The 57,671-nt window shown below is 47.8% G+C and carries 27 protein-coding genes and 1 pseudogene; 15 read left to right on the top strand and 13 right to left on the bottom strand.

Annotated elements, in window-relative coordinates:
• Positions 1–167 precede the first annotated feature (167 nt).
• The 11 genes and pseudogenes from QUB14_RS03775 to QUB14_RS03725 form a co-directional block, all read left to right on the top strand.
• On the top strand, positions 168–8,783 hold the full coding sequence (locus QUB14_RS03775) for an amino acid adenylation domain-containing protein (RefSeq protein ID WP_333215319.1): 8,616 nt from the start codon (positions 168–170) through the stop codon (positions 8,781–8,783).
• 34 nt (positions 8,784–8,817) lie between these two features.
• Positions 8,818–13,599: an amino acid adenylation domain-containing protein gene (locus QUB14_RS03770; RefSeq protein WP_333215317.1), complete on the top strand. Its 4,782-nt coding sequence runs from the start codon at positions 8,818–8,820 to the stop codon at positions 13,597–13,599.
• A gap of 1 nt (position 13,600) precedes the next feature.
• The gene (locus QUB14_RS03765) at positions 13,601–16,876 is read left to right on the top strand and encodes an amino acid adenylation domain-containing protein (RefSeq protein ID WP_333215315.1); all 3,276 of its coding nucleotides are present in this window, start codon (positions 13,601–13,603) and stop codon (positions 16,874–16,876) included.
• 97 nt (positions 16,877–16,973) lie between these two features.
• On the top strand, positions 16,974–18,662 hold the full coding sequence (gene panP, locus QUB14_RS03760; RefSeq protein WP_333215314.1) for a pyridoxal-dependent aspartate 1-decarboxylase PanP: 1,689 nt from the start codon (positions 16,974–16,976) through the stop codon (positions 18,660–18,662).
• Positions 18,649–20,199 carry a condensation domain-containing protein gene (locus QUB14_RS03755; RefSeq protein WP_333215312.1) on the top strand — a complete coding sequence of 517 codons (1,551 nt, stop codon included), beginning with the start codon at positions 18,649–18,651 and terminating at the stop codon, positions 20,197–20,199. Before panP ends, QUB14_RS03755 begins: the two co-directional genes overlap by 14 nt.
• Before the next feature lie 60 nt (positions 20,200–20,259).
• On the top strand, positions 20,260–21,309 hold the full coding sequence (locus QUB14_RS03750) for a TauD/TfdA family dioxygenase (protein WP_333215310.1): 1,050 nt from the start codon (positions 20,260–20,262) through the stop codon (positions 21,307–21,309).
• Positions 21,310–21,331: 22 nt separating this feature from the next.
• Positions 21,332–24,592 (top strand): amino acid adenylation domain-containing protein, encoded by a 3,261-nt coding sequence (locus tag QUB14_RS03745; protein ID WP_333215308.1) that lies wholly within the window; start codon positions 21,332–21,334, stop codon positions 24,590–24,592.
• Complete coding sequence (locus QUB14_RS03740; protein WP_333215306.1) at positions 24,589–30,345, top strand: amino acid adenylation domain-containing protein; 5,757 nt, start codon at positions 24,589–24,591, stop codon at positions 30,343–30,345. Before QUB14_RS03745 ends, QUB14_RS03740 begins: the two co-directional genes overlap by 4 nt.
• 303 nt (positions 30,346–30,648) lie before the next feature.
• Positions 30,649–35,019, top strand: a complete 4,371-nt coding sequence (locus tag QUB14_RS03735) for an amino acid adenylation domain-containing protein (RefSeq protein WP_333215304.1) — start codon at positions 30,649–30,651, stop codon at positions 35,017–35,019.
• Positions 35,020–35,142: 123 nt separating this feature from the next.
• Complete coding sequence (locus tag QUB14_RS03730) at positions 35,143–36,300, top strand: aldo/keto reductase (protein WP_333215302.1); 1,158 nt, start codon at positions 35,143–35,145, stop codon at positions 36,298–36,300.
• A gap of 193 nt (positions 36,301–36,493) precedes the next feature.
• A pseudogene (locus QUB14_RS03725) lies at positions 36,494–36,871 on the top strand (IS701 family transposase); the annotation flags it as partial.
• Between the two features lie 85 nt (positions 36,872–36,956).
• Here QUB14_RS03725 and QUB14_RS03720 read toward each other — a convergent pair.
• The 7 genes from QUB14_RS03720 to QUB14_RS03690 form a co-directional block, all read right to left on the bottom strand.
• Positions 36,957–37,997: a tetratricopeptide repeat protein gene (locus tag QUB14_RS03720; protein ID WP_333215300.1), complete on the bottom strand. Its 1,041-nt coding sequence runs from the start codon at positions 37,995–37,997 to the stop codon at positions 36,957–36,959.
• Positions 37,998–38,447: 450 nt separating this feature from the next.
• Positions 38,448–39,221, bottom strand: a complete 774-nt coding sequence (locus QUB14_RS03715; RefSeq protein ID WP_190658091.1) for a BMC domain-containing protein — start codon at positions 39,219–39,221, stop codon at positions 38,448–38,450.
• A 205-nt stretch (positions 39,222–39,426) separates the two neighbouring features.
• Complete coding sequence (locus tag QUB14_RS03710; RefSeq protein ID WP_333215298.1) at positions 39,427–40,104, bottom strand: carbon dioxide concentrating mechanism protein; 678 nt, start codon at positions 40,102–40,104, stop codon at positions 39,427–39,429.
• Positions 40,105–40,393: 289 nt separating this feature from the next.
• Complete coding sequence (locus tag QUB14_RS03705; RefSeq protein ID WP_333215296.1) at positions 40,394–42,046, bottom strand: ribulose bisphosphate carboxylase small subunit; 1,653 nt, start codon at positions 42,044–42,046, stop codon at positions 40,394–40,396.
• A 118-nt stretch (positions 42,047–42,164) separates the two neighbouring features.
• A complete protein-coding gene (locus tag QUB14_RS03700) occupies positions 42,165–42,470 on the bottom strand; it encodes a EutN/CcmL family microcompartment protein (RefSeq protein WP_333215294.1) in 306 nt (101 codons plus the stop codon).
• 263 nt (positions 42,471–42,733) lie between these two features.
• Positions 42,734–43,075 carry a carbon dioxide-concentrating mechanism protein CcmK gene (locus QUB14_RS03695; RefSeq protein ID WP_006635058.1) on the bottom strand — a complete coding sequence of 114 codons (342 nt, stop codon included), beginning with the start codon at positions 43,073–43,075 and terminating at the stop codon, positions 42,734–42,736.
• A gap of 96 nt (positions 43,076–43,171) precedes the next feature.
• Positions 43,172–43,483 (bottom strand): carbon dioxide-concentrating mechanism protein CcmK, encoded by a 312-nt coding sequence (locus QUB14_RS03690; RefSeq protein WP_006635059.1) that lies wholly within the window; start codon positions 43,481–43,483, stop codon positions 43,172–43,174.
• A 623-nt stretch (positions 43,484–44,106) separates the two neighbouring features.
• Between QUB14_RS03690 and QUB14_RS03685 the strand changes: the two genes are divergently transcribed.
• Entirely contained in the window at positions 44,107–45,981 is a 1,875-nt protein-coding gene (locus QUB14_RS03685) for an NAD(P)H-quinone oxidoreductase subunit F (protein WP_333215292.1), read from the top strand.
• Positions 45,982–46,116: 135 nt separating this feature from the next.
• On the opposite strand, the gene QUB14_RS03680 is transcribed toward QUB14_RS03685, so the two are convergent.
• Positions 46,117–46,728: a Uma2 family endonuclease gene (locus tag QUB14_RS03680; RefSeq protein ID WP_333215290.1), complete on the bottom strand. Its 612-nt coding sequence runs from the start codon at positions 46,726–46,728 to the stop codon at positions 46,117–46,119.
• A gap of 128 nt (positions 46,729–46,856) precedes the next feature.
• Between QUB14_RS03680 and QUB14_RS03675 the strand changes: the two genes are divergently transcribed.
• Together QUB14_RS03675 and QUB14_RS03670 are read left to right on the top strand one after the other, a co-directional pair.
• Positions 46,857–48,371: an NADH-quinone oxidoreductase subunit M gene (locus tag QUB14_RS03675; RefSeq protein WP_333215288.1), complete on the top strand. Its 1,515-nt coding sequence runs from the start codon at positions 46,857–46,859 to the stop codon at positions 48,369–48,371.
• Positions 48,372–48,653: 282 nt separating this feature from the next.
• On the top strand, positions 48,654–49,820 hold the full coding sequence (locus QUB14_RS03670; RefSeq protein ID WP_333215286.1) for a CO2 hydration protein: 1,167 nt from the start codon (positions 48,654–48,656) through the stop codon (positions 49,818–49,820).
• Between the two features lie 349 nt (positions 49,821–50,169).
• On the opposite strand, the gene QUB14_RS03665 is transcribed toward QUB14_RS03670, so the two are convergent.
• The 4 genes from QUB14_RS03665 to QUB14_RS03650 form a co-directional block, all read right to left on the bottom strand.
• Entirely contained in the window at positions 50,170–50,889 is a 720-nt protein-coding gene (locus QUB14_RS03665) for a PHP domain-containing protein (protein ID WP_333215284.1), read from the bottom strand.
• Between the two features lie 398 nt (positions 50,890–51,287).
• Positions 51,288–53,714, bottom strand: a complete 2,427-nt coding sequence (locus QUB14_RS03660; protein WP_333215282.1) for a bifunctional serine/threonine-protein kinase/ABC transporter substrate-binding protein — start codon at positions 53,712–53,714, stop codon at positions 51,288–51,290.
• 468 nt (positions 53,715–54,182) lie between these two features.
• Positions 54,183–54,647, bottom strand: coding sequence for a hypothetical protein (locus tag QUB14_RS03655; protein WP_333215280.1), 465 nt, complete (start codon positions 54,645–54,647; stop codon positions 54,183–54,185).
• A 41-nt stretch (positions 54,648–54,688) separates the two neighbouring features.
• Positions 54,689–55,333, bottom strand: a complete 645-nt coding sequence (locus QUB14_RS03650) for a group II intron maturase-specific domain-containing protein (RefSeq protein ID WP_333215278.1) — start codon at positions 55,331–55,333, stop codon at positions 54,689–54,691.
• A gap of 227 nt (positions 55,334–55,560) precedes the next feature.
• Between QUB14_RS03650 and QUB14_RS03645 the strand changes: the two genes are divergently transcribed.
• Positions 55,561–56,787, top strand: a complete 1,227-nt coding sequence (locus tag QUB14_RS03645) for an ISL3 family transposase (RefSeq protein WP_333215277.1) — start codon at positions 55,561–55,563, stop codon at positions 56,785–56,787.
• Positions 56,788–56,789: 2 nt separating this feature from the next.
• Here the strand turns inward: QUB14_RS03645 and QUB14_RS03640 are convergent.
• The coding region (locus QUB14_RS03640; RefSeq protein ID WP_333215275.1) for a reverse transcriptase domain-containing protein at positions 56,790–57,671 on the bottom strand (882 nt) is incomplete at its 5' end.

Genomic DNA, 57,671 nt, shown 5'->3' with positions numbered 1-57,671 from the left:
ATCGACAAAAAAACGTGAAAACAAGCGCTCATACCCGGATTGAAGACTAAAACGCGCTGATGGGAGACTCGTAACGCCCGACAACTGTTCACAGAAAGTCTATGTGGAAAGAATTTGGCCCAACTGGTTGGCGTACTGCAAACAAGATTTATAGGTAAAAAGAATCGATGAGTGACGCAAGCATTAAGGGACACCAACTCACCGAAAGTTCTACCAATTTAGTAGAACTCCTGCAAAACAGAGCATTACACCAACCAGAGCAGAAATATACTTTTCTGTTAGACGGAAAAACTGAAACCGCCAGTTTGACTTATCGAGAGTTAGATGCGATCGCCCGATCGCACGCCGCGCGACTTCAGACATTGGGGGTAACAGGCGAACGAGCCTTACTGCTTTTCCCGCCTGGATTGGACTATCTCGCAGCCTTTTTTGGATGCTTGTACGCCAAAGTGATCGCGGTTCCCCTCTATCCGCCGAAGCTGAAACGGAATTTAGCGAAAATTAGTGCGATCGCCAAAGACGCAGGAGCAACATTTGCGATCGCTCCCGCACGACACCTGGAAAATTTAGAGCAGCTATGCGAGCAAGCACCGGAACTCAAAGCGATGCGCTGGCTGAGTGCAGAGGTGCTTTCCGATGACGCCCAAAAGTGGCAGCAGCCACCCATCCATCCCGACGAAGTGGCTTATCTTCAGTACACTTCCGGCTCAACCTCCACCCCCAAAGGCGTAATGGTGAGCCACGCCAATGTTTTGTACAACATCGAATACATTCACCGAGGCTTTGACCACGATTCCGAAAGCGTTGCCGTAACGTGGCTTCCCCCCTTTCACGACATGGGGTTAATTGACGGATTGCTCAAACCTTTGTATCTGGGAATTCCCTCTTACTTCATGCCGCCAGCGGCGTTTATTCAGAACCCGATGTGCTGGTTGGAAGCGATTTCGCGCTACAAAGCTACCCACAGCGGCGGGCCAAATTTTGCTTACGATTTGTGTGCTAGCAAAATAAGCAAAATCTTGGATCGCCAAAAAATGCTCGACTTGAGTAGTTGGCGCGTCGCCTATAACGGCGCAGAACCCATCCACAAAGAAACCCTAGAGCGATTTACCCAAGCTTTTGAGCCCTGTGGTTTTCGGGCGGATGCCTTTTGTCCTGCTTACGGAATGGCAGAAACCACGCTAAAAATTGCAACGGTTCGCAGCGGGACAACACCGACTTTCTTACCTGTTGATGCTGGGGCGCTGGAAAATAATCACATTGTAGAAGTTGTCGAAGGCGATCGTGGCGCGAGAACTTTAGTCGGCTGCGGTTTCCCTGAATTTGGCACTAAAGTTGCGATCGTCAATCCCGAATCTCTGACGCAATGCCAGCCGCAGGAAGTCGGAGAAATTTGGGTAGCTGGCGAAACAGTGACGCGAGGCTATTGGAATCGCCCAGAAGAGACAGAAAAAACTTTTCAAGCATATCTTTCAGATACCAGCGAAGGGCCCTTTTTGCGAACTGGAGATTTAGGCTTTTTACGCGACGGAGAACTGTTTATTACAGGGCGACTCAAAGATTTGATTATCATCCGAGGTCGCAATCTTTACCCCCAAGATATAGAAAGAACAGCAGAGCGCAGCCATCCCAGTTTGCGACAGGGCGCGATCGCGGCATTCTCGGTGGAAGTCGCAGGCGAAGAACAGCTCGTTATCGTGCAAGAATTACAATCTCGCAAAGCGCCGGATAATGCTGAGGAAATTATCAGCGCCATCCGCGATCGCATTGCGATCGAATATGAAGTACAAGCCTATGGAGTAGTGCTGATTAAGCCCGGAAGTATTCCGAAAACGACCAGCGGTAAAATTCAACGTCGGGCCGCCTCTGCTGACTTTCTAGCTAACAAATTGGAAGTTGTCGCCAGTAGCGTTTTAGAGATATCTGATTTTGTTGAAATAGAGAATCGCCTCACGCGAGAAAATCTGCTGACAGCCGAGTTAGCCGAACAGCAAGCACAGTTAGAAAGCTATTTGCGACAGCAGGTAGCGAGGGTGCTGAAAGTCAGCATTTCTCAAATCCAGTCGGCACAGGGTTTTAGTAACTTGGGTTTGGATTCATTGGCGGTATTTGAATTTAAAAATCAGATCGAAACCGATTTAAAAATAGCTTTATCAATAGAAGACTTATTCCAGGAATTAAGCCTTGCTCAACTGGCTGCAAAAATTTTAGAAAAATTGGCAGAAGCCCCGAAAATTGCGTCTATTCAGGCAGTTTCTCGCCTACAAAACATCCCCCTGTCTTTTGCTCAAGAGCGCTTATGGTTCTTTGACCAATTGGAACCAGGAAACCCCTTTTATAACCTCTGCGGTGCAGTTCGGATCACAGGACAACTCAATGCAGAAGCACTCAGGCAAAGTATTGAGAAAATTATCGAGCGGCACGAGGTTTTGAGAACTGCGTTTGCCGCTGTGGAAGGGCAACCGATACAGGTTGTCGCTGCTGCGGGCGATTGGACGCTGCCGCTGATAGATTTGAGCGATCGCTCCCCAGACGATCGCGAGGTCGAGGTGCAAAGGCTGTCTGCGTCCTCCGCGCGAGAGCCCTTTGACTTGGGGCAAAGCTCTCTGCTGCGCGCCAAACTGCTGCGCCTCGACGAAACAGAGCACGTCTTACTTCTAACCGTGCATCATATCGTTTTTGATGGTTGGTCCCTGGGCGTATTTCTCCGGGAATTGGCAGAATTTTATCAAGCTTTTTCTAGCAATGATTTACCCTTGCTTTCCCCGCTGCCAATTCAATACGCCGACTTTGCCACATGGCAGCGCCAGCAGTTGCAAGGAGAAATATTAGAGACGCAACTGGGTTACTGGAAGCAGCAGTTAAGTGGCAGCTTGCCGATTCTAAATTTACCAACAGACTTTCCTCGCCCCGCCGTTCAAACGTTCCAGGGTGCGAGACAAACTTGGGAGTTGCCCAAAGATTTGAGCTTGGCGCTGGCCGGGTTGGGCCAGCAAGAAAAAGCCACCCTATTTATGACGTTGCTGGCAGCCTTCAAGACGCTGCTTTATCGCTACACGGGGCAGACAGATATTTTAGTTGGCTCTCCCATCGCCAACCGCAATCGCAGCGAGATAGAAGCATTAATTGGATTTTTTGTCAACACTTTAGTGCTGCGGTCTGACTTAAATGGAAATCCGACTTTTCGAGAGTTGCTAAGGAGCGTGCGAGAAGTGGCATTAGGCGCTTACGCGCATCAAGATGTACCGATTGAGAAGCTTGTAGAGGAGTTGCAGCCAGAGCGAGATTTGAGCTACTCGCCGCTGTTTCAAGTGGGGTTTGCCTTGCAAAACGGCTTGACGCAGACTCTAGAATTGCCAGGGCTGACATTAAATTCCCATGAAATTGATACCGGAACCGCTAATTTCGACTTGATGCTATTTTTGGAAGAAACTGAGCGGGGGTTGACGGCGACGTGGGAGTACAGCACGAACCTGTTCCAACCCAGCACGATCGCGCGGATGCACGGGCATTTTCAGATTTTGCTGGAAGGAATTATCGCCAATGCCGACACGCGCATTTCAGAGTTGCCATTGTTGAGCGATCGCGAACGGCATCAACTCCTAATCGAGTGGAATAATACGCAAGTCGATTATCCAAAAGATTCCACCATTCACCAATTATTTGAAGCGCAGGTCGAGCGAACTCCCGATGCCATTGCAGTCGTATTTGAAGACCAAAAACTCACCTACCGCGAACTGAATAAACGAGCGAATCAAGTCGCGCACTACCTGCAAAAAGTCGGTGTAAAACCAGAAGTTTTGGTGGGAATTTGTACAGAGCGATCGCTCGACACGATTGTGGGATTGCTCGGCATTCTCAAAGCGGGCGCCGCTTATGTGCCGCTCGATCCGGCGAATCCAAGCGAGCGCAATGCTTTCATTCTCCAAGATGCTTCAGTGTCAGTTCTATTGACTCAGGAAAAACTATTAGGAAGTCTCTCAAAATATAGCGGCCAAGTTGTGTGTTTAGATGCCGATTGTCCGGCGATCGCTCAAAATTCCACTGACAATCCTAACAGCCACCCTACGGCGGAAAATCTCGCTTACGTTATTTACACCTCGGGTTCAACGGGTCAACCCAAAGGCGTTTTAGTAACCCATGGCAACGTCGTTCGCCTGTTCGCTGCCACGCAATCTTGGTACAACTTTAGCGAAAGCGACGTGTGGACTCTGTTTCATTCCTACGCTTTCGATTTCTCAGTGTGGGAAATGTGGGGCGCTTTAATTTACGGCGGACGCCTGGTAATTGTGCCTTATTTGGTAGCGCGATCGCCGATCGCATTTTATGAATTACTGTGTCGAGAGCGAGTCACCGTTCTCAACCAAACTCCCTCAGCTTTCCGCCAGCTTATGCAAGCCGAAGAGTCGGTACAAACTGGCAACAATTTAAGCTTGCGCTGGGTCATTTTCGGCGGCGAAGCCTTAGAATTGCCAAGCTTAAAACCCTGGTTCGATCGGCACGGCGATCGGAGTCCGCAATTAGTGAATATGTACGGCATCACGGAAACCACCGTTCACGTCACTTATCGCCCGCTGAGTTTAGCTGATTTAAACGGACTTGGTAGCGTTATTGGGTGTGCCATTCCCGATTTACAGCTTTATATATTAGATAAAAATCGTCAGTTAGTTCCGGTGGGGATTCCCGGGGAAATGTACGTCGGAGGCGCGGGAGTGGCGCGGGGATATCTCAACCGCCCTGACTTAACAGCCGAGCGATTTATTTCTAATCTCTTTAGCGAAAACCCAGAAGCGCGACTGTATAAAACCGGAGATTTAGCGCGTTACTTGCCCAATGGCGATATTGAATATCTGGGACGAATAGATACTCAGGTTAAGGTGCGAGGCTTCCGCATCGAATTGGGAGAAATTGAAGCGCAGCTAAACCGACATCCAGCCGTGCGGGAAAGCGCAGTTTTGCTGCGGGAAGACGCACCGGGAGATAAGCGGTTAGTAGCCTATATAGTGGCTGCGTCAGAACCGACTATCGCCGCACGTGAATTGCGCGCTTTCCTGAAGGAGAATCTGCCGGAATATATGCTGCCTTCGGCTTTTGTGCTGCTAGAGGCGCTGCCGCTGACGCCGAATGGAAAAGTAGACCGCAAAGCGCTGAGAGCGCCCGATACAGAAAATTTCCCATTAAACGTCGCTTTTGCACCTCGCACTCGGGAAGAACAGTTACTCGCTGAAATTTGGAGTCAGGTTCTCGGCCTCAAACAAGTTGGAATTCGCGACAATTTCTTCGAGTTGGGAGGACATTCCCTGCTGGCAACGCAATTGATTGCTAAAGTTCGAGAAGCGTTTCAGGTAGAGTTGCCCCTACGCAGTTTGTTTCAATCTCCGACGGTGGAAAGTTTGGCAGAGGCGATCGCCATCGCTAAAGCGCAGCAGGCGATCGAATCTCGCCCCATTGCCCAACTGCCTGGAATCGTCCCCGATCCTCAAAATCGCTGGGAACCCTTTCCGCTCAATGAAATGCAGCAGGCTTACTGGATCGGGAGAAATAACTTTTTTGAAATGGGGAATGTCGCCATTCACGGCTATGTAGAAATTGAAGGCGACGATATAGATTTAGAGCGGTTTAGCCTCGCGTGGCAGCGATTGGTGGAACGCCACGATATGCTGCGCGCGATCGTCCATCCAGACGGGCAACAGCAAATTTTAGAAACAGTGCCAGCTTATGCAATTCCAGTATTAGATTTGCGCGGACAAAGCCCAGAGGCGGTGAATTCCCAACTCGAAGCAATTCGCGAATCCCTGTCTCACCAAGTGTTGCCGCTCGATCGCTGGCCGCTTTTCGAGATTCGCGCCTCGCTTCTGAGCGATCGCCGCATCCGCTTGCACGTCAGCATTGACGCCTTGTGCATTGACGGTTGGAGCTATCAAATTCTCTTCCGAGATTTGGTGACGTTTTACCGCAATCCCAACGCAGCGATTCCCTACGGGATAGCTCCGCTTCACGCGCCTTTGCAACTGTCATTCCGCGACTACGTTTTAGCGGCGATCGCGCTCCAAGATTCCTCATTTTTCCAGCAATCTTTAGAGTATTGGAAAAATCGCCTCGCCACTCTGCCGCCAGCGCCGGAACTCCCCTTAGCCAAGCATCCGAGTTCCCTGACACAGCCTCGCTTCAAGCGCTGGAGCGCTCAGCTAGAGCCGGAAATGTGGAAAAAACTTAAAGCCAGAGCCGCGCGATCGGCGCTTTCTCCGACAGGCGTTTTGCTGGCTGCTTATGCCGAAGTTCTCAGCCTGTGGAGCAAAAGCCCTCGGTTTACCCTCAACGTGCCGCGCTTCAATCGCCTTGTACTGCACCCGCAAGTCAACGACATTATCGGCGAGTTCGCCTCGTTTACTTTGCTGGAGGTAGACAACTCGCGCCGAGAAAGTTTTGAAGTTCGGGCGAAACGCCTGACTCAGCAGCTTTGGCACGATTTAGAGCACCAGTACGTCAGCGGCGTGCGCGTTTTGCGAGAATTGGCGCAACTGCACCGGATGACATCGGCGGCACCGATGCCAGTGGTATTCACGACTAATCCGCAGAATAACCCCGGACAAAGCGATTCTTCCATACTGGGCGCGATCGCAGAAATCGGAGAGGTTGTTTACGTCGTCGGTCAAACTCCCCAAGTTTGGATAGACAATCAGTACAGCGAAGCTGGCGGCACTCTATTCTTGAACTGGGATGCGGTGGAAGAACTCTTCCCCCAAGGGCTAATCGACGATATGTTTGACGCCTACTGCCGCCTGTTGCAGCGCCTCGCAAGCTCGGAGTCAGCTTGGCAAGAAGAGGCGCAGTTGCAGCAGCAAGCCGTCGCTAAGGGCATCGAAGCACCCATTCCCGATGTATTGCTGCACGAGTTGTTTGCTCAGCAAGTCGCCTTGCGATCGCAGCAAGCAGCCGCGATCGCGCGCGATCGCACCCTCACCTACGAAGAACTATATCTGCGATCGAATCAAGTCGCTCACCGATTGCGGAAGCTGGGAGCTCGCCCTAACCAGTTGGTTGCCGTGGTTATGGAAAAAGGGTGGGAGCAAATCGTCGCTGTGCTGGGCATTCTCGCATCCGGGGCAGCTTATTTGCCCGTAGATGCGGCGCTACCAAAAGAGCGGCTGTGGTATTTGCTGGAAAATGGCGAGGTTGAGATTGTTTTGACGCAATCTCAGTTAAATCAGCGATTGGAATGGCCGGAAAATGTGCGGCGAATTTGTCTCGATACCGACGAATTGGCTGCAGAAAGCAGCGAAGCTTTGGAGTCGGTGCAGGAACCGGAAGATTTAGCCTATGTGATTTACACTTCTGGCTCAACTGGCTTGCCGAAAGGCGTGGCGATCGCGCACCGAGGTGCAGTCAATGCGATCGCTCAGACCAACCAAGTGTTTAATGTGGCCGAGTGCGATCGCGCGATCGCAGTCACCGCACTGCACCACGATATGTCGGTTTACGATATCTTCGGCATCCTAGCAGCCGGAGGAGCGATCGTCCTTCCCGATGCGGCACAACGGCTAGACCCCGCTCACTGGGCCCAATTGATGGTAAAAGAGCGCGTCACCATTTGGAACTCGGTTCCCCCGATGATGGAAATGCTGCTCGATTACGCTGGCGGACGTTCTGAGGTGTTGCCAGAGTGCTTGCGCTGGGCGTTTCTCGGCGGAGACTGGATACCGATAACGCTGCCCCAGAGGTTAAGGGCGATCGTCAAAGAATGTCGCGTTGTCAGCGTCGGCGGGCCAACCGAAACTACCCTTTGGAATATTTGGTATCCGGTAGAAACTGTTGATTCTTCTTGGAACAGCATTCCCTACGGATCGCCGATCGCCAACACCCGCTATTACATTTTGAATCAAAGGCTAGAAGACTGTCCCGTCTGGGTTGCCGGCGAGATGTGCTGTGCCGGAGTGGGACTGACAAAAGGATACTGGCGGAATGAAGAAAAAACTCGCGCCAGCTTCCTCACTCACCCCGTCACCGGCGAACGCTTGTACCGAACGGGAGATTTAGGTCGCTTCCTCCCTGACGGCAACATCGAATTTTTAGGGCGAGAAGACTTCCGCATCAAAATTCGGGGATACCGCATCGAGGCGGGAGAAATTGAAGCCGCTTTGAACCAGCACCCGGCAGTGCGATCGTGTGTAGTAACGGCATTCGGGGAAGATCGCAGTCAGAAACGGTTAATAGCCTATGTGGTTCCCCAACAAAATGCAGCGCCAGAAACTTGCGAATTGCGGCAATTTCTGAGCCAAAAGCTGCCCGAATATATGCTGCCGTCTGCATTTGTCATGCTGGAGGCGCTGCCGCTATCTGCCAATGGAAAAGTAGACCGCAAAGCTCTTCCCGCACCGGATGCCGCCTTCCTTCCGAAAACCTTTGTCGCGCCTAACACCCCGGTTGAAAAAGTTCTCGCAGGCATCTGGGCTGAAATACTCGGAGTGGAAAAAATCGGCATTCACGACAACTTTTTCATTGATTTAGGAGGGCACTCCCTACTAGCAACGCAAATCATCTCAGCCGTGCGCGACACCTTCGGGGTAGATGTCCCCCTGCGCTCTTTCTTCGAGTCGCCTACCGCATCCGAGCAAGCCGCTGCCCTGGTGGAAAATCCCGCGCAGCGAGAGACAGTTGAAAATACCGCTCAATTGCTGCTGAGTCTTGCGGAACTTTCCGATGAAGAAGTAGAGCGAATGCTAGCCGAGAAAACTTCTCTCCCCGATCGGGAATTGGCGATCGCCTCTCCCTCTACTTATTAATTCCAGCAGTCTAGTCAAAATTAACCAGGGTCAAATGAGCTATTTGAAACTATCTGCAAAAAAACGCGCATTGCTGGAAGTGATGCTACGAGAAAAGGGGGTAGAATCCTCAAGCGATCGCAGAATTCCTAGAAGGAAAGAAGGCGACTCGATCCCCTTGTCTTTCGCCCAGCAACGGCTGTGGTTTTTCGACCAGTTCGAGGCGGGAAAATCTTTCTACAATCTCCCAGGCGCTATCCGGCTCAAAGGCAAATTAAATGTCGCCGTGTTGGAGCAAACTTTCAACGAAATCGTCAACCGGCACGAAGCTTTGCGATCGACTTTTACTGAGGTTCAGGGACAGCCCGTTCAAGTCATTGCTCCTCCTGGAACTCGCCTGCGGCTGCCAGTAATAGACCTGCGAGAACTGCCCCAGAGCGATCGAGAGGCAGCCGTAAAGCAGCTATCTGCAAAGGAAGCGCAACAGCCCTTTGACTTGGAGCGAGGCCCCTTGCTGCGGACATCTTTGCTACAGCTTAGCCAAGAAGAATACGTCCTGCTGCTGACAATGCACCACATCGTTTCCGATGGCTGGTCGATCGGAGTGCTGGCGCGGGAACTGGCGACAATTTACGAAGCCTTATCCGCCGGCAACCAACCGCAGCTTCCAGAGCTTCCCGTGCAGTATGCCGACTTTGCGATCTGGCAGCGCAACTGGCTCTGCGGCGAAGTGCTGCAAACTCAGCTTGCGTACTGGAAGCAACAGTTGGAGGGAGCGCCTCCCTTGCTGGAACTGCCTGCCGATCGACCCCGACCTCCAATTCAGACCTCAAACGGCGCCACCCAGTCGCTATTGCTGTCTCAGGAGCTGACAGCCGCCCTCAAAAACCTCAGCCAGCGGGAGGACGTTACCCTTTTTATGACGCTGCTGGCGGCATTTAAAGCGCTGCTTTACCGCTATACAGGGCGGACAGACTTGCTAGTCGGCTCGCCGATCGCCAACCGCAACCGCGCGGAAATTGAAGGGCTCATTGGCGTATTTGTCAATACGCTGGTGTTGCGGACTGACGTTTCCGGCGCTCCTACTTTTCGAGAATTGCTTCAACGCTTGCGCGAGGTGACTTTGGGAGCCTACGCGCACCAAGACTTGCCATTTGAGAAACTGGTTGAGGAACTGCAACCCGAGCGCAGTCTGAGTTATAACCCGGTATTTCAGGTTATGTTCCAGTTGCGGAATAACCCCATGCCGCCCTTGGATCTGCGCGGATTGACTTTAAGTCTGCTCGCGGTCGAAACGAATACGACGCAGTGTGATTTGAGCTTGGATTTAGAAGAAGTGGGGGAAAGGCTGCAAGCCTCAGTGGAATACAGCACGGATTTGTTCGATCGCGCCACCATTACCCGGATGCTCGGACACCTGCAAACCTTGTTGGAAGGTATCGCCGCTAATCCAGAGCAGCGCCTGTCCAGCTTGCCCCTGCTGACAGCAGCCGAAAAGCAGCAACTGCTGCAGAGGAATAATACCAATACGGGTTATTTGCCCAACCAGTGCCCGCAGGATCTGTTTGAAAAACAGGTGGAGCAAACCCCCGACGCCCCGGCGGCAGTCTTTGACAACCAGCAGCTAACCTACCGACAGCTCAACGCCAAGGCAAACCAAATCGCCCATTACTTGCAAAAGCTGGGAGCAAGTCCAGAGGTGCTGGTGGGCGTTTGCGTTGAAAGGGGGGCGGGCACGGGGGCACCGCCCCTACAGGCGATCGCGGCTTTTCTGGGCGTCCTCAAAGCAGGTGCAGCCTACCTGCCCCTAGACCCCGCTTACCCGCCGAAGCGCTTGGCTTATATGCTCGAAGACGCCCGGGCACCACTGCTGCTGACGCAACAACACCTGTTAAACAAGCTCCCCCCGCACTCCTGCACAGTCGTTTGTTTGGACGCAGACTGGGAGCAAGTTGCCCTGGAGAGCGAAGAAAACCCCTCTAACACAGCCACGCCTGAAAACCTCGCTTACGTTACCTACACCTCGGGTTCTACTGGACGCTCGAAAGGGGTGGCAGTCAATCGCAGCAGTCTGGTAAATGCCTATTTAGGCTGGGAAACCGCTTATGGGCTTCGCTCTGGGGTAACATCTCACCTCCAGATGGCCAGCTTCTCATTCGACGTTTTTAGCGGCGACTTGATGCGATCGCTGTGTTCTGGCGGCAAACTGGTGCTGTGCGATCGCGAGAAGCTGCTCGCGCCGCAGGAACTCTACGAACTGATGCGGCAGCAAAAGATCGACTTTGCCGAATTCGTTCCCGCCGTCTTGAGGAACCTGATCCAGTACCTAGAAGAGAGCGGACAGCGGCTCGAATTTATGAAAATCCTCGTCTGCGGCTCAGACAGTTGGTATGGCTCGGAATATGAAAAATTCCGGCAATTTTGCGGCCCTGAAACTCGGTTGATTAACTCCTTTGGCGTTACTGAAGCCACCATCGACAGTTGCTATTTTGAAAGCGCGACAGGAAATTTAGCGGGCGAGCAGTTAGTGCCCATCGGACGGCCCTTTCCCAACACCCAGCTTTACATCTTAGACACTGCCTTGGGGCCCGTGCCGATCGGCGTTCCCGGAGAACTGCACGTCGGCGGTGCAGGCTTGGCGCGGGGCTATCTCAACCGCCCCGAATTAACCGCTGAGAAATTCATTGCCAACCCCTTCTGCGAAGAAATTTCTGCTTTCGGGCATTCAAATCGCCTTTACAAAACTGGGGATTTAGCTCGCTACTTGCCAGACGGCAATATCGAGCTAATTGGTCGCATTGACAATCAGGTGAAAATTCGCGGCTTCCGCATCGAGTTGGCAGAGATTGAGGCGGTGCTGTCCCAGCATCCTGCAGTGCGGGAAAGTGCGGTTTTGGTGTGGGAAGAGGCAAACGCTCGCAAGCGTCTCGTTGCTTACGTCGTCCCCGATGCCCGCGTAGGGGCGGGCACGGGGGCACCGCCCCTACAGTTATCTTCTAGCGAGCTGCGCCAGTTCCTGCAAGAACGCTTGCCAGAGTATATGGTGCCGTCTGCCTTCGTCCTGCAGTCGAAACTGCCTCTAACGCCCAACGGCAAGCTCGATCGGGCTGCGCTGCCAGCGCCCGACTTGACGCGATCCCAATTGGAAGAGACTTTCGCGGCTCCTTGCAGCAGCATCGAGCAGCAGCTAGCCAGTATTTGGATGGAGGTTCTCGGAATCGATCGAGTGGGCATACACGACAACTTTTTCGAGTTGGGCGGAGATTCGATTCTCAGCATTCAGATTGTCGCCAAAGCCAATCGAGCGGGGATGCAACTGACTCCCAAACTGCTATTCCAGCACCAGACGATCGCTCTTCTGGCAGCCGCTGCTGGCACTGTCGAGGTTGTGCGAGCCGAGCAAAAACCGGTGACGGGCGCGGTGCCGCTGACTCCCGTGCAGCAGTGGTTCTTTGAAGAAAATTTTGCCTGCGGGCACCACTGGAATCAAGCCGTGATGTTAGAAGTGCGCCAACCCCTCGAAGCAGTGCTGCTGGAGCGAGCGTTCGCGCAACTTCTGACGCACCACGACGCCCTGCGCCTGCGCTTTGCGCCCGGGGAATCTGGCTGGCAGCAGTTCAATGCCGAACCGGGGGGAGCCGTGCCGTTTGAAAAATTAGATTTATCTAATTTATTGACAAGTGAGCAAAATTGTGCTATATCGTCTAAGACCGATGCAGTACAGGCAAGCTTAAACCTGTCAGAAGGGCCGATCGCGCGCGCTGTTCTGTTCGATCTGGGGGCGCAGCAACCTTCGCGCCTGCTAATAGTTATCCACCACTTAGCTGTCGATGGCGTATCGTGGCGAATTTTGCTGGAAGACTTGCATAATGCCTGCGAGCAGTTGAGCAGGGGTCTTGCAATCTCGCTGCCGCCGAAGACGACATCTTTCAAACAGTGGGCACAGCGGCTGGTTGAATACGCTCAGTCAGAAGCGTTGCACCAAGAATTCGATTACTGGCTGGCACACCTGCAAAAGCCGATTTCTCCCCTGCCAGTAGATTTCGCTGGGGGAAGCAATGCGGTAGCGCAGTCGCGCATCGTGTCGGTGGCGATCGCAGCAGAAGACACTAACGTCTTGCTGCACGAAGTTCCCAAAGTCTACCGAACCCAAATTAACGACGTGCTGCTGGCAGCACTGGCGTGGGCGTTTGCCCAGTGGACCCGAGAGCCATCGCTGCTGGTTGATTTAGACGGGCACGGGCGGGAAGATATCTTCCCAGATGCAGACGTTTCGCGGACTGTGGGTTGGTTTACTTCCGTGTTTCCGGTACTGCTGTCGATCGGCGAGGCTTCCACTCCCGCAGATGGCTTAAAGGCTGTCAAAGAACAGTTGCGCGCCATCCCGAATCGCGGTATGGGTTACGGGTTGCTGCGATATCTCGCTGGCGGCGAAATTTCCCAGAAACTGATCTCGCTCCCTGCAGCCGAGGTGAGTTTCAATTACTTCGGACAGTTCGACCAAGTTCTCCCTGAATCATCTTTATTTGCCCTGTCTGGGGAATCCGTCGGGCAGCCTTTCAGTCCCGAAGGAAACCGCAGCTATTTGATAGAAATTAACGGATTTGTTGCGGGCGGGCAGTTGCGAATGGATTGGACTTACAGCGAGGAAATCCACCGCCGTTCTACGGTGGAGAATTTAGCGCAAAAATTTGCCGAAGCCCTGCGAGCGATCGCCCTGGCTTCCCAGGAACCCGAAGCAGTCGGCTGCACTCCCTCTGACTTTGCAGAATTCAAGTGGAGCCAGTGGACGCAAAACGACCTAGAAGACATTCTTTCAGCAATTGGAAAAGTTTGAAATGGGCAAAAGCAACGTTGAAGATTTTTACCCCCTCTCGCCCATGCAGCAGGGGATGCTCTTTCACACCCTCTACTCTCCCAACTCGGGAGTTTATTTCGAGCAATTAACTTGCACGCTTCGTAAACTGGCGAACGCGCAGGCATTCAAGCAGGCGTGGCAGCACGTGACCGATCGACATCCCATCTTGCGTACTTCCTTCGTCTGGGAAGGCCTCAAAGAACCCGTTCAAGTCGTGTACCGGCAAGTCCAACTGCCTTGGGAAGAGTGCGACTGGCAAGAGCTCGCGCCTGCAGCACAGCAACAGCAGCTAGAAACCTTTCTCAAAAGCGATCGCGATCGGGGTTTCGATATGCGGCAACCGCCGTTGATGCGGATGACTCTCATCAAACTGGCAAAAGATACTTATTATTTCATCTGGAGCCACCACCACCTGCTGCTAGATGGCTGGTCTAACCCCGCCATCCTCACAGAAGTCTTTGATTTTTACCAAGCCTTCCTTAACGGCGAGCAATTATCCTTGCCGCGCCCGCGCCCCTATCGCGACTACATTGTTTGGATACAGCAGCAGAATTTGTCTGAGGCTGAGTCGTTTTGGCGGCAGCGCCTCCAAGGCTTTACCGCACCCACGCCGCTGCCAATTGAGCGGGATTTTGGCTCCGCTGCGGGAGAAGAAAGCGATCGGGAACAGCAAATCCTGCTGTCTGTAGCGACAACAGCAGCGCTGCGATCGTTAGCTCGGCAGCAGCAATTGACGCTGAACACTCTAGTGCAAGGAGCCTGGGGGCTGCTTCTGAGCCGCTACAGCGGCGAGGAAGACATCATTTTTGGAACGGTTGTCTCCGGTCGTCCACCAGACTTGGCGGGAGTAGAATCGATGGTGGGGCTGTTCGTCAACACCCTGCCCGCGCGCGTCAAGATTCGCCCAAAAGACTCGCTGCTGTCTTGGCTCAAGCAGTTGCAGGACCGACAAATAGAGGCGCGGCAGTACGAATACAGCCCCTTGGTAGAGGTGCAGCGGTGGAGCGAAGTGCCGCGCAGGCTGCCTTTGTTTGACACGCTGGTAGTTTTTGAGAACTATCCCTTAGAGGCTTCTTTGCAGAAGCGGGTTCAAAACCTGGAAATAGAAAGCGTTCTTTCTTTTGAAAAGACGAACTATGCTCTAACGCTGACGGTGGTGCCGGGTGAGGAGTTGGCGCTCAAAATTGGTTACAATAGCAACCGCTTTGAAGACGCTGCGATCGCACGGATGCTCGGACACTTGCAAACTTTACTGGAGGGAATGACTGCCAATCCTGAGCAGAAACTGTCAGAATTGCCCCTATTGAGCGCCGCCGAACGCCAGCAATTACTTGTCCAGTGGAACGACACCCAAGCGGATTACCCCAAAAATTCCTCAATTCACGAATTATTTGCAGCGCAAACAGAGCGAACCCCAGATGCAGTGGCTGCAATTTGCGAAAATGAACAATTGACTTACCGCGAATTGAATGCCAAAGCCAACCAAATCGCGCATTACCTGCAATCTCTAGGTGTAAAACCAGAAGTTTTGGTGGGAATTTGCTTAGAGCGATCGCTGGAAATGCTGGTGGCCATTTTGGGCATTTTAAAAGTCGGTGCCGCTTACGTTCCTCTCGATCCTGCTTATCCCCAAGAACGCCGATCCTTCATGCTGGCCGACGCAAAAGTTCCGGTGCTTTTGACTCAAAAAAACCTCCTAGAAACCCTCCCCGAACACAGCGCTAAAGTCGTCTGTATCGACGCCGAATGGAAGGAAATTTCCCGCCAGAGCGATCGTAACCCCGCTGTTAAAGTGGAAGCCGATCGCCTCGCTTACGTCCTCTACACTTCCGGCTCCACAGGCACTCCCAAAGGTGTACTCGGAACCCACCGAGGCACAGTCAATCGCTGTTTTTGGAACCCCTACCCCTTTATCGAAGAAGATATTTGCTGTCAAAAAACGTCCTTAAATTTTGTCGATTCGGTTTGGGAAATCTTTGCTCCTTTGCTGCATGGGTTGCCCACTGTGATTATTCCCGATCGAGCCGTCAAAGATATTAACCAATTCCTTCAAACCTTATCAAAGCAAAATGTAACGCGACTGGTGCTGGTTCCTTCTTTGTTGCGCGCTATCTTAGATTCCTTCCCTGATTTAGACAGGCGTTTGCCTAAATTAAAATATTGGATTTGCAGCGGAGAAACTCTGCCGCTGGAACTTTGCCAGCAATTTCGAGAGCAGATGCCCCAGCGGGTATTAATCAATCTTTATGGCTCTTCTGAAGTAGCTGCGGACGTGACGTGGTACGATGCAACTCACTGTGTCGAGAAAGTTCCCATCGGTCGCCCGATCGCCAACACACAAATTTATCTGCTCGATCGCAATTTGCAACCCGTTCCCATAGGAATTCCCGGCGAGATTTACGTCGGCGGCGATGGATTGGCACAGGGCTACTTAAACCGCCCCGAATTAACCTCGGAGAAATTCATTTCTAACCAGTTTTGGCAAGAAAAATTAGATTTTCTCGGTAATTCTCATCAAAAAGTTTTGTTCAAAACAGGCGATATCGGTTGTTACCTGCCGGATGGTAATATAGAATTTCTAGGCCGTGGCGATTGCCAAGTAAAAATTCGCGGTTTCCGCATCGAACTCGGAGAAATAGAGGCAGCACTTTCTCAACATTCTTCTGTGTCCACCGCTGCTGTTTTGCTTCAGGAAAAAGCACCGGGCAGTCAAGGTCTAGTCGCTTACCTAGTTCCTAACTCAGGGCTCAGAAATCAGCACCCAGAACTTATTTCCGAACTGCGTTCATTCTTGAAGCACAAACTGCCAGATTACATGGTGCCTTCAGCTTTTGTGCTATTAGATGCGCTCCCACTAACGCCCAACGGAAAAATTGACCGCCTCGCCTTATCTCAAAGGTGCGATTACGTTTCTGATGAAACAGCCTTCACTGAGCCACAAACGCCCACAGAGAAAGAAATTGCTGAAATTTGGACTGCTCTTTTAGGGCTAGAAAAAGTAGGAAATAACCAAAACTTTTTTGACCTCGGCGGTCACTCTCTGATGGCAACACAGTTAATATCGCGAGTGCGATCGTGCTTTGGGGTAGAGTTAGCGATGTGCGATTTTTTTGCAGCTCCCACCATTGAGAATTTAGCTGAACTAATCGAGGAAGAAATTCTGGCAAACGCCGATTCTAACCAGATAGATGAATTGCTCGATCTCTTAGAAAATAGTGAGGGAGAGTCAGCACAAACTGTGATGCTGACTGAGTAAAAATCGGGTTGGGAAAAAAGCACAGACAGCCCTTTTCTCCTTAAGGCTTCGGTGGGAATAGGAGACAAAAAAGCCCATTTAACAGGATTGATGCGGGATGAATAAACTAACAGTAAAAGCCAAAGATTCTCAAGAGGTAATGCAGTCATTAAAAGCCTCTGTTACCCCACTTGAAGAAAAGTTAATGGAGCTATTCAGTGCTTCAGAAAAGTCATTTTTGGCAGAAGAAGCAATGGAGGAGCGAATTTCTGCCCTAGTTCAAGACTTTTTGTACGCAAAAACTGCTAGTACAGATATTGACTTAGAGTTAATTATTCAGGAGTTTAGGGAAAACAAAATTCCCACCCTTCCTACAGATGTTGGCAATTATATCGATGATTTGACTCAAACCCTCGTTGCCCATTCCATTCACACATCTTCCCCCCGATATATCGGTCACATGACGAGCGCACTTCCCTATTTTGTGCGCCCGATCGCGAAGCTTTTAACCGCGATGAATCAAAATTTAGTCAAGATGGAAACGGCCAAAGTTTTAAGCCCTTGCGAGCGCCAGACTTTGGCAATGATGCACCGATTAATTTACGATTTTTCTGAGGATTTTTATAACCAGCACATTCAAAAAAGTGACAGCACGCTCGGTATCATGACAACGGGCGGCACCCTGGCTAATATCACAGCTTTGTGGTGCGCTCGCAACGCTTCTTTAGGGCCAAAAAATAACTTTAGTGGCATTGAAAAAGAAGGCTTGTACGCAGCTTTAGAGTTTTACGGCTACAAGGGAATGGTGATAATCGGCTCCAATTTGATGCACTATTCTTTTGAAAAGGCTGCCGGTTTATTAGGCATTGGCGATCGCAATCTCCTAAAAATCCCCACCGATTCCAACCACCGCATGGATTTGGCAGCGCTGCGCCAAACTGTGGCCGAATGTCGCGATCGCAATCTGCACATTCTGGCAATTATCGGTATTGCAGGCAGCACCGATTCGGGAAGTATCGATCCGCTTCCAGAAATAGCGGCGATCGCCCAAGAAGCAAACGCTCACTTTCACGTCGATGCCGCTTGGGGCGGCCCCGTGCTTTTTTCCGAACGTCACCGGCACAAATTCGCAGGCATTGAACTAGCAGATTCCGTCACCATAGATGGACACAAACAAATGTATTTGCCAATGGGAATCGGTCTGGTTTTATTCCGCAATCCCCAAACCGCCAAAGTTATTGAAAAACACGCGCCCTACACGGTGCGAAAAGACTCCATCGATCTAGGCAAGCGCTCTCTCGAAGGCTCTCGACCAGGTGCGAGTTTGTTCTTGCAAGCCGCGTTGAATATCATCGGGCATCAAGGCTATGAGTTTTTGATAGATGCAGGCATCGATAAAACGCAGCACTTCGCCAATTTAATTCGGGAAAATCCAGAATTTGAATTGCTGCTAGAACCAGAAATTAATATTCTTTTATACCGCTACATTCCAGAAACATTCAGGGAAAAAGCAGCCAAAAAACAACTAGCCGAAGCAGACAACCACTTCATTAATCAATTTAACGAGCGCCTTCAGGAGGCCCAGCGGCGAGCCGGTCACACCTTCGTATCGCGAACAACCGTGCAAAACACCTGTTATGGCAAAACCATTCCCATTGTTGCTTTTCGAGTCGTCCTTGCCAACCCCCTTACCACTGAAGCAGATATCAACGTTGTTTTAAACGACCAGCTAAAAATAGCAGCAAAGCTTTCCTTAACTATCACAAACAGCGACCACTGCGAGGAGGTGAATCATGATGTCTACTAATCGTTCAGAACGACTAAAAAACCTCTCGCCCCAGAAGCGAGCGCTCCTCCTCAAAGCATTGGGCAAAGAGGCAGTACAGGCTGAGCAATCTAAGCGTATTCCCAGGCGATCGCAGCAAAATTCTGCTCCCCTTTCTTTTGCCCAGCAACGGCTGTGGTTTCTCGATCGATTGTCTCCCGAAAACCCTGCCTACAACCTTCCTGCTGCTGTGCGGTTGCAAGGGCAATTGAATTTGTCGGCACTCCAACAAACACTCAATGAAATTGTCAGGCGTCACGAAGTTTTACGGACTGCTTTTGCAGAAGTAGACGGGGAACCTGTTCAACTGATTTCTCCTTCCTTGGATTTCGCTTTGTCGGTGGTAAACTTGCAACATTTAGCAGAAACTGAGCAGCAAGCTGAAATTGAGCAGCGTACTCTGGAAGAAGCCCAACGCCCCTTTAACTTAACGCGAGATCCCTTACTGCGGGCCACTCTGTTGCAACTGGGTTCGGCAGAATATGTGTTGCTGCTGACGATACACCACATTATTTCTGATGGTTGGTCTATGGGGGTATTGGTGCGAGAAGTAGCCGCACTTTATGAAGCTTTTTCCACTGACAAACCCTCTGGGCTGCCTGAACTTCCCGTACAGTATGCCGACTTCGCCAGTTGGCAGCGGCAGCATTTCCAGGGAGAGAAATTAGAAAAACAGCTCGCTTATTGGAAACAGCAATTGGGAGGCGGTTTAGCTGTGCTGTCAACAGATAAGCAGCGCTCTCCCGTGCAAACTTTCCGAGGATCGCAGCAATCTTTTGTGATTTCTGCTTCTTTAACTGAAAGGCTGAAAACGCTCGCCCAGCAACAAGATGTCACCCTATTTATGACGTTGTTGGCAGCATTTAAATCCTTGCTCTCCAGCCAAATAAAGCAGGACAACCTCGCTATTGGCTCTCCAATCGCCAATCGCAACCGCATTGAATTAGAGGAACTGATTGGATTTTTTGTCAATACTTTAGTGCTGCGAATTGACACCGCAGGTAATCCAACTTTCCGCGAACTACTCGGTCGAACACGCGAGGTATCTTTAGCAGCTTACGCTCACCCCGATGTCCCTTTTGAAAAGCTCGTGGAGGAATTGCAGCCGGAGCGAAATCTCAGCTATAACCCGCTGTTTCAAGTGTGGTTTGTTCTCCAGAATGCACCCATGCCACCCCTGGAGTTAGCTGGTTTGACCTTGAGCATTGTGGAATTCGATGTCGGTATGTCGAGACACGACTTAAGCCTCACTCTCTGGGAGATTGCAGAAGGGATTCAAGGCTTATTTGAGTACAAAACAGACTTATTTGAGGCTGCGACCATTGCCCGAATGGTGAGAGGTTTTCAAATCCTCCTCAACCAGGTAGTCATCCAGCCAGATATCAAGCTCGACGACTTGGCAGAAATTATTGCCGAAGCAGAAAGGCAGCACCAAATCGAGCAGGAAAAACAAATTCATCTTTCGGGAATTCAAAAATTAAAAATGGCTAAACGCAAAGTTATGAAAAGTTTAAAATGATGGCTCAATCTCTCAGGTTTTTTCGGGAAAACTCGCAAGAATTTCACCAAAGCAAAAGTTATGACAAATACAGAAACAAAGAATCTCAATTCCCAAAAGTTAGGATCAGTTAGGCGCAAAGCCGTCACCCTGTCCTCAGAGGAATTAGTCAAAACCGCCTACCTCCAGCCCGAAAACCTTCTACCTCTAGTTCTTCAGCCAACAGTAGAAAAATTAAATCTCGCAGGTTGGGCACAAAACAATCGCTCATCAATTGAAACACAGTTATGGAAGCACGGAGGAATACTTTTTCGAGGCTTTGAAGTCGGCGGGGTGAATGGTTTCGAGCAGTTTATTCAAACTATTGCTGGCGACTTGTTGGAATATTCTTTTCGCTCAACTCCGCGCAGTCAGGTAAGCGGAAATATCTACACTTCCACCGAGTATCCTGCCGAGCAATTCATCCCCCTGCACAATGAAATGGCTTATTCTCGAAATTGGCCGCTGAAAATCGCTTTTTTCTGCGTCAAGAAAGCCGAACAGGGAGGAGAAACTCCGATTGCTAACAGCCGCAAAGTGTTTGAAAGCCTGGATTCAAAGATTAGAGAAAAGTTTGCCCAAAAAAAGGTTATGTATGTGCGAAATTACGGCGGTGGCGTAGATTTGCCCTGGCAAAATGTCTTCAATACTGATAGCAAAAGAGAGGTAGAAGAGTATTGCAAAAAAGCGGGAATTGAGTTAGAATGGAAAAGTGGCGATCGCTTGAGAACTCGGCAAATATGTCAAGCCGTCGCCCAGCACCCAAAAACTCAGGAAATGGTGTGGTTTAATCAAGCTCACCTCTTCCACATTTCCAATCTCGAACCCGCCGTTCGCAAAGAGCTTTTAACTTCTTTTAAACAGGAAGATTTACCCCGCAATGCTTATTACGGCGATGGCTCGCCCAGTGAAGATTTTATATTAGACGAAATTCGTCGCTGCTACCAGCAAGAAACGATTGTTTTCCCTTGGGAAGAAGGAGATGTCTTGCTGTTAGATAATATGCTAGCCGCGCACGGACGCACGCCATTTTCGGGTTCGCGTCGGGTTGTTGTCGGTATGGCAGAAGCGTTTAGCTGTCAAGATATTTAGGCTTATTAAAGGAACTTTAGAAATGCAAAACGAAACAATCGAAGGGTTTAGACTCTCTCCACAGCAACGGCATCTGTGGGGGTTACAGCAAAATAAAAGCCAACAGACTTATCGCGTTCGAGGTGCAATTTTAATTACCGGAAACCTCGATCGAGAGATTTTTACAAGGGCGCTGCAAAATGTCGTAAATCGGCACGAAATCCTGCGTACTAGCTTTCACTGCTTGCCTGGGATGACACTACCCCTGCAAGCGATCGCCAGCACTGGTGAAGTTCCTATCTTGGAACACAATCTGAAGGGTTTGTCTTCAAAAGAACAAGAAGCTAAAATCGCAGCGCTTTTTCAGCAACTAAGTCTGCTGCCTTTTGATTTTGAGCGCGGCCCACTTTGGCACATCTCTTTAGCCACTCTGGCCCAAAACAAGCACCTATTGCTGGCGAACTTCTCTGCCTTAATTGCAGATAGCGTCACCCTGAAAAATTTCACCCGCGAACTCAGTCTTTCCTACTCAGCCTGTGCGTGCCCAGAAGAACCAGCCGATGAGCCAATGCAATATGCCGATATTGCTGAGTGGCAAAATGAGCTGCTCGAATCAGAAGAAACGGCAATCGGCAAAGAATACTGGCGAAAGCTGAACCTTGAATCTTTGGATTTATTAACGCTTCCTTGGGAAAAGAAGAATTCCGAAACGGAATTTAAGCCGCTAGTAGAAAGGGTGGAAATTCGGGGTGATTTGTTAAACAGCCTGGAAGCGATCGCCCCAAAGCACAAAAGCGATATTTCTGCCTTCCTGCTGACTTGCTGGCAAATTCTCATTTGGAGGCTTACCAGAGAGCAAAACCCGATAATCGGCGTAGCGATAGACGGCAGAAAATATGAAGAATTAGAACACTCTCTGGGGCTGCTGTGCAAATACTTACCCCTACGATGCCCAGTGCAAGACGAGTTAAATTTCTCACAAGTGAGGCAGCAAGTTGAGCTTAATCTCAACGAGATGTACAACTGGCAAGAATATTTTAGCTGGGAAGAAATCCTAGAAAACGAAAAAAGCAGCAGCTTTTGGCCCGTCTGCTTTGACTTCCAAGCAGAGCCTAAGAACTATGGTAATTCAGACGTTTCATTTTCCCTTGTTCGGCAAGATGCCTGCCTAGAGCCATTCAAACTCAAGCTCTCCTGCTTCCGCCTGTGCAATTCCATAAGCGCTGAATTTCAATACGATTCCGCTTTATTTGCTGCGGCAGATATAAAGCGCTTGTCAGAACACTTTCAGGCGCTTTTAGAAAGCACAGTCAAAAATCCAGAAGTCGCTATCAGTCAGGTAGACATACTGAGCGATCGCGATCGGCTGCAACTTCTCATTGACTTTAACCAAACTCAAAAAGATTATCCGAAAAATAAATGCGTTCATCAGCTTTTTGAAGAACAAGCAGAACGCAATCCAGACAGCATTGCCGTCGTCTTTGAAAGTGAACAAATCACCTACCGAGAACTCAACGATCGCGCCAATCAACTCGCCCATCACCTGCAAAACTTGGGAGTTGAGCCAGAGGTCGTTGTTGGCATTTGCGTTGAAAGGGGGGCGGGCACGGGGGCACCGCCCCTACAGGCAATCGTAGGAATGCTGGGCGTACTAAAAGCCGGTGGCGCCTATTTACCCATTGAGCCAACGACCCCAATAGAGCGCAAAGCGCTAATGCTAGAAGACGCTCAGGTGAAGGTTTTGCTCGTACAACAGCGGCTCATCGAAAGCTTGCCGAAAACTCAGGCAAATATTGTTTGCATCGATACAGACATTCCCACTACTTCTGCCTCTTACACCGATCGCGCCTCTTCTGACAATTTAGCTTACCTCATCTATACTTCCGGTTCCACTGGCATCCCCAAAGGAGTCGCGATCGAACACCGGCAACTGCTCAATTACCTGCACAGCATTCAGGAAAAATTAAACCTACCAGCCAAAGCCAGTTTTGCTACCGTTTCCACCTTTGCCGCCGACTTAGGAAACACAGCGATTTTCCCCGCCCTTTGTTTCGGCGGTTGCCTGCATATTATCTCCCAAGAACGCGCCACCGATCCAGAGGCACTGGGTGAATATTTCTGCAGCAATCCCATCGACTGCCTTAAAATAGTTCCCTCTCACCTAGCGGCCCTTTTAAATTCCTCTCAACCTAAGTCAATTTTGCCTGGTAAACGGCTTATTTTAGGAGGTGAATCAGCCAACTGGAGCTTAATTAAAACACTTCGCAATCTTGCTCCCAGTTGCTCAGTATTCAATCACTACGGACCAACAGAAACAACTGTAGGTGTCCTGACTTATCAAGTCGAGTTTGATAAAATAGGGTGCGATTTTGACACAGTTCCACTCGGTCTTCCGATTGCCAACACTCAGATTTATATCTTGGATTCTTACTTGCAGCCGGTGCCGATCGGCGTACCTGGTGAACTGTATATCGGCGGTGATAATTTGGGACGCGGATATCTTAACCGCCCTGAATTAACCGCAGAAAAATTTATTCCCAATCCCTTTGACACGCAAGCAAAGACGCGACTGTACAAAACCGGCGACTTGGCTCGCTATTTGCCAGACGGAAACATCGAATTTATCGGGCGAATTGACGGCCAAGTAAAAATTCGCGGTTTCCGCATTGAATTGGGAGAAATTGAGGCGGTGCTGGGGCAACATCCAGATATCGCTCAGGCTGTAGTTGTGGCGCCAGAAGACGAGATGGCACAAAAGCGCCTCGTGGCTTATTTGATTTCCGAGCAGAAACAAGCACCTACCCACAAGGAAATTCGCAATTTTTTAACGTCAAAATTGCCGGAGTACATGGTGCCTTCTGCTTTTGTGATACTCAAAAGTTTGCCTTTAACTTCTAACGGAAAAGTAGACCGACGAGCGCTGCCCGCACCTGACGAAATGCGACCGGAGTTGACAGGAAACTTTGTCGCGCCTCGCACAAATATCGAGGAAGTTTTAGCCGCTATCTGGGCTGAAGTTCTCAAACTTGAAAAAGTCGGCATTTACGACAACTTTTTTGAATTAGGAGGGCATTCCTTATTAGCAACTCAAGTAATTTCCCGAGTGCGCCAAGCATTTCAGGTCGAGTTGCCTTTGCACCGTTTATTTGAGTCGGCCACTGTCGCCGATTTTGCAGTAGCGATCGCGCAAAAGCAAGTCGAACAAACAGACAGTGAAATGCTAGCTCAAGTTTTAGCAGACCTCGATCAACTGTCAGAAGCACAAATTCAGGAAATTCTCGCCCAACAAGGAGTCAGCAAATGAGTGATTTAATCGAACGCATGGCGGCTCTTTCTCCCCAAAAGCGCGAGTTGCTGTTGCAGCGGCTCAACCATAAAAAAGAAAACGTTTCGCTAGAAAAAATTCAGCCTCAAAGTCGAGAGTCTAACACTTTTCCTCTGTCGTTTGCTCAGCAGCGGTTGTGGTTTTTTGAGCAACTAACTCCAGGCAACTTTACCTATCACATCGTCGCCGGCGTGCGTTTGACGGGAACACTCGATGCGAGATCCCTCGATCGCAGTCTCAACGAACTTGTCAAGCGTCATGAAGTTTTGCGAACGGCTTTTAAGACAATAAACGGGCAACCCGTTCAGGCGATCGCTTCCAATCTGGAATTGAAAATTTTAGAAATAGATTTGCGAGGTCTTCCTGAAACTGAACGAGCTCGCGAAGTTGAACGGTTAATCGCCGCCGAAGCTCAGCAAGCTTTCGATTTGTCACAAGCACCCTTATTGCGTGCCAAATTGCTGCACTTGAGCGATTCCAACTGGGTGCTGCTATTGAGTACGCACCACATCATTTTCGATGCCTGGTCAATGGGAATATTCATCCAGGAACTCGCCACCTTTTATCAAGCCTTTTCCACTGGCAAACCTTCTCCCCTTCCCGAACTGTCGGTACAGTACGCAGACTTTGCAAGTTGGCAGCGCCAGTGGTTGCAGGGAGAAGTTTTAGAGACGCAGCTTGCTTACTGGAAAAAACAGCTTGGAGGCAATCTCCCGGTACTAAATTTGCCAACCGATCGCCCCCGCTCGGCAGTACAAACCTTCCGAGGTGCGGTGCATAAATTCACCATTCCCAAGGCGATCGCAGAGGAAATCGCCCAATTAAGCCAGCGGGAAAAAGCTACTTTATTTATGACCCTACTGGCAGCCTTTAAAACATTGCTCTATCGCTACACCGGGCAAGAAGATATTTTAGTCGGCTCCCCCATTGCTAACCGCAACCGACGCGAAATCGAGGAAGTTATTGGCTTATTTGCTAACACCTTAGTTTTCCGCACCAATCTGTCGAGCAACCCGACTTTTAAAGAGTTACTGGCGATCGTGCGAGAAGTAGCTCTCGGCGCGTACAACCACCAGGATTTGCCCTTCGAGAAACTGGTAGAAATCCTACAACCCGAACGAGATTTAAGTCATAATCCCCTATTTCAGGTGTTGTTTTCTCTGCGAAATGTTCCGACGTCGCAGATTAAATTGCCAGGAGTGACGTTGAGCAGTTTGGAAATAGAACGGAAAACGGCGAGATTTGATTTAGCGCTTGACCTGGAGGAAGGATTAGAGGGTATTAATGGAACGCTTGAGTATAGCCAAGATTTGTTTGACGCTAGCACTGCACGACGGATAGCCGGACATTTTTTAACCTTACTAGAAAGTATAGCTGCCAATCCCGAACAGCGCATTTCAAATTTGCCAATATTGACGAAACCTGAACAGCAGCAACTGCTGTTCGAGTGGAACAATACTCAATCGAGTTTTCCGCAAGATAAGTGCATACATGAACTATTTGAAGCGCAGGCAGAGCGGACGCCGGATGCGATCGCTGTCGTCTTTGAAAATGAATATCTGACTTACCGGGAACTGAACAAAAAAGCAAATTACCTCGCAAGTTACTTGCAAAAAATTGGTATCAGCCCAGAATTTTTGGTGGGAATTTATGTCGATCGTTCCCTAGAAATGATGGTAGGGCTTCTCGGCATTCTCAAAGCCGGTGGCGCTTATGTTCCCCTCGATCCAGCGTATCCACCAGAGCGCCTTGCATTCATGCTGGAAGACGCGAAAATTTCAGTGTTACTCACTCAGCAAAAGCTATTAAAAACCCTGCCCAAACATAGCGCCTCCATCGTGTGTCTGGATGCAGATTGGGAAGGCATATCGAGCTGCGACGAGCCAGTCGTGGGTTTACAAAATTCCTCCAATTTAGCCTATGTCATCTATACTTCAGGCTCAACAGGTAAACCCAAAGGAGTGCAAATTTCCCACGCCTCTGTCGTTAACTTCTTGAGTTCTATGCGCCAACAACTCGCGATCGCAGACCGAGATGTTTGGCTAGCAGTAACATCCTTATCTTTTGACATTGCAGCGCTGGAACTGTTCCTGCCTATTACAACAGGTTCTCGCGTTGTTGTAGCCAGCCGAGAAGTGGCATCTAACGGGGAAAAGCTTTTAGAAACATTAACAAATTCTGGCGCGACAGTCATGCAAGCTACTCCAGCCAGTTGGAAAATGCTTTTAGCAGCAGGATGGCAGGGAAACAATCAATTAAAAATACTGTGCGGGGGAGAAGCTTTACCCCGACACCTCGCCAATCAGTTGCTTCTGCACTGCGCTTCTGTGTGGAATTTATACGGCCCTACAGAAACCACTATCTGGTCTACTCTCTATCAGGTCGATCGCAAAGATGAATCAGTTTCCATCGGTCGCCCGATTGCTAACACTCAAATTTTCATATTAGACCGCTATTTAATGCCGGTTCCCGTTGGCGTATTTGGCGAACTGCACATCGGCGGTGCCGGCTTATCTAGAGGCTACCTAAACCGACCGGAACTGACCGCAGAGAAGTTTATTCCTAACCCCTTTGCAGAAGACCCAATTCATGCTTCATTCATCCTTCATCCTTCCTCGTTTATTTTTTCAGAACGCCTCTATAAAACCGGGGACTTGGCTCGCTATCTCCCAGATGGAAACATTGAATTTATGGGGCGCAGCGACCACCAGGTGAAAGTTCGCGGATTTCGCATCGAATTAGGCGAAATTGAAGCGGTACTCAGCCAATACCCAGCCGTGCGAGAAGCGATCGCACTGGTTCGAGAGGACAATCCGGGCGACAAGCGTTTAGTAGCTTATATCGTTGCTAACTCAGAACTCCGGGGCGGACGCGGGGACACCGATCCTGCGCATTCAGAATTTATTAATCACTTGCGCGTCTTTCTCAAACAAAAACTGCCGCAGTACATGATGCCGTCAGCGTTTGTGCTGCTGGAAGCAATGCCTTTAACGCCTAACGGAAAAATCGATCGGCGATCGCTAAGAGCACCTGACACAAACACAGCGGAATTCGAGAGCAATTTTACCCAGCCTCGAACTCCCGACGAGCAATTAATAGCAGAAATTTGGGCGAAAGTTCTCGGTTTAGAGCGAGTGGGAATTCACGATAACTTCTTTGAATTGGGAGGTCATTCATTGCTGGCTACTCAGGCGATTTCTCGCCTGCGAGAAGCTTTTCAAATTGAAGTACCCTTGCGCTCTCTTTTTGAATCGCCTACCGTCGCAACTGTCACCGAAAGCCTCTTGCAATATCGCGCCGAGCAAAAACTGAAAGCACCCCCCATCAAGCGGGCGTCAAGGCAGGGAGAATTGCCCCTTTCTTTTGCACAACAACGACTGTGGTTTCTCGACCAATTGCAGCCGGGGAATCCTGCCTATAATATCCCAGCAGCCGTGCGCTTGAAGGGGGCGCTCAATGTAGCGGTTCTAGAGCAAACTTTTCAGGAGATTATCAAGCGACACGAAGCATTGCGGACAACTTTTAATTCCGTGGAAGGACGACCCGCTCAGGTTATTATTTCATCTTTTAAATTCACATTGCCGATCGTAAACTTAAGAGAGTTATCGCAAGCTGAACGAGAAGCCGAGGCAATGCGACTCGCCGCTGAAGAAGCGCGACAGCCTTTTGACCTAACAAAATGGCCGTTACTGCGCGTCACATTGTTACATCTTGACGAGACAGAATACCTGCTGTTACTAACAGTACACCACATCGTAGCCGATGGCTGGTCGATGGGGGTACTCGTGCGGGAAGTGGCGGCGCTTTATGAAGCTTTCGGCAGTGGCAAACCTTCTCCCCTACCCGAACTTTCTGTACAGTACGCAGACTATGCTGTTTGGCAAACAAATTGGCTGCAAGGCGAAGTTCTCGAAGCAAAACTCGCTGACTGGAAGCAGCAGTTGGGTCAAATTTTGCCCCCGTTGCAATTGCCAGCCAAACAACCGCGTTCTGCTGTTTCTAGCAATCAAGCTGAGATTCAAGAATTCCAGCTTGATTGGCAAGTTTCAGAAGCGCTAAATGCACTCAGTCGGCAACAAAATGTCACCTTATTTATGACCTTGTTGGCAGCACTTCAAACGCTGCTTTATCGCTACACAAATCAAGAAGATATTGTAGTCGGTACTGACCTGGCAAACCGCACACAAGTTGAGACAGAAGCTTTAATTGGTTTCTTTGTCAATATCCTCGTCTTGCGAACCGATATGCGGGGCAATCCTACATTCCGCCAACTGCTCGATCGCGTGCGCGAGGTGACATTAAAAGCTTACACTCACCAAGATTTGCCCTTCGACAAACTGGTAGAAGAACTGGGTCCCGATCGCACCTTGAGTCAGACACCGCTATTTCAAGTTTTATTCGTCATGCAAAATGCGCCTATGCCGGCTTTAGAAATGGCGGGTTTAACTTTAATGCCGGTTGCAATTGATAGCGGTACGGCTAAATTTGATTTGGCGCTATTTGTCTCGGAAACAGAGACAGGAATTGTCGGCAGTTGGAAGTATAATTCTGACCTATTTGACAGAGAGACAATCGGTCAAATGTCAAATCGCTTTGAAACCCTCCTCGGCAGCATTGTGGCGCAGCCTGACAGTCGTTTGAACACTTTAGAAATTCTAACTGAAGCCCAGAAGCAGAAACAAGCCATGCAAGAATTAAAGCGTGAAAAAAGCAATTTTAGTAAGTTCAAAAGCGTCAAGCCGAAGCCAGTGGCATTGCCGCAAGGCGAATTGATAAAAACCGAGTACCTGCACCCCGACGAACTCTTTCCTTTAGTCGCCAAACCCGCAGTAGCCGATGTCGATCTCGCAGAGTGGGCGAAAAATAACCGCGAATTTATAGAGGCCAAATTGCTACAGCATGGAGGGATTCTTTTTCGAGGGTTCATCGGCCATGTGGTTGCCGCATTCGAGCAGTTTGCACTCTCAATTTGTTCGGAATTATTTGGCGAGTACGGGGATTTGCCACGCGAAGGAGTTAGCGGAAAAGTTTACGGTTCAACTCCTTACCCAGCAGATAAAGCTATCTTATTTCACAGCGAGAGTTCGCACCTGCACCGCTGGCCGATGAAAATCTGGTTTTTCTGCGTTCAGCCAGCGCAACAAGGCGGAGAAACGCCGATTGTTGACTGCCGTAAAATTTACCAGTTGTTAGACCCGAAACTCAGAGAAAAATTTGCCCAAAAGCAAATTATGTACGTTCGTAACTACACAGACGGACTGGATGTAAGCTGGAAAGATTTTTTCCAAACAGAAGACAAATCCGTGGTTGAGGAATACTGCCGGCAAGCCGGGATGGAATTTGAGTGGAAAGCAGGAAATAATTTGAGAACCCGCAAAATTTGCCCCGCAATTGCCAAGCACCCAAAAACAAAAGAGATGGTATTTTTCAATCAACTTCCCTTGCACCACATTTCTTGCTTAGATGCGGCAACCCGCGCTTCCTTGCTCTCTGTTTTTGGAGAAGAGAACCTCCCCCGCAATGTCTATTACGGTGACGGCACTCCTATTGAAGACTCGGTAATGGCACAAATTCAGGCAGTGTACGCGCAAGCTGCTGTTAGTTTTCCCTGGCAAGCAGGAGACATCTTAATGCTAGATAATATGCTTGCCGCTCACAGTCGCAATCCATTTATCGGTTCGCGAAAAATTGTTGTAGCAATGGGCGAAATGATCGGTGAAGCAGAGATTTAAAAGCTGACTTTTCTTCCGCCAAATTCGGCTTGAGGCGGATGTGCTACGAAGTTATAATTGCCAGTAGTAGCCACTTCAACGCCTTTTCCAGAGTCTGTTTTAACTGAGATGTTGCACCCTTCTCAATTACTTGTTTAGGAACAGGCAAGATGCCTGTTCCACAAGAGATAAATTTTATTGTGAAACAGGCATCTTGCCTGTTCTTGACAAGGGTGCAAGATGTGATGTGATTTTTAACCGACTTGAGCTATTAGCCAGGGACTTAAATCCCTGGCGAACCTAAAACATAAAGCAATATAACCAATGCAAACAATTAATGGATTCCGGCTTTCTCCTCAACAAAAATATCTGTGGCTGTTGCAACAAGATAGTCCCGCTTATCGCGCTCAATGTGCAATTTTGGTCGAGGGCAATCTCCAAGCAAATGTCTTAAAAGAAGCGCTGCAAAAAGTTAGCGATCGCCACGAAATTATCCGCACAAGCTTTCACCGAAAGGCAGGGCTAAAAATTCCTATACAAGTTATCTCCGAACATAGCTCTGTTTCATGGAACTGGGTTAACTTGAGTGAAGTGACTCCCCAGGAACAAGAAGCCAAACTTGAAGATATTTTTCAGCAAGAAAAGAGCGCTTTATTCAACTTTGGTCGCAATCCTGTTTGGCGCTTGTCTTTAATTACACTTTCATCTGAGAGGCATATTTTGCTGGTCAGTTTGCCCGCACTGTGCGCCGATAGTCGCACACTAAAAAATCTGGTTCAAGAAATCAGCCAGTGCTATGCCACCTGCCTTCACGGCGAAGAAATTACCGAGGAAGTTGTGCAATACATTCAATTTTCCGAATGGCAAAATGAATTGCTCGAAGATGAGGAAGCGGCGGAGGGCAAAGAATACTGGACTGGGCATAATTTTTCAGCGCTAGCGAGTTTAACGTTGCCGTTTGAAAAGAGATTCATTAAGGCGCCAGCTCAATTTACTCCCCAAACTTTTGAGGTCAAATTAGAGTTAGCTTTGCTGGAAAAAGTGGAAGCGATCGCCCGCCAGTATAACACCTCACTTTCTACATTCTTGCTCGCTTGCTGGAAAATTTTGCTCTGGCGGCTGATTGGCCAATCACAGATCGCTGTTGGCGTGGCATTCGATGGTCGAAAATACGAAGAACTAGAGCCAGCGCTTGGGCTGTTTGCCAAATTTTTACCGCTGTTGAGCCAACTAACAGAAAACTTTTCTTTCGCGGAAACCTTGCAGCAAATTCAGCATGAAGAATGCGAGGCATACAAGTATCAAGAATATTTCTCCCACGAATATCTAGGCAACTCTTCCGGCTTTCCATTTTGTTTCGAGTTTGAGGAACACCTCGAAAAGCATTCGGCTAGTGGCGTATGTTTTTCGATTTACAAGCAGTATGCGTGCTGCGATCGCTTCAAAGTTAAACTCTCTTGCCACCGCCAAAATGACTCGCTCGCCGCTGAGTTTCACTACGATCCTATCTTCCTTGCAGACAACAGTATCCGGTGCTTGGCAGAGCAATTTTGCGCCTTAGTGCAAAGTGTAGCCAGCAACCCACAAACCGCAATCGGCAAGCTCGAAATGCTGAGCGATCGCGCCCGAAATCAATTATTAGTAGAATTCAACAGCACCAAAGCAGATTACCAGCTCGATAAGTGCGTTCACCAGCTATTTGAAGAACAAGCAGAGCGATCGCCCAACCGTATAGCTGCTGTTTGTGAAAATCAGCAAATTACCTACAGCGAACTCAACGCCCGCGCTAACCAAATCGCCCATTACTTGCAACAATTAGGTGTCAAGCCAGAGGTGATTGTCGGCCTTTGCGTCGAAAGGAGGGCGGGCACGGGGGCACCGCCCCTACAGGCGATCGCTGGAATTCTAGGCATCCTCAAAGCAGGTGGCGCGTACCTACCGCTCGACCCAGCCATGCCCAAAGAGCGCCTAGCATTGATGCTGGAAAATGCTCAGACTCCAGTGCTGTTAACGCAACAGCATCTCATCAAAAATTTGCCTGAAACTCAGGCACATATCGTCTGCTTAGATACAGACATTCCCTCTTTTTCTCCTACTACTTTCGTCTCTGCTTCTGGTGAAAATTTAGCTTACATTATCTATACCTCCGGTTCCACCGGCACCCCCAAAGGAGTCGCCATTGAGCACCGACAACTGCTCAATTACCTGCACGGAATTCAGGAAAAATTAAACTTGCCATCCGGTGCAAATTATGCCACCGTTTCTACCTTCGCCGCCGACTTGGGAAACACCGTTATTTTCCCCGCTTTGTGTTCGGGTGGATGCCTGCACATCATCTCTCAAGAACGCGCAACCGATTCAGAAGCAATCGCGGCTTATTTTCAGCAACATTCTATCGATTGTCTGAAAATTGTTCCATCTCACTTAAAAGCTTTGTTGAGTGCTTCTAACCCCGCGCATATCTTGCCGAAAAAGCGATTAATTCTCGGCGGTGAGCCTTTGATGTGGAATTTAATTGAAACAATTCAGAAATACAATCCCGACTGCTCAATCTTCAACCATTACGGGCCGACAGAAACAACTGTAGGCGTCCTGACTTATCAGGTAAAAATGCAGGGCGATCGCATTTCCCAGACAGTTCCTTTAGGTCGCCCGCTACCCAACACGCAGATTTATTTGCTCGATTCGCACTTGCAGCCGGTTCCTGTAGGGGTAGCGGGTGAAGTATATATTGCTGGTGCGGGATTGGCTCGTGGCTATCTAAACCAACCAGAACTCACGGCCGAAAAATTCATTTGCAATTCCTTGACTCAGGAACCGGAAACTCGACTTTACAAAACTGGCGACTTAGCTCGCTATTTGCCAGACGGAAACATAGAATTTATCGGTCGCGTCGATCGCCAAGTAAAGCTGCGAGGTTTCCGCATTGAATTAGGGGAAGTTGAGGCGGCTCTGTCTCATCATCCCTCTGTACGCGAGGCAGCCGTTTTACTTCAGGAAAATGAACCGGGAAATGAGCGTTTAGTCGCCTATATCGTTTCTCACTCAAAACTCAGCGTTCAGGACTCACAACTGATTGAAAGCCTGCGTTCATTCCTCAAAGAAAAGCTGCCCGAATACATGATACCTTCTGCTTTTGTGGTTCTGAAAGCGCTGCCACTGACTCCCAATGGCAAAATAGACCGTCAAGCGCTTCCTGCACCGTCCATAGCAGCCAATTTTACAGATACCTTTGTAGGCCCTCGCACTCCCGGTGAGGAGATTCTTGCCGGAATTTGGAGCCAGCTTCTCAACCTTCAAAAGGTAGGAATTCACGACAATTTCTTTGACTTGGGGGGGCACTCATTACTGATTACTCAGTTGTTAGCCAAAGTGCGAGAATCTTTCCAGGTGGAATTGCCTTTGCGCGTTTTGTTTGAAGCTCCTACTGTAGCTGGTTTAGCTGAAAAAATCGAAATGCAACAAGGGGGCAACACAGCGGGCGATCGCACTGCAAGTTTCGATATTAACGCTGAAGTTGTTTTAGATCCGGCAATTCGCCCTGCAAGTCCATTGAGCGAGCCAAAAACTGAACCAGCTTGCATTCTCTTAACAGGGGCGACGGGCTTTTTGGGAGCCTTTTTACTCCGCGATCTCTTACAACAAACTCAAGCAGAAATTTATTGCCTAGTCCGTTCGGCAGATGCAGAATCAGCCAAACAACGGATTCAAAGCAGCCTCGAATCCTATTTAATTTGGGATGAAAGCAGCAGCGATCGCATTATCCCAATTGCTGGAGATTTGTCTCAACCACTTTTGGGGCTTTCCGAGGAGCAGTTCCGAGTTTTAGCCAGTAAAATTGATGTCATTTACCACAATGGCGCGTTTGTCAAGTTTACTTATCCCTACTCGGTTCTCAAACCCGCTAACGTTTTGGGGACGCAGGAAGTTCTGAGATTGGCGAGTCAAAGTAAGCTAAAACCCGTCCATTTAATTTCTACGATTTCTGTTTTCTCGGCAATGGGAGAATCTGGGATTAAGCTCGTGCGAGAGGAGGATGAACTCACTCCGGGAGAGGGTCTAAAAGGCGCTTACACTCAGACGAAGTGGGTGGCAGAAAAGTTAGTAGAGGTCGCGCGCGATCGCGGGATTCCTGTTAGCATTTACAGGCCAGGTCGCATTTCTGGGGACAGCCAAACAGGGGCCTGCAATCCCAGCGACTTGCTGTACAGGTTAATCGCTGGTTGCGTGCAACTTGGATGTGCGCCCGATGACGATAAGCTGATGAATGTAGCGCCTGTTGACTATGTGAGCAGAGCGATAGTTCATCTTTCGAGCCAAAAAGAATTGCTCGGAAAGACTTTTCATTTAGTCAACACTCAGTCCTTTCAAATGAGTGAATTGCTTGGCTGGATTGGCTCAATGGGTTATCCAATCAAACGAGTTTCTTCTGAGACTTGGCAAGCAGAAATAATCAATCGCGCTGGATCTTCTCCAGAAAATGCGTTGTATCCGCTTGTCGGTCTTTTCTCCGAAAAAGTTTCGGAAGCAGAAATGCCTAAATCTGCGACGCTGAAATTCGATTGCCAGAATGCGTTGAAGGGGCTTTCTGGAACAAATATTATCTGCCCGCAAGCGGATGCGAGTTTGTTTCGGACTTATTTTTCTTATCTCGTCGATCGCCAGTTAATAGAGGCTCCCAAACATCTGGTCTAAAAATGTAGAGGCGCGAGCGATCGCGTTTCTACCTTGCTCAATTTGAGGAGAATTTTAAATCAAGCATCACTTAGACTTGCGGAAGTCCTGATTAGTTTATTCAAGAAGAGGCAAAAGATTTTTATGTTAGGAAGTAGTAATGCGATCGCGATCGCAGGCAGAGCTACCGCAGAAGGAACGCGGCGTTACATGGAACGGCACAACAAAAATTGTGCAGCCGATCACTTCCGAGAAAGTGGTTCGCTCGTTGCCAGCTCGATTGGAATTGGCACTTACCTTGGCGAACCAGATGAGTATACTGACACTCTTGTGGCGGATGCTGTAGTTGAATCGGTTCGGCGGGGTGCCAACGTAATTGACTCAGCAATCAACTACCGCTACCAGTACGGAGAGCGGAGTGTCGGAAAGGCTATCCGGCGTCTCCTGGAATCGGGAAAAGCCTCAAGAGATGAACTAATTATCTGTACGAAAGGCGGCGTTGTTCCGCATCCAACTCCAAACCATGTAGAGTGGTTTTATCAGCAGTACGTCGAGCCAAACAACTCTACTGTCAGCATGGCAGATTTGGCTGCGGAGCGTTACTGCATCCACCCAGAATACATTCAAGATCAGCTTAATTGGAGCCTCGCCAACCTCGGCATTGAGACAATCGATGTCTACTATCTTCACAATCCCGAAAAGCTACTTTCTCAAGTTGAACCCGATACTTTTTACAATCGGTTGCGAGAGGTTTTTGAGGTACTTGAAGGTGCAGTTTTAGCTGGAAAAATTGCCAATTACGGTCTGGCAACTTGGAATGCTTTTCGCGTACCTCCAACTCAAAGGGATCATATTGATCTGGCGCGTGCGAAATTTCTTGCTCGGGAAGTAGCTGGGAACAAAGAGGATCGGTTTCGGTTTATCCAGCTTCCTTTGAATATGGGGATGCCGGAAGCGGTGCTAAGCCCAACTCAAACAATCAAAGGAGAACAAGTCTCAGTATTGGAAGCTGCCGATCGCTTAGGCATTTCCGCGATCGCCAGTAGGTCGATCTGTGAAGCGCAGGTTATTGGTCAGATCCCAGAAAAGATTGCTTCTGCCTTTGGCGATCGCTTGCGGACAGACTGCCAGCGGGCGCTCCAATATACCCGCAGCGCCCCTGGCCTCTTGAGTGCCCTTGTAGGGATGAAAGCGCCAAAACATATAGAAGAGAACTTAGCCCTCGCTGCTGTCCCGCAGCTTGGGAGAGCAAGCTTTAAGGAACTTACTGATTCAATTGTTCAAGTGTTAAACGGAAATTGAAGTTCTCCTGGCCGGAGAACGGCTGAACTTAAAATCTTGAATGGCGTTACCCAACCTTACCCCTCTTCTGTCACTCTCCGAGTATTAAAATAAAAGTGTGAAAAGATAAAAACGCTACAAATGAGGCAGAGCAATGGATGTAGGGTTACAAGTTCTCAAACATTTGGCGAGAGACGCATAATCAACAACGAGAGTGATAGAGGACTATTGTGCACAGTATAAAGACATATTTAAAGAAGTAAGAAATTATGAAAGTTGTAAATATTTACATTTAGGAATAATTGCACCCCTAGAAAGAAAACCCTTACCCTCAATAGGTAAAGTAGTAGCAATAAAATCTGCACATTGGTTGCATCATTTTATTACCAAATCACCTGGGTCGGTAATTGAAATGAAGCCAAAAAGATTAATAAAAATTCTCAAATAATTAAAGGGCAAGAAAATTACCCTAGTAATTAATGAAACAGGAGATAAATAAAAAAAAGGGGGGAAAACTGACTATGTAGCTACACAATATCTGGGAAGTGTAGGAAAAGTAGATAATGGAATAGTTTCAGTTAATGTTTATGGTTCTTCCGTACTTAGTGTGCTAAAATTGGATATTATTGTAACATTTTAGCCCATTAAGTACGGAAGAACCCGGATTACTGACTAATTCAATTATTGATAAATTCACTTTCACAGATAATCGAGTCTCGGTTCTCCAAATCTTCTTGATTCCAGACCGCGTTTAATGCTGCGGAACTTAAGGAAGTTGACATCGTATTTAAGGTTGTGTTGTAGTATTCGGCACCATTATTAAGTTCTACCTGTGGCGCTTCCTTGAAGTATGAATTAATATCAGGCGTGCACCGCTGGGCCTGGTAGTATAAATAAGCTTCAGCATTAATGCACATTACATGGTAAAAATCTCTATTTGCTGCGGTAACATCTCCAAGTTTATACAGCGCTAAACCCCGGTTGAGATAAGCTTTAACATAGTTCGGATCGAGTTTTACTGCTTTGTCAAAGTCTTCAATTGCAAGCTGCATTTGTTTTAATTTATAGCGAACACAACCTCTGTTATAATAGGCATAAACATTTTGTGGATCGATGCCGAGTGCAGTGTTGTAATCGGCGATCGCCTGCGTATTGTCTCCTAATTGGTGGTAACAGAGACCTCGATTTATGTAAGCTTTGATATATTTAGGGTTCAACCGCAGCGTTTCGTTAAAATTTTCCGTTGCTGCCTCTTTTTCTCCCAAAAGGTAGTAAGCGCGCCCCCGGTTGTAATAGGTTTTATAATTGTGGGAATTGAGAGATAGAGCTCGATTGTAGTCTTCTATTGCTTCTTCGTAATTTCCTAAATTAGCAAGTACAAGTCCCCGGTTGTTGTAGATAGCGTGGCTGTTAGGCTTATTTGCTAAAGCGCAGTTTAGATCATCAATGGCTTTTTCGTGTTCTCCGAGATGACGCCAAGCATTGCCTCGATTCAAGTAAGCCTCGAAGAAATTAGGATTGATATCTAGGGCTTGGCTGAGGTCTGCGAGCGCTTTTTGGTAGTCTTTCATGTAATAGTAAACCAAGCCGCGATTGTTATAGGCTTTGGCATCGGCGGGATTGACTTGCAGTATCTGATCGAAGTCCTCAAGTGCCGCTTCATAGTTTCCTTTCTTGGCGCTGTGCAAACCGCGCTTGTAAAATTGTTTGAGGTTCATAGGTCAACTTTCAGGATTGCTTGATGCTGGGGGTTGATTCCTGTGCAGTCAGTTTTGAGTTCGACAGCCGTTAATCTGTTGAAAGAGCAGCCACCTGCGGTCAGAGTAACTCTTAAATGATTCCCGGCAATCTACCCTAAACAGGCTTTTTGGTTTATTTTAACAGTAGTTAAATCCTGTTGAAAGGATCTGCACCTCGGCTGGATTTACTTAGTCAGTTCGATTGTTTACCCGACGATCGACCTGATCTCAAAAGTCTAGTTTTACTTGGTGTTCTGTGTCTCTTGATGCGGCGGCGATCGGCTCGATCGGCAAATTAAGTTTGATACCGCTACTCAGTATAAATTGTTGCCAGCAGTCCTACCGAGTAAACTCTATATTTTTTTGACAAACTTCGTCTCAGTATTTGCGGTAGTACGTCTCTACAAACTTTTGTTGCCTAATTACCAATTACCGATTGATTTCCTCTTCCACATAAACAGTCAATTTCTCCAAATCTGGAAGTTCGATCAATTCTTGTTCCTTTTCCTTAACCGACACGGGCATCATCACAGGTTGACGCTGCTCGATCCAGCAACTCGCCAGCGGTAAAGTTTGTTCCAAATCTTCCAAAGGCCTCGGAATTACCATCACCGCGTTCAACTCGCCAATTCGCTCAGCTTCGTACATCCCGGCTTCTACGGCTACTGCTACATCTGCTACTGCACCGCGAATAATTGCCGTACACAAACCGGCGCCTATTTTCTCGTAAGCTGCCAAGTGTACGTCTGCAGATTTGAGCATAGCGTCGCAAGCACCGACCATTGCCGGAAATCCCCGGGTTTCGAGCAAACCGATCGCCTGATTGCTAAGCCGAGAATAACTGCCTTTTTCCGACAGTTGAGTCAGGCGAAAGCCGATCGGCAAAACCACTTCCAAATTAGCCAAAGGTCTAGCAATCACCAACTTAGAAACAAACTGCCCGAACTGTTCGGCAGTTTGAGCTCCAGCTTCCACAGCCAAACGCACATCCGAAATTCTGCCCCGGACGATCGCCGTACAGTGACCGGAACCAATTTTTTCGTATCCTACTAAAATCACCCCTGCCGACTTCAGCATCATGTCAGCAGTCCCCACAATTGCCGGAAAACTCTTGGTGGATACCAAACCCAAAGCAGTGTCTTTGAAGTATTCCTGGCGCTGCGATCGCTCTTCGTGACTGTTACGATCTGTTTGTCCGTCCATCTTCTATTACCCTTAGAAACTTCCCAAAATAAAAATTTGTTGATAGTTTATAGTTTCTCAGATGAGAAGACAGACTGCACGAGCTACAATACACTGATTGCTGCTGCAAGGCCTGACAAATTGCTGAGCTACCAATAATATGAGATTACCTATTTATATTTGATCTTTCTGCCTTCAGCATAGCTGCCTTTTGCCGAAATGACGGCTACCCGGAACCGCCCGATAGAGTTTGGCCGTTTTCCTCCGATCGATTAAAAGCTTGCCGGTGTGGAAACAGCGTCCCCAGCAGTCGATTGATGTGAGCTTGGCCGTACAGAATAGTTGGCGTCTCCCCTGGTTGGGGCGGCTCTGCGGCGGTGGATTCCGGCGGCTCTGGGGCAGTCTCCGGCGCAGTTTGAGGCGGTGTTTGGGCGGGTTGTGGCGGCTCGATCGGCTCGATCGGTCGATCGACTGGTGGCGTAGGGGCTTCGGGGGTTTCTGGTGATGTTGGCGCTGCTGTTGGCGCTGTTGCGGTTGCTTCTGCGGCGGCTTGGCGGCTGGTATCTCCGATTAGAGAACCTGCTGCCATAATTTGCATTTTGTCGATACAAGGATTGATTAGGGTCGTCCCGGCGCCAATACAGGCATTTTCCCCGATCGTTCCCGCACCTACCACCAGAACTCCTGCACCTAGAATAGCGCCCGCCGCGATTTCCAGAGTACCTTCACGGGCGTGAAGGATAACTCCCATACCGATACAGGCACCGGCGGCGATCGAGATCCGGCTGCCCGGAGCTGCTTGCAGGATTGCTCCCGGGGCGATCGCCGCACCCTCATTCACAACTACATCGCCACTCATCAAAATCTGAGAGTTGCTACTTAATTGCAGTGGCGATAAATACATTCGACTTCACCATGAAAGGAGCTATTTTTTTCGATAAAAGGACTTTAAATTATGGGTTTTCTCGACTGATAAATTTAACCATGTCAATCTAAGAAACGATAATTTACTAATACTGAGAAGCTTGATGCTTTAACGTTTTATAGAAACTTTCAGAAGATTCTAAATTTTGACCAACATTTCTCAATCGAGCTTTTTAACTATCTCAAATCCAACTTCAATCCGCTGGGGTTTCTCCCGTTGGCCCCTGTGCGAGGGCTTAACGGGAGAAACAGGCTAATTACCAGGCAAATTAAGGTCGTTGGATAATTTCTTCGAGCACCCGGCGCTTCGCCTTGGAGTCGATGCCAAGCAAGCGGACGTACTGGCCGCTGTGTTCTTTGAGACAGCTTTCGAGGGCAGAAATCACTTCGGATTCGCGGTTGGATGCGATCGGCGCGCAACTGCTCCAAGAACCGGTGCGGAAACGGCGCGCGTCGGCGTGTTCCGTGCCAATTTTGTAGCCTTGGGAAAGCAGGTTGCGGATTTGGTCGATCGTCTTGCCGGTCAAACTTCCGCTGCTCGCGGCACCAGTCGAAGCTGCTTTGTATCCCGATGTTGCTGCCGACTTAGATGTTGCGGCCGGCTGAGCCGATTGACCAACCGGGCCGTCGGGACGCTGAATAATTTCTTCAACTATGCGTCGCTTAGCTTTCGGGTCAATCCCGATCAAGCGCACGTATTCGCCCGGGTACTCGTTCATCACAGCTTCCAAAGCGGCGATCGCCTCAGATTCGTTTCTCACTTGCAGCGAAGCCCCGCTTTGCCAAGAACTGGTGCGGAAGCGGCGCGCGTCGGCGTGTTCCGTCCCCACCTTGTAGCCTTGAGCTAGCAAGCCGCGAACCTGAGCCACTGTTTCGGCACTCAATTTTCCGCTTGACACGGAACCGCTATTGTGGTTGGAAGCTTGTGCAACTTTACCGTTAGATTGGTGAGTTTTCGCACCGTTAGAACCGTTAGAGCCGTTGTCTCCCGGTCTTTGGACGATTTCTTCTAGTACGCGGCGCTTGGCTTTGGTGTCAATCCCGATCAAGCGGACGTATTCTCCTTGGTGCTCGGCCATGCAAGCTGACAGAGCCGCGATTACTTCAGAGTCGCGCTTTGAGGAAATCGGGCCGCAAGTGCGCCAAGAACCGGTCCGGAAGTGTCGCACGTCGGCGTGTTCGGCTCCCACGCTGTATCCTTGAGCTAGTAAATTGCGGATGCTATCGGCAAGAGTTGGACTCAATTGGGTGCCGGCATTGGTAGAATATTTGGTTTGAGTCATATTTGGGTCTGTACTTTTCTCGTTGCGAATTGGTGCTAGACAGGCGATGTTCTCAGCGCAGCGATAACCCGTTCTCAGAGCGTCATTGATGCCGATGACATGGGTCGCAAATTGAACGTCAGAATCTTGAACGTCAGGCAAGCGATCGGCTTGCTTCTGATTAGTGATGATGGCTCCCGAAGGCACGTACTTACCGGCGGGAATCTCCACATCTTTAATTAGTACGTGCATCATGACAATGCAGCCTTTGCCCACTCTGGCATTGAACACCGTAGAGCGAAAGCCGATAAAGCTATCCTCGCCCACGTAGGCAGGGCCGTGAATTAAACTCATGTGGGTGAGGGAAGTATTTTTCCCCACCCACACAGAATAGGACTTGCCGTCGTCTCCTGTGACTCGGCCTTGTTCTAGGCCGTGAATCACTACTCCGTCTTGAATGTTGCTTCCTTGTCCGATATAAAAAGGAGTGCCTTCATCGGCGCGGATAGATGTCCCCGGGGCAATCATCACATTAGAACCGATATGCACATCCCCAATAATGTTAGAAAAGGAATGTACGAAGGCGGTATCGTGAATTTTGGGCTCAGCCAAGTTTTTCGACCAAGGCGTCGGGGGAGCCGCAACGTTGCGGACTGCCATAAATTAAGTTCTCCTAAGCTGAAAAATCTTTTTGTTAGTTGTTAGTTGTTAGTTGTTAGTTGTTAGTTGTTAGTTGTTAGTTATTTTTCCACTAACTGCTAACTGCTAACGGTTGCAACTAGCCGTATGGGTCGTCTTTTTTACTGTAAATGAGGCGATTTTCTACATTGACAGTATCTATAATGCCTACTACCAGAGCATCGATCGGACGGTTTTCGCTTCCGGGTGCAATCCGGGCTGCGCTGCCTCGGGTCACTAAGACCCATTCATCGATACCAGCGCCCACACAGTCAGCGGCTACCTCATATCCGGCAACTGGGGAACCTTCCTCATCGATGAATTGCAACAGTAGAAATTTCGATCCTCTCAGTGTCGGCTCTTTTTGGGTACTGACAACTGTGCCGAGAACTTTGGCCATTTGCATTTTAGGTAATAGGTAATAGGTAATTGGTAACTGTCATTTTTACAGTGTCACTTGTCTTTTTTTAATTAGCTCTTTCCTCAGTCCGCTGTCCGCTTTTTAGAGCTTCGTCTAGTAACTAATGACTAATGACTCCTGACTCATGACTAATAACCAATATCCCATACCCACCTCAATTAAAAATTAAAAATGCTAAATCAAAAACAGCGCGATTTTTAATTTTTAATTTTTAATTACCAAACGCCCCTAACAGCCGATCGCCTGTCTTAAGATCTGTTGAGTGGGCGAATGCCGCTCACGCCTTCGCGGAACTGTTCTACAGCTTCGGTGTAGCGAATGGGCAACACGTACTCTAAGTTTTCGTGAGGGCGGGCGATAATGTGGGTGGACATCACTTGTCCGCCGTTAACGCGCTTCACTGACTCTACTCCGGCTGCGACAGAAGCTTGCACTTCCGAGACATCTCCTCTTACAATTACCGTAACCCGAGCGCTACCGATTTTTTCGTAGCCTACCAAGGTGACGCGGGCTGCTTTGACCATCGCGTCAGCGGCTTCTACCACTGCGGGGAAGCCTAAGGTTTCGATCATGCCAACTGCAATTGCCATTGGTTTTACTCCTGATTGAATATTGGGGGAACTAAACTGTTAATTTTTGACGGTCGCACAAATTTTCGTTTAAGGAATTTTTTGTGCGCTAAGAACTTAGTAGCCTCGGAACTGTTCTACTGCTTCTGTATATCGAATCGGCAGAACGTATTCTAGGTTTTCGTGGGGGCGAGCGATAATGTGGGTAGAGACGACTTCTCCGCCGTTCACGCGCTTGACGGATTCCACTCCTGCGGCGACTGAGGCTTGGACTTCCGACACGTTGCCGCGCACAATTACTGTGACGCGGGCGCTGCCGATTTTTTCATAGCCCACGAGGGTAACGCGGGCAGCTTTGACCATAGCATCGGCAGCTTCCACAACAGCGGGAAAACCTTTTGTCTCAATCATTCCCACGGCAATTGACATTTTTGAATCTCCTTTGAGGATGAGCGAAATTACCGTTACAAATCTTTGAGAAATCTAAAAATTTGGACGGGGAGGCCCACATTTTTTAGTAATGCAGTGTAAAGCTTCCTATCCTATAAGAATAGGGGAAGCTGTCCACCTTGACAATATAAACTAACATCATAATGTTTAATAACAAAAATTAAAATTTTTTATGTTACTTAAACTAATTTAATATTTATTTAATAATCTTAATATAGAGAGGGGTGGATGCCGACGGCGAGGAGGATTAAAGTAAGTAATAATACTCAGATAAAGTAGAGTTCGGTATGTGAAGCCGGAGCGGAGCACTGCCGGGAAACTTGGGGATTCCCAAAGGGGGATCGCGGGGAAATCGGCAAAAAAGCAGTCTTGGCCGATCTGCAGGCATTTTTTTCTTTGAGTGCCTCGTCTGCTCAGCTAGTAATTTTGTCTTGAGAGAATTCTCAGTTTTGATGCTTTAATGTATAGTTAATCTGGAGTGCAAATTATTTTGCCACAACTATACGATCGGGTTTAGTCAAAGTTTTAGGGTCTCGCGCGATCGCCTGCGACTGTTTTTGTATAAAGGCAGCCAGTAATTTGAAGTTTAAGGGATAAATTAAATGACTCAATTTCTCCTCCAAGCCTGTTGGTGGGTACCTTTATATGGCTTGATAGGCGCAATTTTAACTTTGCCGTGGTCTACGGGAACAGTTCGCAGAACAGGGCCCAGACCGGCCGCTTACTTCAATTTGTTGATGACTGTGTTGGCTTTCATACACGGGTCAGTTATTTTTACAGCGACTTGGGATCAACCGCCCCAACAGTTGCTCGTGCACTGGGTGCAAGCAGCCGATTTAGATTTGTCTTTTGCAATAGAAATCTCCACAGTCAGCGTCGGAGCAATGGAGTTAGTTAGTGTTCTGAGTTTGCTAGCACAAATTTACGCTCTAGGCTACATGGAAAAAGACTGGGCGCTAGCTCGATTTTTTGGGCTGATGGGTTTTTTTGAAGCAGCAATTAGCGGCATTGCCATTAGCGACTCGCTGCTTCTAACTTACGCTTTGTTGGAAGTGCTGACGCTTTCAACTTACTTGTTAGTCGGGTTTTGGTACGCTCAACCGCTGGTAGTAACAGCCGCTAGAGATGCGTTTTTAACCAAGCGTGTAGGAGACGTGCCACTGCTGATGGGAGTAGTGACGCTTTCAACTTTAGCGGGAAGTTTGAATTTTTCCGATTTGGAAACATGGGCTGAAACTGCAACTTTGTCTCCTGTAGTGGCGACTCTTTTAGGTTTGGCTTTAATCTCCGCACCTACGGCAAAGTGCGCTCAATTTCCGTTCCATTTGTGGCTCGACGAGGCGATGGAAGGGCCCAACCCGGCTTCGATTATGAGGAATACCGTAGTTGTGGGCGCTGGGGCTTATGTTTTGATTAAACTTCAGCCTGTTTTAGCGCTTTCCCCGGTCGCAGATGCGGTGCTGGTGGTTTTGGGTGCGGTGACGGCTGTTGGCGCTTCCTTGGTAGCGATCGCCCAAATCGACATCAAAAGAGCACTATCGCATTCTACCAGCGCTTCTATGGGTTTGGTGTTTATCGCCGTGGGGCTAAATCAAGTTGACATTGCTTTGCTGTTGCTGTTCGCCCACTCGATCGCCAAAGGTCTATTATTCATGAGCGTAGGGTCAATTATTACCACCACTAACACTCAAGATTTAACAGAAATGGGTGGGTTGTGGTCGAAGATGCCTGCCACGACTACGGCTTATTTAGTAGGCGCTGCGGGGATGGTAGCGCTGTTGCCTCTGGGCAACTTTTGGGCGATGCGGCGCTGGCTCAACGGTTTTTGGACTGTGCCTTTGTGGCTGGTAATAGTGCTGCTTTTAGTTAACGGTTTGACAGCGCTAAATTTAACTCGCATATTCGGTTTAGTGTTTGTGGGAAAACCGCAGCCGAAAACTCGCAGAGCTCCGGAAGTCGGTTGGCAGATGGCTTTGCCGATGGTAATTTTGACGGTGATGGGGCTGTTGGTGCCTTGGATGTTGCAGGAGTGGCAACTATTAATTAGTTGGACTGGGCCTTGGGCGGAAACGGGAGATTTTGATGCTTTAAATTTGCTTTTGAAGACGCTGGATACGCCGCTGTTGTTGTTATCTGGGTTGATTGGCGTTGCGGTTGGGGTGGCGATTTATTGGTACGGCGTTTTACCTCGACCGGTACGACTGCCGGTGCCGGCGTTGCAGGATTTGTTTGCTTACGATTTTTATATCGATCGAGTTTACCGCTTGACTGTCGTTTGGGCTGTGGCTTTTATTTCTAAAATCAGCGCTTGGACTGATAAGTATGTGGTGGACGGGGCGGTGAATTTGTTCGGTTTTGCGACAATTTTCAGCGGTGAAGGGTTGAAGTACAGCGGCACCGGTCAGTTGCAGTTTTATGTGTTGACTATTGCGGGGGGGGTTGCTGTGTTGCTGGCGTTGATTATTTGGCAGTTTTAAACCGCAGAAGTTGGCAGATGAATTTATTCTGGATTTGTCTGCTTTTGATCTAGTTTTATTTAATTTTAAACCGCAGATGAGGGCAGATGAACGCAGATGATTTTAGTCTGGGTTTGTCTGCTTTTTTATGTCATTTTACTCAAAATCGATCGGCCACAATTCTGTCACCGCAACTTCCCAACCGGGCAAAAGTTCGGGAATTGAAATCATGTCGCCGTCTCTCAATACCACTGGCTCTGCAGTCGGAATGTAAATTGTTACTGTACGTTTGTCTGGGTCGATTAATATTCCTACTTTTGCTCCGAGTTCGAGAAATGATAAAATTTTTTCTCGCAGGGGTTTGAGGCGATCGAACTGAGATTTGATTTCTACAACTAAGTCGCGAACGAGTTCGGCAAAATACCTTTTACTTTGCTTGAGGCGATCGGCTGTCACAAACGAAACGTCCGGTGCTGTAAGATTTGAATTGGGGAGAATAAACCCGCCGCTGGACTCAAACACTCGTCCGAGTTTGGGGGGTTTGACCCAGTTACGCAAAATACTGCCAAACTCAAGTCCAATTTCGCTCGATACAATGTCTGATGGGCCCATAACGATAATCTTCCCGTCTACCAGTTCTAATTGGTAGTCTAGATGTGCTTCGCAGAGTATACCTTGCAGTTGTTCCAAGTCGGCAACTGTGAGGCGGGTGGAAGGAGAACCGGATTTAATTTGCAAATCTTCTCGATCTGTAAGACTTGAGGTCATAGGAGGATTCCAGAGACATTTGAATCTATGTTAACAAGAAAATCAGCCGATCGCTTTTATATGTAGTTGCTTTGCGTTAATGTTAAATATAGCTCTAAATACTGTGTAACAAAGGAAAGTTTTAATTGATGCTCAGTGCTTTAATCTGGATACCAATGTTGGCTGCTGCCCTGATTGGGCTCTGGCCCGGTTCAGTGAGTTCTAAAATAGTTCGGAATGTCGCGATCGCCATTGCGGGTATAACTTTTATTCTTTCGGTAATTTTGGCAGTTCAGTTTGATGCCAGTACCAGTCAGTTGCAGTTTTCGGAATTTATTCCTTGGATAGATGTTTTGGGATTGAATTACAATCTCGGTGTTGATGGTTTGTCTCTGCCTTTGGTAATTTTAAATACTCTGCTGACAGGGGTAGCTATTTACGCTACGGATGAGTCGATCCGCAGACCTCGACTTTATTATTCTTTGATTCTGTTAATTACCGGTGGCGTAACAGGGGCTTTTTTATGTCAAAATTTGCTGCTGTTTTTCCTGTTTTTTGAGGTAGAATTGATTCCGCTTTACCTGTTAATTGCGATCTGGGGAGGCGAGCGCCGGGGTTATGCTGCTACTAAGTTTTTAATCTATACTGCATTTTCGGGAATTGTGCTGCTGGCTGCTTTCTTGGGCACTGGGTGGCTTAGCGGTGCTTCTAGTTTCGATATGGTGGGTGCAGCGGGCGCATCGCATTTGCAAGGAGGATTGCCATTGCCTTTGGTAAGGCAAATTGTTTTGCTGGCAGGGGTGTTGCTGGCTTTTGGAATTAAGATGCCTTTGGTGCCTTTTCATACTTGGCTGCCGGATGCTCACGTAGAAGCTTCGACGCCGGTTTCGGTGCTGCTGGCGGGGGTGCTTTTGAAGCTGGGAACTTATGGGATGCTGCGCTTTGGTTTGGGTTTGTTTCCAGATGCGTGGGCGGTGGCGTCGCCGACTTTGGCGAGTTGGGCGGTGGTGAGTGTGCTTTACGGGGCGAGTTGCGCGATCGCCCAAAAAGATATGAAAAAAATTGTAGCTTACAGTTCGATCGCTCACATGGGCTACATTTTGTTAGCTAGCGCCGCAGCTACTCCGATTAGTATGTTGGGAACTGTTTTGCAAATGGTTAGCCACGGTTTAATTTCGGGGCTGCTATTTTTGAGTGTCGGCGTTGTTTACAAAAAATCCGGCACCCGCAACATCGATGTGCTCAAAGGTTTATTCAATCCCGATCGCGGTTTGCCGATGATTGGCAGTTTAATGATCCTCGGCGTGATGGCAAGTGCCGGCATTCCGGGTTTGGCTGGATTTATTGCTGAATTTTTGATATTTCGGGGCAGTTTGCCAGTATTTCCGGTGCAAACTTTCCTCTGCATGATCGGCACTGGTTTAACTTCAGTTTACTTTTTAATTATGGTCAACCGCGCCTTTTTCGGCCGCCTTTCGGATTTGGTGGTAAATCTGCCGCAAGTCCGCTGGCGCGATCGCATCCCTTCGCTGATTTTAGCAATAATTATCGCAATCATGGGAGTGCAGCCGGGAGTTTTAGTTGCTTTGAGCGAAAAAACTGCGATCGCAATGGCAGCTAATGTGCCACCGCAAGTTAAAGTGATTGCTCAAAACTTAGACTGATAGGATGTCCGGTCGCTCGACCGCAATCCAATTCGTTTGTAGTGAGGAATGCCAGTCATCCTACAATTGTGAGGACGGCCATACTCACTACAAACAAACGCAACCTGCATAAACCGTAAAAACTCCGGTTTCTTCCAGATAGAGTGCTTCCTAGAGGGTAGGTATTTTTATATCACAAAAAAGTAAAGGTTTGTGTTTTTCTGTAGCAAACATTACCAAAACTGATATAATAGCATAGTTATAAACAGTAAAAAAATAGTTTTAAATTCAGGCTGAATCCAGATGAAAAGTGCCGTATTAAAACCCTCTGCCCATCCCCTATCCGCATACATTGACCTCTTGGAATCAGGCAAAGCTTTACTGCCTGAATCTACGGAAAATGTGGTTGAAGTTGTCGGCGTGCTGAAAAGTTATGGTATTGTTTTAGATGCCTATTCTCGCAATCTCAATTATATTGCCGAAGAACAGTTTTTAGTGCTTTTTCCGTTTTTTAAATATTTCAACGGAGATGTGACTCTGCCCAAATTAATTCGCTATTTGTGGCACGACAGGATTAATTTTGAGTATGCTGAGTATTGCATGAGAACAATGCTTTGGCACGGCGGCGGGGGTTTGGACAGTTATTTGGATTCCCCGGAATTTAGCAGTTTGGCCGAAAAGGCGATCGGGGCTAAGCTGAAAGGCAATTTTTTCATGCAGGCACTACACAAAGCATTTCCTAATTTTTTGCCGGAACAAGTGCGGATGCTGGCTTACTACACCGGCCTCGGTCAGTTTTGGCGGGTAATGAGCGATTTGTTTATGGACTTATCTGATTCCTACGATCGAGGGGAAACTAAGTCTATTTCTGATGTAGTTGATTTTGTCAAAGCCGGTTTAGTCGCCGCGGCCAGCCTACCGATTACCTACAGCGTCAAGATTGGCTCTCAAGTCTACGATATCCTGCCAGCGACGGCTAATTTGACATTTTTACCAGATGTAGCCGTGCCTTATGTAGAGGCTGTTTTCTTTCGGGGTACTGCGTTTTTTGGCACAGTTTCATACAATGCTCAAGCCCATCAAATTCCGGGAGAACAAAGAGAATTTGCCTACGGGGCTTTGTTTGCTGACCCTTTACCGATTGGAGGTGCAGGGATTCCGCCAACTCAATTGATGCAAGATATGCGGCATTATTTGCCGGAGTATTTGCACGAAGTTTATCGCAGTAGCTGTCGCGGTGAAGACGATGTGCGGGTGCAAATTTGTCAGAGTTTTCAAAAGTCGATGTTTTGCGTGACGACGGCGACTATTTTTGGTTTAGCACCTCATCCAATGAATACCTCCGATCCAGAGGAAAAAAAGGCTAATCGAGCTTATTTGGAAGGTTGGATGGATCGATTTGGGAATTCTCGCTTGGATTGGGCAAATCAGCCAACTAACCGGGCCTGTCAGTTGTTCCCCGAACGGTAGAAGGGCGACTGGTTTTTAGGGCGCAATGTCTCTAGGAGTTGCAACAATATTACCTGAAGAAAGCAATTGCTTTCTTTTGGAGTGCGAAAGCTCATCTTGGCGATAGAAAAAATATCGCGTCCCGTCAAATAGCCGTTATAAGGCAAGTAGTGAAAACTTCAGTCCTCAAACTTTTATGAGGACTGAAGTCATGACGACCAAACAATTTTACGGTAGTCATTTTAGCGGACATAATATGACCTGATAAACTGTTTGTTTTCGGGTCATTGTGATTGCTTTCATAAGAGGTATATCCGCTAACGCTTAGACTGGTAATGACAGGATAAAGCACTTCTTATTTCCGAACTATCTAGATTCGGACTAGAAGACTCAGGCCGTGAGAGTCCGTGCCACAAGTTCCCAGCAAACCATAAGTTTCGGCTAAATCTTTGACTAAAGCAGTTTGTTTGGGACTCGGTTTCCAAGGATTTGGATTACCGTAAGCATAGTAAATTTCTACACCGTCAATTCCGAAACGGGCTGCTTCTGGGATTAGTTGATCTGCGGTCGATCGATACCTGCAAGGATGTGCGAGAACTGCTAAACCTCCTGCTTCATGAATAGCTTCAATTACCCTGGCTGCTGAATAACAATAAGTGCCTTCAGTGCTTTTACCTCGTAGGTATGGTTGGAGACTGGGATGTTGCGGATCGAAGGCGTAACCGAGAATGTGTACCTCATTGTTGAGCAATTCGGCATTAATTTCAGCGCCTGTCCAGAGACTAGGTGCTTCGCTATTTTTGTCGGGATGGTTTAATTTCCAATTATCCAGCCAAATTTGAGCTTTAACGTAGCCTTGGGTGCTGTGGTGGTCGGTAATAGCTAAGCCTTTGAGACCTCCGGCTATGGCTTGTTCCATCAATTTCTCTGGCTGTAATCGCCCGTCGGAGTAGACTGTGTGCATATGAAAGTTATAGGAACCCGGACAGCTATCGGCATCAATTGTCTGAAAGACTTGTTTGAGTGCTGAGATATTCTGGGCTTCTGGTTTGAGACTAGAAGCGGGGGAGGTAGCGAAATTGACAGCCATAAGCGTTATTATAGAAAAAACTAGCTTTGTTTAATATATCTAATAAATTGATATGTTGCACCTCTGGCAAGAGTCGGCTGTAGGATTGAAACACCTAGCGGATTGTTGCGTTCGGCACAAGATATCAATTCACTCGCACATCTTGCACAATTCTTTATCCAGAATTTTATCGTCTGGTGGGGGCGGGTTTATGAGATTATTGATTTTAGGCAATTATATTGGGTAAAACTCGTCTCGGACGGTTTGTTGACAAGGCCACAAGATATCAATTACTCCCACATATTGCATCATTCTTAATAATAGGCAAGATGCCGGTTCTACAAAGAGTAAATTTTCTTGTGGGGTGGGTACCCTGCCCGCCCTTGAAAGGTTTATTGACAAGGCCACAAGATATCAATTCAATCGCACTTTAAACCTGCGGCTGCGGCGGTGGGAAATTCGATCGGCACAAAGGTAACGCCATATATTGCTGTAGAACAGGGTACAATATGCGCTACTCGTTTGGGAGGATTTTTCCGATTTCCAGTCTTTGAGTCAAACTCAATTATACCCGTGGCTCCCTCGGCTTTAAAGTTTGGATCGGCTAAGGTTTTTTGCATTCCTTCGCGAGTGGGTTGCGCCTGCATTTCTAATGCTTTAATCAGCGTCCGGGCGGCGTCGTAGGTTAAAGCCGATCGAGTATTCACCGGGCCTCCCCACAATTTTTCCGCGTTTACAGGAAATTTTTTGTCAAAGCTTGCTAGCGGATGCCAAAACAGGGATATTCCCAGTTTTTCAACAGACTTTAGCTCTTTTGCTACTTCTAGCGTTCTCGGCTCGTACAGCGTCCAGGGCCCGACAATCCAATTGCGATCGCCGTTAGCTTTTATCATTTCGATCGCATTTTCTACGGACTTAGTTACTTGACCGTCTGGAAAGAGTGCTATGGCTTTTATTCCGGCTTTCTCAACTTCTTCGATCGCTGCTTCTGCGTTGAAATCATTTTTGGATAAGTTCTCATAATTTCTGAGTCTATAAGTTTTACCTCCTTTGGCTTCAAATTGCTCTGTAAATTCTTCCCACAAAGAATAGCTGAACGGACTGTCGGGATTGTAAAAAACAGCAACTTTTTTTCGCCCTACGCTCAGCAATCGATCTACTAAGCCTTCAGCTTCTACGCTAGTTGTCGGAGCCGTCCGAAAGAAAAATTTTCGGGGTTTTCGGGTCAGTTCTTCTGTGGTGCTTCCCGGAGAAAGGGCGACTAATTTATGGCGATTGTAAATATCTACTGTTTCCACAGTCATGTCGCTGGTATAATGTCCGATGAGTGCTAGAATATCGGGCCGCTGGACTAGGTAATTTGCTCTTTGAACTGCGTAGGATTTAATATTTCCGTCATCAGCAATGATGACTTTAAGACCTTTTCCGTTAATAGCTTTTGGTTGGAGAAATCCTTTACCGGGAAAGTCTCGATCGCTCTCATTGGAGATGAGACTTAAATTAACTTCGGTTTGAGCTTGAGCAATGCCGCGCAGCAGTTCTTCGGCTAAGTTGGCGTTGGCGATGCTACCGTCTTGATTTCTGCGGATGGGAACAACAATGGCGATGGTATAATACTCTGCACCGCTCGCTTCCAGCAGGGCATTGTTTATGTAAATTAAAGTTTCCGGATCTCTGCGATCTTCCCTCCATGACTGTTTGAGCAATTTAAAAGCTTCGGGATAATTTGAGTCGGCAAATTCGCCAATTCCTCTTTGTTTTGACCAAAGGGCGGAGGTTTGTACCAGAAGTTTTTCGCCAGAACTTACACCATCTGCGGAGGGTGAAGCCAGCATTGGTTGCGGAGAAATTGTGGGGATTAGCGGGAAAATTCTGGGGATTAAAAGTACGCTAGCCCCAAAAGCAGCAATTCCCGCAACGCCTAACAGCAGCCAGCGAAAGCGCGATCGCAACTTCCGCGAAGTTTTGGGTAACTCGGGTCGTTCGACGATCGACAAATCCAAGTCTTGCAAAACTTCATCCACAGATTGGTAGCGCTGCTGAAAGTGGAAACGCACCATCTTGGTTAAAATATTTGTTAGACTATCGCTAACCGGTTCCGATGTTAAATAATCCCAGATAATTTCGCAATTTTCGGGGTCTTGTGGCAGATTGGTGGGACGCCGCCCGGTGAGGGCTTGAATCGCGATAATTCCTACTGCGTAAATATCATTGTAGGGTTGCGGACTGGAGCGTGGATTGTATTGTTCGGCAGGCATATAACCGGAAGTACCGATCGGCGAGCTGAATATTTCACCTGTAGAGTTAGAGGTAAAAGTGCTGATTTCATTGACAGCCCCAAAATCTATTAAAACAATTTTTTTATCGGTTTCGCGCCGAATTAAGTTAGAAGGTGTAATATCGCGGTGAATAATATTTTCTTGGTGGACACATTTTAATATTTCCAGAACTTCCCGCAAGAAAGCAACAGTTTGTTGCTCATTCCACCGATCGCCCGCAGCGAGTTCTTGACTGAGCGGATGTCCTTGAACGTATTCTTGCACTAAATAAAAATGGTTGTTTTCTTCAAAGCGATCGAACAATTCGGGAATGCGCGAGTTTTGCCCGAGACGGCCCAAAGCGCTAGCTTCCCTTTCAAATCGATTTCTTGCCCCTTCCAAGACGCGCGGATCGTTCGATATGGGAAAAGGAATTTCCTTAACAACATACCGAGGACGATCGGGTGTGTTTAGAGCACGATCGGGTGTGTTCATTCGTGCCGTATAGGTTATAGCAAACCCTCCCTCTCCCAACCGATCGAGAATTTCGTAGGTTCCGTGCAGGATCTGTCCCAATTGGATATACATAATTTTTCCAAAATTTATTGACAAATTGTGGTTTTTAATGTCGATCGTAACAAGCCTGAATTAGGTGAGGGATGTCTAGCAATCGGTAATTAGTAATGGATAATTAGTAATTGGCAATCGATCGGCGAGTACCTAACTGACTTGAAAACTGCTCTACAAGCTTTTTCGCTGCGAGATGCAGGCTGATATTATATCAAAAACCGGCAATCGATCGAACTCGCTTTAACAAGTTAGCCCGGGGTGTCAGCCAGGGAAATTTCATTCGGGCGATCGAATATTGCAAGTCGGCCGGGGCGGGTTTACAGGATCTCGGATTTGTACTGAATATCGCGCGCGAACCCTTTCAAGCTCGTACTCGAATATGCTGTACTTGTTATTCGAGTACGACCTTGAACTCTACAGAAATTACGGTTAATATGACACACTCTACAGCAAACTGATGACTAATGACTGATGACTGCTGACTAATTAACTTTCCCCTAACTTGCTGAGTACAAAAGCAACCAGAAACCCGCCGACAGTAATTAATCCGGCAAAATCGTGAGTTTCCTCGAAGGCTTCGGGAATCATGGTATCTGAAATCATTGCTAAAATACCGCCCGCTGCTACAGCGGTAGTTGCAGCGATTATTTCCCGAGAAAAGTGGCTAAAAAGCGTATATCCTAACAATGCTGCGATACCGGAAATAACTGCGATCGCGCCCCAAACTCCAAAAACGTAACCCATCGATCTCCCTGCTTTTTTCATACCGGCGGCGCTGGAGAGCCCTTCGGGAATATTGGAAAGAAAAATTGCCGCTACTGTCACCCAACTGACAGCGCCTCCAGAAATCATGCTGACGCCAACGACGATCGACTCCGGTATTCCATCTAACAGCGCGCCGAGGGCGATGGCTAATCCGCCATCGCCTGACTCTGTTTTAGCTGGGTGCAAAGCGCCCGATCGCTTGCGGTGGTTTGAGTCGAGGGGGGATATTATTCCCCGCCCCTCTCAGTTAGATCTGGGCGTGCGACTTTCACCGCACCCAGCTCCCGATGTTCTTGGCTTGCGCCTTTGCTCGTGTGGAGATAATCGTGGCAGCTTTCGTGAACCGCTAGAAGGTTGTTTATTTTCCAATTACTATGGTTACTGTCTACATGATGCAGATGTACCTTTTCATCGCCTAGCATTTTTAGACCACATTTCCCACATTTATGGTTTTGCCGTTTTAAAGCTTTAGAGGTGTCGCCGTTATAGAGCTTGCTGTTGCGCTCACTCCAGTAGGCTATATCTCCGTCGTAGGGAGATTTCTCTCCTTTGACATTGACAAATTTGTTTTCGGAGTAAGGAACCGCCGGGAACGCTTTTCCCATCAATTCCTTGACAGTATAGCGATTCTGTTTTGCTTCCTTATTGAATACCTTGAAAGTTCTATTTCGGATGGAACTCAGTGAAAAGCGTGAACCATCCAATTTACAGTAACGGTGGTAATTTCTCCAGCCTCTAACCACAGGGGCTAATTTTTCAGCCTTGAACGTGGCACCATGATTCGAGTTGTTGACGATGTGTTTTACCTTCTGACGGAATGCTTTAAAATTGTCCGCTGATGGAACGCATCTAAATTTCCCGTTGTTTTGCACTTTGAAATGCCAACCGAGGAAGTCAAATCCATCTGTCGTGGCTGTTAGCTTAGTTTTCTTTTCACGGCTCTACCGAAGCTAGTATGTAAAAAAGTTAATAATTTTTATAATAATTAACTATAAAATATAAAGATTAGGCGCTGGGAAGCAATTATATATTGACTTACAGGTATTTTTGTGATTAAGTAAAGTTAGATCTTACAGAAATTAAAATAAAGATTATACTTATGGCTTCCAATCCTCAACTTCATCTAATGACCAAACTCCTTAATATTGAGGGAGTGACCGTCAAAGGTTATCAGATTATTGAAAATATAGGAATCACGATTTACTTAGATAATAACAACAAAAAAGCCATTTGTCCCGACTGTGGGAAGAAAACTGATAAACTCCATCAAAATCATTATTATGTAGTGAGGGATTTGCCCTTTGGAGAGCAAAAAGTATATTTACAAGTAAATCGCCGTCAAATGAGGTGTGAAGGTTGTCCAAAAAAATTTAGTGAAGACTTAGAATTTGTTAAAAAAACTAGAACTTATACGGAGAGGTTGAAAAAAAAGATTTTGTCAGAATTATTAGAAAGTGATCTCAAAAATGTGGCTCAAAGGAATGGAGTCAGCGAACAAGAAATAGAAACCATGTTAAAAGAATGGGGAAAGGAATTGAGCGGACAAAAACCATCAGGATTAAAAAGGCTAGGAATTGATGAAATTGCTCTAGTAAAGGGACAGAAAAATTATTGTGTAGTTTTAGTAGATCTCGATAAAAAAAATATAGTAGGAATGGTCAAAAATCGAACTCAAGTAGAAATAAAAAAATACCTAGAAGCCTGGGGAGAAGAAGTTTTAGAGCAAATAGAAGAAGTCAGTATAGATATGTGGAAGCCTTATAAAAATCTCTCCGAAGCTTTAATGCCACAAGCAGAAGTTGTGGTCGATAGATTTCATGTTATGAAGCAAGTAAATGAAGAATTAGATCGAGCGAGAAAAAAAATTAAGAAAGCAGCCGTTGCCTTAAAAAATCAGTCGGAAAAAGATCGAATACTATCGGGAATAAAAAAAAGTAAATATGTCCTACTAAAAAATGAAGAGAATCTCACTGAAATCGAAAAATCCCAGTTAGAATCAGTCAAAAAAGTGGCTCCTACCTTACAAAAGATGCATCAAATGAAAGAAGAGTTTAGACAAATTTTTGAATCACCAAAAGATTGGGTAGAAGGATTATTTAGTTTAAGTGATTGGTTAAAAGATGCAATTTCCTTTTTCCCCAAAAGCTGTGGGACAATTATTAGGTGGATTGGAGAAATTATTGCGTATTTTGATCGGAGGACTACTCAAGGAGTTGTGGAAGGAATTAATAACAAATTAAAGCTAATCAAAAGAAAAAGCTATGGGTTTAGAAATTTTGACAACTTTATTCTTAGGAGCTTCTTACATTGGCATTTTGCTAGTTAGTTTTACATACTAGGTTCGGTAGAACCCTTTTCACTAACTTTCATTCCTCGTTCTGCCAGAAATTCGCTGACTTTATCAAGTATTGCCTCAGCTTCATCTTTGGGTTTTAGAATTATTACCATGTCATCCGCGTAACGGACTGATTGATGTATTTCCTCAATCCCATTGAGAGCGATATTGGCTAGTAATGGACTTACCACGCCCCCTTGCGGGGTTCCTTGTTCTGGAAATTCTGGATTGATTCCTGATTTCAGACAGCGGAATATTCCGGTCTTGATGCCCCTTGGGGCGATGAGTCGTTCCATGATGCTGGTGTGGCTTATCCTGTCGAAGCATTTTTCGATATCGAGTTCTATGACTCGCTTTTCTATTCCGTTGGCTTTTGAGCTGAGATTTATGAAAAGGAATTTCTGCGCGTCATGCGCTGACCTCCCTGTTCTGAATCCATAACTCCGAGCGTGAAAAGTTGCTTCGTGTGCTGGCTCTAGCGCGTATTTTGCGAGGCATTGCCACGCTCTATCGGCGATAGTTGGTATCTTAAGGAGGCGGGTACTCCCATCCTTTTTAGGGATTGGTATTGAGCGTAACTTCTGGTGTTTCCAGTTGTTACTTTTAGCTCTGAGTTCTTCACTCAGAGCAAACCTTTCCTCAAATGTGAGTGAGGCTTTTTTATCGATTCCCGCAGTCTTTTTGCCAGCGTTTAGTTGCGTTACTTGACGTATTGCCAACATTCTTGCAGCCCAAGATTTCAGAATTAGCTTTTGAAGGGACTTCGCTTTCCGCTTGTCTCCAACCTGAATCGCTTTGTACACGCGCTTTTGTAGGCGGAATAAATTACGGCGGAATTTCTTCCACGGTAACGTTTTCCAAGATTCACTAACATT

The organism is Microcoleus sp. B3-D2 (genome assembly GCF_036705345.1).
GTDB lineage: Bacteria > Cyanobacteriota > Cyanobacteriia > Cyanobacteriales > Microcoleaceae > Microcoleus.
Note: the sequence above shows the minus strand (reverse complement) of the source record. Positions and strands in the feature narration are given on the sequence as shown.

Excerpts from the sequence above, each read along its gene's own strand:
- QUB14_RS03775 (WP_333215319.1), top strand. The coding sequence starts at position 168 with ATGAGTGACGCAAGCATTAAGGGACACCAACTCACCGAAAGTTCTACC.
- QUB14_RS03770 (WP_333215317.1), top strand. The coding sequence starts at position 8,818 with ATGAGCTATTTGAAACTATCTGCAAAAAAACGCGCATTGCTGGAAGTG.
- QUB14_RS03765 (WP_333215315.1), top strand. The coding sequence starts at position 13,601 with ATGGGCAAAAGCAACGTTGAAGATTTTTACCCCCTCTCGCCCATGCAG.
- panP (WP_333215314.1), top strand. The coding sequence starts at position 16,974 with ATGAATAAACTAACAGTAAAAGCCAAAGATTCTCAAGAGGTAATGCAG.
- QUB14_RS03755 (WP_333215312.1), top strand. The coding sequence starts at position 18,649 with ATGATGTCTACTAATCGTTCAGAACGACTAAAAAACCTCTCGCCCCAG.
- QUB14_RS03750 (WP_333215310.1), top strand. The coding sequence starts at position 20,260 with ATGACAAATACAGAAACAAAGAATCTCAATTCCCAAAAGTTAGGATCA.
- QUB14_RS03745 (WP_333215308.1), top strand. The coding sequence starts at position 21,332 with ATGCAAAACGAAACAATCGAAGGGTTTAGACTCTCTCCACAGCAACGG.
- QUB14_RS03740 (WP_333215306.1), top strand. The coding sequence starts at position 24,589 with ATGAGTGATTTAATCGAACGCATGGCGGCTCTTTCTCCCCAAAAGCGC.
- QUB14_RS03735 (WP_333215304.1), top strand. The coding sequence starts at position 30,649 with ATGCAAACAATTAATGGATTCCGGCTTTCTCCTCAACAAAAATATCTG.
- QUB14_RS03730 (WP_333215302.1), top strand. The coding sequence starts at position 35,143 with ATGTTAGGAAGTAGTAATGCGATCGCGATCGCAGGCAGAGCTACCGCA.
- QUB14_RS03720 (WP_333215300.1), bottom strand. The coding sequence starts at position 37,997 with ATGAACCTCAAACAATTTTACAAGCGCGGTTTGCACAGCGCCAAGAAA.
- QUB14_RS03715 (WP_190658091.1), bottom strand. The coding sequence starts at position 39,221 with ATGGACGGACAAACAGATCGTAACAGTCACGAAGAGCGATCGCAGCGC.
- QUB14_RS03710 (WP_333215298.1), bottom strand. The coding sequence starts at position 40,104 with ATGTATTTATCGCCACTGCAATTAAGTAGCAACTCTCAGATTTTGATG.
- QUB14_RS03705 (WP_333215296.1), bottom strand. The coding sequence starts at position 42,046 with ATGGCAGTCCGCAACGTTGCGGCTCCCCCGACGCCTTGGTCGAAAAAC.
- QUB14_RS03700 (WP_333215294.1), bottom strand. The coding sequence starts at position 42,470 with ATGCAAATGGCCAAAGTTCTCGGCACAGTTGTCAGTACCCAAAAAGAG.
- QUB14_RS03695 (WP_006635058.1), bottom strand. The coding sequence starts at position 43,075 with ATGGCAATTGCAGTTGGCATGATCGAAACCTTAGGCTTCCCCGCAGTG.
- QUB14_RS03690 (WP_006635059.1), bottom strand. The coding sequence starts at position 43,483 with ATGTCAATTGCCGTGGGAATGATTGAGACAAAAGGTTTTCCCGCTGTT.
- QUB14_RS03685 (WP_333215292.1), top strand. The coding sequence starts at position 44,107 with ATGACTCAATTTCTCCTCCAAGCCTGTTGGTGGGTACCTTTATATGGC.
- QUB14_RS03680 (WP_333215290.1), bottom strand. The coding sequence starts at position 46,728 with ATGACCTCAAGTCTTACAGATCGAGAAGATTTGCAAATTAAATCCGGT.
- QUB14_RS03675 (WP_333215288.1), top strand. The coding sequence starts at position 46,857 with ATGCTCAGTGCTTTAATCTGGATACCAATGTTGGCTGCTGCCCTGATT.
- QUB14_RS03670 (WP_333215286.1), top strand. The coding sequence starts at position 48,654 with ATGAAAAGTGCCGTATTAAAACCCTCTGCCCATCCCCTATCCGCATAC.
- QUB14_RS03665 (WP_333215284.1), bottom strand. The coding sequence starts at position 50,889 with ATGGCTGTCAATTTCGCTACCTCCCCCGCTTCTAGTCTCAAACCAGAA.
- QUB14_RS03660 (WP_333215282.1), bottom strand. The coding sequence starts at position 53,714 with ATGTATATCCAATTGGGACAGATCCTGCACGGAACCTACGAAATTCTC.
- QUB14_RS03645 (WP_333215277.1), top strand. The coding sequence starts at position 55,561 with ATGGCTTCCAATCCTCAACTTCATCTAATGACCAAACTCCTTAATATT.